The following is a 57,671-nucleotide window of genomic DNA, read 5'->3' on the forward strand; positions in this document are numbered from 1 at the left end:
GTGCATCTTTCAGCTCACACTGTCTGGACATGGCATGATTGAAATCGGACAGAAGCGGTTCAAAGTCTTGCCGGGGCAGGCCTTTCTTGTGAAAAGCCCTAGTGCCTATCAATATTATTTTCCAGAGGACAGTGAGCATTGGGAATTTCTCTATTTGACGCTTTATGGGGAAGCCTGTGATCTTTGCTTTGACCAATTTATAGATCAAGGAAAGCAGGTCATGCGTTTTCATCCTCATTCCAAACCGATCCGCCTGCTGAAGAAAATTTATGATGAAGCCAGTGAAAGACGGATTACCAATCCATTTGAGGGGTCTAGCCTTGCTTATCAATTTGTCATGGAACTGTATTCATATTTGCCAAAGCTTGAGGGACAAATGGAGAAATGGCCTGAGCCCATCGTCCAAGCGGCCTTGTTTGCCAGCCATCATTTTCACGAGGAAATTGGCCCAGACGATATGGCAGCTGCGGCACGTTTATCCAAAAGTCATTTTACGAGAGAATTCAAAAAGGCCACTGGCTTCACACCTATTCACTACTTAACCAATATCCGGTTAGAAAAGGCGGAAACATTACTAAAAACAACGAAATACTCGATTGAAGAAATCGCCATACAGTGCGGCTACCGAAATGCGAATTACTTGAATAAAGTCTTTCGAAAGAAAATCGGCATGTCTCCAAAGCAACTGCGGGAAACAAGCGATGCATAATAAAAAGCAGCCGCTGCATCATAGGCTGCTTCTTTTACGCTTTTGACAGGTCAACATGAATCCTCCCTTGTCTTAAAACAATGGTCATTTGCGTATCAGGGGTCATTAAATTTTCTAAAATGTCCGTTGCCGTTTGAAGCGCAATGTCCATTCGGTTGATCTTTTCCTTTTCTTGTTCCGAAAACGCTTCTGGATGTGCGGTCATTTCTTTGACTAGCCTCAGCACTTGTTCATGCTGCTTTTCTGTTTGTTGATATATGGCATCATATAAGTCGTCTGGCCTGCTGCTCATTTCACATCACCTATCTTTTTTTATGTGTTAAATCGCATCTTCTTTTGTTTTCTTGAAGACGAACCACTTACTGGCGACATAATTGACCACCACAATCACAAAGTTGACGAGAATTTTTGCGACGGTTTCATTGAGCGCCATTTGGCTCACAAATAAAATCATCAGCCCCAGATCTACACCTAGAGACATGAGACGGACACTAAAAAATGAAGAAAGCTCACGCATGAGGCTTTTTGTGTCACGAGCCTTTTGCTTGAAGACATACTTCTTATTGGTGATATAAGCAAAGAGAACAGCAAATACCCATGAAACAACCGTAGCTGTTTTGTAATCCATGGAAAACATCTCAACGAATAAATAGAAGCTGACGATATTGACAATGGTTGTACACACACCCATCACAAGATACATGACAACTTCTTGATACTTTTGAAAAAGGCTATACATGTCTTTCTTCATTCCTTCTTGGTGGTTTCTGTTTCTTTTAGAATACCATCTTGAGAAGAACTTCCCAAACGAACAATATGTATGTCCTGCAAAGATGAAATTTGTTCTACTCGATGGCAAATGTCAAAGCAATTGGTTTATATGAGTCAAATGTTTTAGGTCTTTATCATTATTTTAATTTATAATCTTTCAACTGACTTTACAATTGTTTATTATTAGAAGTAAGATTTCAATATTTATGGGTTTTTTAGTCATTTTTTTAGGGACGTGGTAGGTGATAGATTTTACAAAATAGGTTAAATGTCATCATTTTTCGACAAAAATTTATTTTGCGCTGTTTTCAACCACACGTACAGTTACTAGACGGTTTGTTCAAGTCATTGGTTGCAGTGAATATGTCTTATTGAACTGGAGGATATTATGGATACGCAAGTGAAAAGAAGAGTTGACGAAGAGTGGGTTTATTTGATTCAGGAAGCGAAAAAAATTGGACTAGGCATCGAAGAAATACAAGCTTTTTTAACATCCAACGGTGATCAGAAGATGATAAACAAACCGTAAATCAACGCCGTTATCCTTTGTCTTTCAGACTGCTTTGGCTATAAGTTCTGACCTGTCAATTGACCTTTTGAAAATCCTTTCATGACGATACGCTACAATAATTGAACACCTCTCCATACCAATCCCTTCACTCAATGGGGTTCTGTCTTTCTATATTAGGAGGACAGTCCATTTCCTGTTCTTTATATGATCCCTTTTTAGCCGCCATTCATGAAAATTGTCCTTCTCTCGTTATAAAACCAAGCTGCTCTCCCATATATTAAGCATGAAAACAACGAGAAAGAGAAAGGCGGGTAGAGCGTGAGTTCAGATTCCCTTTCGTATTATCACCAAAAAAAGGATCAGTATTATCATGGGGTAAACCCGGTCATCGTCAGCCGTATCCGCGCGGAATGGACGTCTTTATTGGATATCGGATGCGGCACAGGCAAGCTTGGAAAAGTCCTGAAACAAAAGGGCCGGACCATTTATGGCATTGAGTCATTTGAAGATGCAGCAAAAGAGGCGGTACAAGAGCTGGATCATGTTCTCTGCGGAAATATTGAACAGATGGCTCTCCCTTATCAACATGAACAATTTGACTGCATTATTTTCGGAGACGTCCTCGAGCATTTATTGGACCCTTGGGCCGTTTTAAAAAAGGTGAAACCCTTCCTTAAAAAAGAGGGTGCCATCCTGTCATCTATTCCAAATATCGGCCACATTTCAACGGTTTTAGAATTACTGGCCGGCAGATTTACTTATACAGATGCAGGGTTAATGGATCAAACACATTTACGTTTCTTCACCCTTCATGAAATACATGCACTCTTTCATTCAGCGGGTTTTCGCATTCGCGAATTCGAGGCCATTCGCGTACAGCATCCTTCCTATGCAAGCGTGTTGAATGATCTACATGAATTACTCATGAAACACGGCATTCGTTCTGATTTTCACGAGTCTGCTACAGCCTATCAATATGTGGTCGAGGCGGTTCCATTTCATGAGTAATCCGACGATTCTGTTTGTTTTATGTGTGAATGATGAATCGATGTTTCAAGCTTGCTTCCGGCAGCTGGCTTCACTTCCGGCTCCTCATGGATACCATGTGGAGGTCTTACCAATCAGACATGCATCAAGTATGACCTCTGCATACAATGAAGCCATCACTCATCCAGCTCAGTTTAAAATTTATCTTCATCAGGATACCTTGATTGTCAAACAGCATATGCTGCTTGAACTCATCCCGCTTTTTTTACAAAATCCATCACTTGGCATGGTTGGCGTGATTGGAGCAGAAAACGTGCCTGACAATGGAATTTGGTGGGAGAGTTCTGATTGCAGGGGAAAAGTCATTGAATATCGTCACGACACCTATCAGCTGCTTTCGTTTGAAAGAGACCGTCAGCAGCCCGAAGCGCAAGATTATATCAAAGCTGCGGCCATTGATGGTCTATTCATGGCAACACAATACGATGTGAGGTGGCGTGAGGACCTCTTTGACGGCTTTCATTTTTATGATGTCTCGCAGTCCTTTGAATTCACTCAGAAGGGCTATGAAGTTGGGATTGCAAATCAAGAAGAGCCTTGGTGTATTCATAAATGCGGAGATCATTTTGACGCAGAAGCGTATGAAAAAGCGAGACAAACATTTCTTGCAAATTATCGATAGAAAGCACCCTTTTCGGGTGCCTTTTTTATGATATACTGTCATAAACAGCCAGATCGTCTCATATGCATTGGAGTACCTTGTCCCTAATTCGTACAAAGGAGGAAACAATGGCAGACAAAAAAGTTCATTATAAGAAGGTTGCCGCTTCAGAGGATTTTCGAAAACTTCTTGAGGAAAAACGCAGATTTATCGTACCGATGACGATTTTCTTTTTTCTCTTTTACTTTTCACTTCCGGTTGCTACATCCTACTTCACCTTTTTGAACACGCCGGCAATTGGCGCGATCTCATGGGCTTGGTTATTCGCCCTCACACAATTTGTCATGACCTGGGTTTTATGTGGACTTTATGCGAAAAAAGCAGCTAAGTTCGACAATTATGTAAGCGCTTTAAAAATTGAATCAAGAGGTGATGACGAATGAGCATGACCGCTTTTATTTTGTTCGTAGCGATCGTAGGGCTCACATTGGTCATCACATATTTTGCTGCGAAAAAAACAAGCAATGCGAGTGATTTTTACACAGCAGGCGGAGGTCTGACTGGGTTTCAAAACGGCCTTGCCATTGCTGGAGACTATATGTCTGCTGCATCATTTTTAGGGATTGCTGGAATGATCGCGTTAAACGGATTTGACGGCTTTTTCTATAGCATTGGTTTTCTAGTAGCGTATCTTGTCGTTCTTTACGTTGTGGCTGAACCGCTTCGAAATCTGGGGAAATATACGATGGCCGATATGATCGCTGCACGATTTAAGCGCCCTGCCATCCGAGGGGTTGCCGCCTTTAATACCATTACAGTTTCCACTTTTTATATGATTGCTCAGCTCGTTGGAGCAGGTGCATTAATCAAGCTGCTTCTTGGCATTGATTACTGGATCGCTGTGCTGATCGTAGGTGTCCTGATGACCATTTATGTCGTGTTTGGCGGCATGATTGCGACCAGCTGGGTACAGATCACAAAGGCTGTGCTTCTCATGCTTGGGACATTAATTATTTCTCTGCTTGTGTTTGCAAAGTTTGATTTTAGTCTGCTGAAGATGTTTGAACAGATGAAAACTGCAACCCCGCTTGGTGAATCGTTTCTTCACCCGGGAAATAAATATGATGTGCCTTTAGAAACCCTGTCTCTTAACCTCGCCTTAGTGCTTGGGACAGCAGGTTTGCCACATATTTTGATCCGTTTTTATACAGTAAAGGATGCGATTTCTGCGCGAAAATCGGTTCTTTCTGCTACTTGGATCATCGGGATCTTTTATTTAATGACGGTTTTCCTTGGCTTTGGCGCTGCTGCCTTTGTTGGAACAGAAGCGATCACGGCAGCAGATGCAGCAGGGAATATGGCCGCTCCACTGCTCGCCCAAGCTCTTGGAGGAGATTTGTTATTTGCCTTTGTTTCCGCTATCGCCTTTGCGACCATATTGGCAGTGGTGACTGGGCTTGTTTTATCCGCCGCGTCTGCTTTTGCCCATGACTTTTATAGTCAGATTATCCGCAAAGGAAAAGCGAGTGAGCGGGAGCAAGTGAAGGCGGCGCGCTTTGCTTCAATCGGCGTGGCGATCCTCTCTATCATTCTTGCATTATTTGCCCAGTCCTTAAACGTCGCTTTTCTTGTGTCTCTTGCCTTCGCAGTGGCGGCAAGTGCGAACTTACCTTTGATTATCTTCACTGTTTTTTGGAAACGATTTAACTCTACGGGTGCCATCGCAGGAAGCTTAACAGGCCTTCTGAGCGCACTGATCATTGTCTCGCTCAGCCCAAGCGTCTGGGACCCGTCAGGAGCAGCCATCTTCACAGGAGAGCCGCTCATCCCGCTGTCGAACCCTGGGATTATCTCGATTCCACTCGGATTCCTTGCCGCCTACTTAGGCACGATATTCTCTTCTGAAAAAGCAGATGAAGACACCTTTACAGAAATTCAAGTAAAGGCACATACAGGCATGCATATGGATACTGATTCATAAGGAAAAGCCGGCTGCTCAGCCGGCTTTTTAATAGCGCTGGAATAACTCTGGGTTTTTCGGAACGTTTTCTAAATAAACGATCTTCCCTTGGTCGTCCAGCTCTGCGATATCAATTCCTTCTGCTGTATAGACACGGCCATCCGAAAGCTTTCCGCAAACGGCCCAGTTTGTTTCATACTTTCCGTCTTCTCTTTTCATCCACCCATCCCACATATGCTTAATGTCTTCATGCACGTGGAAAAATGTGTTCAAAAACTGTGTGAATGCTTGGATTCCAGGCTTTTGGGCGCCATTTAAGACAATCATGACATCGTCAGAAAACAATGCCAGCAATTCATCCAGCTGCTCCTTCCCTTTTCCTGCTTCATCATACCGGCGAAAATACGTATCGAGCACTTCCATGTTCATTCTCCTTTATTTACCTGTCATTTCGAAATTAATCGAACTAATGTGATTGTACACAATTGTTTCTCTCCTGTCTATTTTTCCAGACATAAGAAAAGACATGAATTGATTCAATCCATGTCTCCTTCAAGTTAAAGGGATGCTTTTTCTGCTACAACAAGTGATTTCAGCTCTTCTGCTGCTTTTTTTGGATCGGCGCTCTGGCTAATAGCACTAATGATGCTTATACCGTCTGCCCCAGCTTGTATCACTGGTGCAGCGTTTTCGTATGTGATCCCTCCGATACCTACAATCGGAATTTGAAGGGCATGACGGCGGACTTCAGTGATCAAAGACACACCCTGGACACTGCGTGTATCCTTTTTCGTTTCCGTTGGATAGACTGGGCCCATACCGACATAATCTGCTCCGTCCTTCATGGCTTGTTTTACTTCGTCTAGGTTATGCGTCGACACGCCTAATATTTTATTCCCGATCCTTTCTCTGACGTCTTTTGCATTTGTGTCTTCCTGTCCAACATGAACGCCATCTGCATCAAGATCAATCGCTAGCTGTACATCATCATTCACAATAAAAGGAACATTTGCTTCTTGGCAAAGCGCTTGAATTTGACGAGCCAATTGTTTCTTCTCTTCACCCTGCAAGGCTTTTTCACCCTTTTCACGAAATTGAAACATGGTGATTCCGCCTTGAATGGCCTCTTTTACAACATCAAGCGGCAATCTGCTTGTATTCGCTGTTCCCATAATAAAATAAACCGATAATTGCTGTTTGATTAGCTGTTGATCAGCCTTTGTCATGTGAAACTCCCCCTATTTTCCCTAGTGTCAGCACATCTTCGCCGGTTGTGTGTGATAGTGCGTTTAACAATTCCATTTGAAAGGTTCCCGGTCCTTTATCCTTTGCGCTCAGAGCTGCCCTTTCAGCGGCGACACCATAAAACAGCAATGCAGCGGCCGACGCATGAAGCGGCTGTTCACCTGTTGCACAAAATGCCCCGATGACAGACGTCAGCAAACAGCCGGTTCCTGTCACCTTGGTGAGCCATTCATGTCCATTATGAATGGACAGGACCTCATCTCCATCTGACACCACATCGATTTTTCCTGTGATTACCACTATTGTCTGAAGTGCAATGGACGCTTGTTTGGCTAATGCCGATACATCTCCATTCGCCGCTTTCGCATCAACGCCTTTTGACTCCCAGCCATCCACTCCAAGTAAATGAGCCACTTCAGCAGCATTTCCTCTGACAACGGTCATTTTCACTTTCTTTAACAGCTGTTTAGCGGCATTCGCTCGAAACGTTGTCGCACCGACGCCGACAGGATCTAACAAAACCGGTATACCTTTTTCATTGGCGGCTTGTCCAGCGAGTATCATAGCTTCCACCGTCTCTCTAGTCAGTGTGCCAATATTAAGCACAAGTGCATCCGCTAATTGCGCCATTTCAGCCACTTCTTCTTTGGCGTTTGCCATGACTGGCGAAGCACCTAAAGCAAGCAGTCCATTCGCTGTAAAATTCGTCACGACTTGATTGGTGATATTATGAACGAGTGGATTTTTTTCTCGAACCTTCTCCAATAAATGAGACGCGCAGCTTGTTTTCATCCGTATCGTCCTCCCTTTTACTCTGCATCCCACACATAGGATTTCGTATGCTTTAACCATTCTCTTGCCGCAAACGACAAATAGCGATCTTTACGCCAAATGACACCTAAATGCCACGGGATCGACGGGTTTAGGGAAATGACCTTTACCTTTTCAGGATCAAGATCACGGCAGATTCGTTCTGGCAGAAGTCCAATCCCTAAGTTTTCAGCTACCATTTCACTAATGAAATCCCACTGAGACGTTTCATAAATGACATTTGGCCGGAATCCCGCATTCATACATTCATTCAAAATCCGGCTGTGCAGAACAAAATCTTCTCTAAAGAAAATAAAAGACTCTTCCCTTAAATCAGCTAAATGTACCTCCTCACGACCAGCCATCGGATGGGATGGATGCGTCACGAGCTTCATGTTCTCTTTAATAATGGTGTACGTATGAAAAATTTTATCATTTGCAGGCAGAACAATGACACCAATATCAAGCGACCCATCCTCGACCCCTTCCTCTACTTTAATGGAGCCGTGCTCAACCAATTGAAATGTGACATCTGGATATTGCTGGCGGAATTCCCCCATGACATTCGGGAAGAAACTTGACCCAATCATCGGCGGCAGTCCGATTCGAATATGCCCTTTTTTCACATTCATTAAATCATTTAATTCGTTCGTTAAATTCTGAAATGACTGTGCGATTTCACTCGCCTGTGTATACATGGTTTGGCCAGCATCTGTCATTTCAACCTGCCGGCCATTGCGGTAAAATAACTGCACCCCCAGCTCATCCTCCAGGTTTTTGACCATCTTGGAAATGGTCGGCTGCGATACGTAAAGGGACTGCGATGCTTTCGTGAAGCTCTTTAACCTTGCCACTTCTAAGAAATATGTTAAATGTCTGATGTCCACCTGATTCATCCTTCCTATAGACAAAAGGAATAATTACTATTCGATATATGTATTTTACCTATAACTGAACGTGCTGTACACTTTAAAGTAAGCTCATCACTTGGAACGTTGTCATCTTTTTGTGAAACACTGAACAATTTATATAGAAAAAGGAGTGAACAGAAAGTGAAATTGCTCAAAACGCCGCTGATTGCTGCCCTTCAGATTATGGTCTTGTTTATTTTTGCGAAATTCATGAATGTGCTGGCGGCCTTTTTGCATTTAAGAATCCCGGGCACGATCTTAGGCATTCTTGTCATTTTCTTATTACTTCATTTTAAGATCATTCAATTAAAATGGATAGAACTTGGCGCCGTATGGCTGCTCGGAGAACTGCTGCTTTTCTTTATTCCATCAGCAGTTGGTGTCATTGATTATGGAAAACTGCTTTCTCAATCTGGCACAAGTATTGTCCTTGTCGTCTTAATTAGTACGTTTGTGGTCATGCTCTCAACTGGTATCATGACGCAAATGATTGCGAAACGAAAGGAGCGGAAAAAACTATGTTAGTTGGCGGACTATTTCTGATTTTAACAGTTCTTTTATATCTCGGATCAAAAGCGGTGTACAAACGACATCCGAAGGTCTATGTCTCCCCATTACTTGTGACTCCGCTTGTCCTTGTCGTCTTGCTGTTAATCGTCAACATTCCTTACGATGCTTATAACCAAGGCGGGAAATGGCTCACGAATATGCTGCAGCCTGCGACTGTTGCTTTTGCCATTCCTTTATATAAGTATTTTCATATCCTGAAGAAGCATGCAGTGGAAATTCTTTTGAATGTGGCTTGCGGCTCTGTCATTGCGATCTTATCAACGGCATTTATCGCCAAGTTGTTTCATCTGGACACAGGCCTTATTGAGAGCCTTGTCCCAAGATCGGTTACAACACCTGTAGCAATGAGTGTGTCAGAAATGATCGGCGGCATGCCGTCCGTTACGGCCGTGTTTGTCATTTTAACCGCACTGTTTGGATCGATTATCGGTCCAATGGTGATCCGTTACTTCCGCATCGATAATGACATTGCCATGGGCGTCCTGCTTGGAACAGGTGCACACGGTGCAGGAACATCGAAGGCCTTTGAAATGAGCTCCGTCTCAGGGACGATCTCAAGTGTATCGATGATTATTTCAGCCATTATTACATTATGTGCAGCACCTATCCTTATGTCGTTTGCCTTATAGAAAAAAGCCATTCCTTATCGGAAATGGCTTTTTCTTATGCTTGTATGAAGACAACCTTTAAATAGTTTCCTTCGGGATAATTCTTCGTTGTACGGAAATCCTCAGGAAGTGTATATTCTTCAAGTATCCGATAGGTTTGCCCTGATTCTTTAAAAGCCTGTGCAATAAACCCTTTAAATTTCTTCATGCCAAATGCACTGCTATTCGTTGATGCCACAATGACGCCGTTCTCAGCTGTAATTTGGATGGCTTCTTTTAATAGCTTCTTATAATCCTTCGCCGCACTGAATGTGTGCTTTTTCGTTCGTGCAAAGGAAGGCGGGTCTAAGATGACGAGATCATAGGTCCAGTCTTTTTTCGCTGCAAACGGAAAATATTTAAAGACATCCATGACTTTGATATCCTGCCCGTCCACATCAATACCATTGACTTCAAACTGCTCAGTTGTTTTTTTCAGGCTGCGGTTTGCAACATCCACACTTGTCGTACGGCTCGCTCCGCCAAGCGCAGCTGCCACTGAGAAAGCACCTGTGTAAGAAAACGTATTGAGCACAGTCTTTCCTTTTGCATAACGCTCTCGAATCGCTTTTCTCACATGACGCTGATCAAGGAAAATACCCGTCATCGCGCCATCATTTAAGTAAATTGCTACGTTCATGCCGTTTTCTTTCACGATGAGAGGAAATTCACCTTTCTCTCCCTTCACAAAATCATCATCTTCTATATACTGTCCAGACGTATCAAATCGTTTCTTTTCATAAATGCCTTTATAGTCTGGATATACGTGCTCAAGTGCAGCCAATACATCTTCCTTTAATGTATAGACTCCTTCGCTATACCATTGGATGAGATAGAATCCGTCATAATGATCAATTGTGACGCCGCCAATTCCATCACCTTCTCCGTTAAAGACACGGAAAGCAGTCGTCTGTGCATCACGAAATAAATGCGTTCTGCTTTTCGCTGCCTGCTCAAGCCTAGAGACAAAAAAAGCTTGATCTATTTTTTCGTTCGCATCAAAGGTTAGTACCCAGCCAATTCCTTTATTTTGTACACCATAATACCCTTTTCCTAAAAAAGCGCCCCGCTCATCTACCCATTCAATGAGCTCGCCTTCCCGTACACCGTTCACATGCGATACTGCATCTTTGGAAATGAGCGGATATCCTTTTTTCACTTGTTCCGCAAATGTTTGTTTTAATGAGATTTTTTTCATTTGTGTCATCCTTATCCTAAATTGACTCTCTCTATCCTACCATATGAATGTATACGTTACTTCTATTATGATAAGATGAGGAGAAAAATATCAACATGACATAGAGGAGGCACTTCGTTTGACGACATTACGCTTAGATCATACAGGTATTATGGTTTCGAATATTGATCAGTCGATTGATTTTTATGAAAAAGTGGTGGGCATGAAATTAAAGGACCGCATCACTCATACAAATGGAGTGATTGAGCTTGCATTTCTCGGTTTTAAAGATGAAACCGAAACCGAAATTGAGCTCATCCAAGGCTACAGCAGTGACCTGCCATCTGAAGGGAAGGTCCATCATCTTGCCTTCACAACAGACAACATTCATGCTGAATTCAATCGTATTCAAAAGCTGCAAATTGAATTAATTGATGAAGAAATCACGACATTACCAAATGGATATTGCTACTTCTTTTTCAGAGGGCCAGACCAAGAGTGGATCGAATTCTTCCAGCGCTAATATTTCCTAGGAAATGGGGCCGCTAAATCTATCTTCCACTTATTCATAAAGAAAAGAGTAAGAGCATATACATGCCCTTACTCTTTTTTATAACACCTTACTAAGAAATGATTTTGTACGCTCATGCTGCGGGTTTCCAAAGAGAGCTTCTGGTTTGTCTTCCTCGACAATATATCCGCCATCCATAAAGATGACACGGTCTCCCACCTCTCTTGCAAAGCCCATTTCATGTGTGACCACAATCATTGTCATGCCTTCGACAGCTAATTGTTTCATTACAGCTAATACATCCCCTACGACCTCAGGATCAAGAGCTGATGTCGGCTCATCGAATAATAGTACTTTCGGATCCATTGCCAACGCTCTCGCAATGGCGACACGTTGTTTTTGTCCACCAGATAATTGGTTAGGGTAGCTTTTGGCTTTGTCTTTTAAGCCGACTTTTTCAAGCAAGTCTAACGCTTTTTCGACTGCTGCCTTCTTCTCGATACCTTTTACCTTGATCGGTGCAATCGTGATGTTTTCTAAAACGGTTTTATGAGGGAATAAATTAAAGTGCTGAAACACCATGCCTACTTCTTGTCGTACTTTATTGATATTCACCTTTGGATCTGTAATCGTGTGTCCGTGGACAACGACTTCTCCAGCCGTGATATCTTCTAATTTATTGAGGCATCTTAGAAACGTGCTTTTCCCTGATCCAGAAGGACCAATGACACACACTACTTCCTTTTCCTCGATGACTGCATTAATATCCTTTAACACTTCGTGATCGCCAAAGGATTTCTTTAAGTTTTTCACCGTAATCATACTCATTTGATATCAAATCTCCTTTCTGCGTAGCTAGCCAGTAGAGAAAGTAAATAAATGATCACGAAATAAATGACACCGACAATGAGCCAGACATTCAATGGATCAAATGTAGCCGATGCTTGAACTTGTCCTCGCTGCATAATATCGGCAATCCCGATAATAGATAAGAGAGATGTATCCTTCAAGCTGATGATGGCCTGGTTTGTAATCGCTGGGAGCATGCGGCGGAATGCCTGCGGAAGGACGATAAAGCGCATGTTTTGCCCCCCTGTAAAGCCTAAAGAGCGCGCAGCTTCTGTTTGTCCTTTATCAATAGACTGAATCCCTGCACGAATAATTTCTGAGAAATAAGCTCCTGCATTAATCGCTACTGTAATAATTCCTGCAGGCACTCGATCAAGTGAAATGAATTCAAGTGTATTTAAACCAAAATAAATGAAGAATAGCTGTACGATAAATGGTGTACCTCGAATGGCATTCACAAAAACGAGTGCGATGAAATTTAAGATTTTAAATGGTGACAGACGGAATAATGCCACAATTAACCCGATGATAAACCCTAAAATGATGGCAACAACAAAGATATATAAAGTGGTTTGCAAACCATTCATTAAATACGGAAATGCATTAATAATAGTATCCACGTTTCTCCCTCCCTAATTCACATACGGCTGACACATAAAGAAAGCGCGCTCGGAGCGCGCCTCGCTTGTGTTATGACTTCAAATATTTATCAATAATTTTGTCATATTCACCGTTTTTCTTTAGGTTCTCAAGGCCTTTATTGATCTTCTTCAATAGGTCTTGGTTTTTCCCCTTCATGACAGAGATACCATACTGGTCTCCATTCAAGCGGTCTCCAACTGTTTTCAATTTTAAATCTTGTTGTGCGATCGCATACGTAATGACAGGATAATCCTCAATTAAGGCATCTGCATTTCCGTTTGATACTTCCTGGAACATAGATGGGCTGTCATTAAATTGAACGACTTCATACCCATATTTATCAGCGTTATCAGATGCGAATTTTGCACCAGTTGTCCCATTTTTAACAGCTAGCTTTTTCCCCTTTAAATCATTAATAGATTTGATGCTGCTGTCCTTTTTCACAACAACTGTCAGTCCAGCGTCGAAGTAAGGATCTGAAAAATCTACTTTCTTCTTACGCTCATCTGTAATACTCATTCCGCCCATTCCAACATCAAGCTGTCCTGCCTGCATCGCTGGAATGATGCCTGAGAAGTCCATCGCTTCAAGCTTCACTTTGAAACCTTGGTCTTTCGCGATTGCATTAATTAAATCAACGTCTATCCCTTCATATTTACCGCCCTTTTCAAATTCAAATGGCGGATAAGTTGTATCTATCCCAATTTTATATGTGCCTTTGCCTTCTCCCGAACCACTGTCCGATTTTGATCCACAGGCTGCCATGACAAGCACAACAATTAGTCCCATGATCAATAACATCGATTTCTTCATAAAACACGACCCCCATTGTCAGTTTTGTCTAAATATTCGCAATAACAATAATACTATACCACGCTAAAGCTATAGTGTGTGATATTTTTTATCAATACCAAAGATCCATACAATTCTAGATCAATAGTCTCTTTAAATTTTACTTTTTTGCGAATAACTCATTTTATTCTAAAAGAAGAGTCATTCACAATTATGATGTAAGATAATCTCACAAAAAACGAGGCAGTGCCTTGATAAATGATGTTTCTCCCTTGCATACGAAGGCAAACTCAAATACTTGCTTCCTCTCTTTATTGATATTGTAATATATTTTTTTCAAAACCCTCTTTTTACCTAAAAATATGTAAGCGTATACAAAAAGAGCACTGGCTCCCTATTTCTTTCACTACTGGTTGAATTTACATCAAAAAACATGTTTTACAAACTGCACGAGAGAGCTTAAAATATAAGAAGATACTGGAATATGGGAAGTGGATTCAGAAGAACGGTGACTGATAGATGAAGAAAGGAGGATATGAATTGGCAGAAGCAGGTGTTTTGTCGTCCGTTGATGTAGCGAATATGCTCAATGATTGGTATGTCATGATGAAAAAAAGAGAGATACAAGGTGCTATCCAGTTAAAAGAAGACATTCTTCAAGCGTTTGATCGAATGGAAGAAAATCAGGACGTCTTACTTTACTATCAACTGCTAGAGTACCGTTTTAAAGATCTAATAGAAGATACAGCTTCGTTAGATCATAGTCTTTTTGTTGATGAAAATGCCATCCGTACGGATGATATGCTCAGCTATTATTTCTATTTCTTTAAAGGGATGTATGAAATGCGCAGAGGCAATCAGGATACGGCATTTCACCATTTAAAATTGGCCGAGGATAAATTAGATCTCGTGCACGATGACATTGAAAAAGCCGAATTTCATTATAAAACAGGGTGTCTTTACTATAATATTAGGTCCACGCTTCTCTCCATCCACCACTTAAAGATGGCTTCATCTATTTACGACGCAGATCCATGTTATGTGAAAAAATCAATCAGCTGTCAAATGATGCTTGCTTTGAATTATGCGGATCAGTCGAAATATGATGAGGCAGAATCGCTGTTCGAAGAAGTCATTCATTCACTAGAACAGATGGATGATCCAGATTTACTTGGACATGCCTATTGCAATGCAGCCTTTATTAAAAGTCTTAGAAATGAATACAGTGAAGCTGTGCCACTCCTAGAAAAGGCTTTAATGATAGAATCATTCGAAACTTCTTCTCCAGGCGGCTATTTACTTGCCATGTACGCCTACACAAAAGCACTATTTAAGCTGAAAAAGCCAGGTTTGTTTCACTATTATGTACAGCTTTCACTTCAAAAAGCAGAAAATTTAAAACAACGAAACATTTCACTTAAATTATCCATTTTAGAAACACTTATGATTCAGCCAGACAACATGATTGAGCAAATCAAGGCTTATTGCGATCAATTAGAATCAATGAATTTCCTTGTTGACCTTGAAGCTATTTGTCAGGATGCAGCAGCTTACTTAACGGATCTTGGGCTTCATGAAGAATCTTCTTATTTTAGAAACAAGGCGTTGTCCTTGAAAACTTGTTAAGAAAATGGAGTGATGTATGATGAAGAAATGGCTCATCACAAGTGCGATTTTAACCCTCTTGATAACAGGTGTTTCTGTTGGTACTTCCATTCAAAAAGACAGTCAATCAGCACAATCTCAAGATATTATTCAAAAGAGAGACCGTGGAACCAACCCTTAATATGAAAAAAAGCAGCTGTGATCAAAACAGCTGCTTTTTGATGTGCTAATCAATTTCTCGTTTAATATTCTGCATTTTTTCATCTAAGTAATGGGCAATATCTGCTGCTTCCTTCAGTTCATCAGTCAGCTGATGAGGAACATCGTTTTGCAGTTTATAATAGATTTTATGCTCTAGACTCGCCCAAAAATCCATCGCAATGGTCCGCACCTGAATCTCAACCTTCACATGCTCCACACGATTTGTTAAGTAGACTGGTATCTCAACAATTAAATGAAGGCTTCTGTAGCCATTTGGTTTCGGATATTGAATATAATCCTTCACTTCAAGGATCTTTAAATCCTCTCTTTGCCTCAATACATCCATAATGTTATAGATATCTTGAATAAAAGAACAGATGATGCGGACACCTGCGATATCATGGATATGCTCCTTGGCACATTGTGTCGTGATGTCGCATCCTTTTCTTGCTAGTTTATTCACTATGCTTTCAAAGGATTTAATTCGTGATTTTGTATGCTCTATTGGGTTGTGTCCATGGATTAAATTATACTCCTGGCTGATAATTGAAAACTTTGTATCCATTTCATCTAACGCAAATTTATATACTAATAGTTCATTTTTCCAGTCTTCCATGACATTTTTCAAATCTTCTACATGAGTTGCTGACATATTCATTTTCTTTTTGTCATCTCCTTTTGGAAACGGCAGCTGCACCGCTTTCCGTTTACTAGACGGAGAGAGAACTCGAATGGTTTTAAAAAATACGCAGTTAGCCTCGTTGTTTGTAATATGTCAGCGCCAGTGCAAGGGCCAGCACAGAACCTTTCACAATATCCATTGCATAATAAGGGACAGACATCATCACAAGCCCATTTTGTAAAATACCGATGAGTACAGCTCCGATAAAAGTGCCAAATGCGTTTGGCTTACCTGCTCCCATGACGGAAAATCCGATAAAAGCAGCCGCTACTCCATCCATTAAATATGGTGCACCCGCATTAATTTCTGCTGTCATGACCCTTGAAGCCAGTACGATACCGCCGATCGCTGCAAATAAAGCAGAAAGCAGATAGGCCGCAATTTTGTATTTGTTCACATGTATGCCAGACAATCGAGCCGCTTCCTTATTCCCACCGATGATGTACATGAATCGGCCGTGCTTTGTGTAGGACATGAAAACATGCGCAAATAGTACAATGGCAGCCATAATCAGAATGATATATGGCACCTGTCCAATTTTGCTGAAAAAGGCAGGAATCGTCCCCGTTGAGAACGTGCCATCAGGAAGCACCATATTTTCAGAAATAGTCGCCCCTTTCGTATACGTTTGAGCCAGCCCTTGAATGATAAACATCATGGCTAATGTCATGAGCATATCTGGAATTTTCATTTTGACGATCATCCATGCATTTAGCAAACCAACAATGATAGATGCCGCTAGTGCAGAGAGGATTGCAATTAGTAGGTTTTGCGAGAACCATACGAACATAGAAATGACAATCGCATTTGATAGCGTAGCGACTGATCCAACTGATAAATCAAAGCCGTTTACTGCCAATGAGATAGTTAAGCCCACCGCAATGATGGTAACTATCGAAATAGATCGTAGAATATTGATGATATTTCCTGATTGCAAAAACGCTGGATTCGATGCCGCAAATACCACAATCAACACGACAATAGTTAAGATTGTGCCATATCGATAAAAGAAATCAAACAGATGAAAGGATGGCCGCTGTTTTTTGATTTGCTGCACAGGGGCCGGAATTTGTTGTTCGCTCATGATTGTCCTCCTGTTGAATGATATAAAAGCTCCTCTTCAGTCGTCGGTGCGGTCATTTCCCGGGCAATGCTGCCATCATATAGCACGTATACTCGGTCAGCGATACCTGCAATCTCTGACAGCTCACTCGACGCATAAATGACAGATTTTCCGCGGGCGGCAAGCTCTGCAATCAAAGTGAAAATATCTTTTTTCGCTCCAACGTCTACACCTTTGGTTGGTTCGTCAAAGAGATACACATCTGCCTCAGCCAGCAGCCATTTTCCGATAGCAACCTTCTGCTGATTTCCACCAGATAGATGCTTCACCTTTGCTTCAAGAGACGGCGTTTTGACACCAAGCCGTTTGACGATGTCGCCTGCTTCCCGCTTTTCCTTCGAACGATGTAAGAAGCTGAATATCCGTGAAAATGAGTGAAGACTTGCAGCCGTTAAGTTCCACCCCACGCTCTCTTCGGTCAGAATCCCTTCTTTTCTCCGCTCTTCCGGCACAAGAGCCATTCCAGCCCTCACCGCTTGATGAGGCGATGTGATGCGAATGGTTTGACCATGAAGCTGAACGGTCCCCGTCTTTTTTTCTGAGGCACCGAAAAGGGCTTTGCATAATTCTGTTTTTCCAGCACCGACAAGTCCTGCGATCCCGAGAATTTCTCCTTTTTTGACATAAAAGTGAATGTTGTTTAATTTATGTTGATCGTTTAGCTCTTTCACTTCAAGCACAATTGGTGCATCTTTCAGTGGCCTGCGAGACGGGAACTGCTCCTCTAATGGTGCACCTAGCATTTCTTCAATGACCTGCTGCGGATTTATGTCTTTGACAAGGTGAGCTGCGACATCCGTTCCATTTCGCATCACAGTCAGTTCATCACAGATGGTGAAAATTTCAGGCATGCGGTGAGAAATAAACACGATCCCCGTCCCATTCTGTTTCAACCGATCAATCATTGAGAATAATTTGCTTGTTTCTGCATGACTAAGCGGAGCCGTTGGTTCATCTAAGATTAAAATGCTGCATTTAATGGAAACGGCCTTGGCAATGAGCACCATCTGTTTTTCGGCAAGGGTCAGATCGCTGACAAGTCGTTTTGTGGAAATGTCGATGTCCATTTCTTTTAATAGCTGAGCCGCCTTGCGATGCAGCTCTTTCCAGCTGACAAATGTTTTTTTCTCAATCTCATGCATCATCATATTCTCACCAACACTTAAGTAGGGAACAAGCGCCGTATCCACTTCTTGGTGGACCGTCTGCACACCATATGAGGATGCATCCTTTGGGGTTTGAATAGATGCCGCCTGGCCATTGATGTGGATGGTCCCGTCGAAGTGGGAATGAGCGCCAGAAAGAATCTTCATTAACGTTGACTTCCCAGCACCATTTGCTCCAATCAGTGCATGGACCGTCCCTTTTTTTAATGTGAAATTCACTTGATCTAACGCTTTGACCCCTGGGAATTCAATTGAAATATTTTTCATACGAACAAGCGGCGCTGTCATAGGTGTCCTCCTTCTCTTGATATCATCTGAAAAACGAAACACCCTCTATGAAAAGAGAGTGCACGTCGCTTATTTTGTATAATGCTTCTTCAAGGTCTTCATCCAATCTTCCTCAAAAGCAGTCGATGAACCGAATCCCTTCACTTCGTCTGCAAGATTGACCATGTTAATGGCTTTTCCTGCTTGCTGAAGCTGCTTTTGCGAGATGAGAGAGGCTTCAAGGTCATAGGAAGATGGTGTTTTCTCACCAGCTATTTTCTTCGCAAGAATCCTCACGTCGACTGCACCGATGAGCTTCGGATCAACCGCTGCTGTGTACTTCCACGGACTGTCCTTCGCCGTCATTTCTTGAAGATCCGCATTTGACACATCAATCCCATAAATCTTCACTTCTGTTCTTCCTGCTTCCTTTAACGCTCTTGCTGCCCCAATGGCAAAGGCATCCCATGTGGCAAAAATAGCGTCCAGCTTGCCCTTTGGATACTTATTCAGCATGGCTGCTACTGCATTTTGCGTTTGAACAGACGTATCAGAGGAGGCAATTCCAAAGCGGTCAAGCTCCTTGATCCCTGAATGTTGTTTAAGCGTTTCTTGATAGACCTTATTTCGTCTCACCATTGGCGGGAATCCATCTACCCAGAGGTACGCAATATTTGCTTTTCCTTTAAAATCAGACACGAGCGCATCTAATGATTTTTTTGCTAATTGTTCGTCATCTTGAGATGTCACTGTCACCCCTTTGATGTCCTTCAGCTTAGGATTCGAATCAAATGCTACAACCGGAATGCCTTTCGCAGTGATCTTTTTCACATCAGCGACTGTCGCATCGTCGTCCCCGTGAGAGATGATAAAGCCATCATAATTTTCTTCAAGCGCCTGAGAGATGGCATCATGGAACTTCGCTGTATCTCCATTTGCGGTGTAGACATCTACCGTAAAGCCGAGTGCTTCACCTTCCGCCTTCGTTCCAGCTAAAAATTGAGCCGTATGATCGTCTCCTCCAATTTTGCGGATAACTTTAATTTTTGCTCCCTGACCCTTTGCAAATCGCTTCGGTACATTGTCAAAGGAAACCTTTTCGTTCGTATTTGCCTTTGAGCCTGCACTTGATCCGGTGCCGCAGCCTGTTAACAGGACGGTCAATGCCGTTAATAAAACAAGAAATGATGTAAAATGCTTACGCTTCATTGCTGTTCCTCCTCAAGTTATTTCTATTTTTCACATCGGAAAACTAGGTAAAAAAGTGGAAATACGCCTGTAAAACAGGCATTTGATTCGAAAAAGAGACGAAAAAAAGCCTCTCTTGGAAAGAGAGGCTTGATCACCGTTGCATGAAACATGTATCGGGAATTCTTCCTCTCTTATCTGTCAAAGCTGTAACAGCTTTGCAGGAATTAGCACCAATTTCTAAAATAGAAACGGTTGCTGGGCGTCATAGGGCCAGTCCCTCTGCCTCTCTTGATAAGAGATCCGTTATGAAATTTGTTTTCGTTGAAATGTCTTCTTTACTTTAATGTGATGTCACATCAATGTCAATGACTTTTTTGAAAATTTCTAAAATATCATCAGCTTCCGATGATTTTCTTCGCAGGTGATGATTTCTTTAGACGGAAATCATATTTTTTCTCATTCACAAATTGTGGGTTGAGATGTGCTGATTCTTTATCTTGACCGCTTTTAGAGAGATACGTTTTGTAGCCTTCCATCCATTTCCCGCGCCAAATCCACTGTGATGCTTTCGCACCTTTGCGGTCATCATAAACGTTCTTCTGGAAGGTATTCTTTTGGTTCACTTGATAAAGATTCACGACCAAGTAATGCGAGGCACTAGCTGACATGATATTATTCGTGATTCGATTGTTCACTGCTTGATACTGCATCAGCAATTGACCGCCTTCTAAGCCGGCTGTGTCATTTTTGTACAAAATATTATGTGAAATCGTCGTATTGGTTGTACCGCCCCGCTTCTTATCATAGCCGCCAATAGAAATGCCTGTATAACGGTTTAAATATACTTGATTGTGTTCGATGCGGATGCGGTCTGCCATTTTTCCTTTATGTTCGCTTGTGACTTCAATCCCCAGATCATTGTGATGTGAGATGTTATGATCGATCACAATGTCTTTTCCGCCATCAACATAAATTCCGCCAGCGGAGATGTCGCTGCCATAGGCTGGGTTTCCTGCGCTCGTAATCTCATATACTTTGTTTCTAGAGACGACCCCATTTCTCACTTGATCATACTTTTTGGAGGGTGCTACGTTCTCAAAACCAATTAAATCAATGCCAATATTATCAGTGTGCCGAACCGTGTTATGTGTCACACGGAACTTTTTGACGTTTCCATTTAGCACAAGCGCTTCACTGAAGCCAAGCTTTAATTGTTCAACGGTATTTCCTTTGATTTCAATGTCTTCAATCGCTGCAGGAGCTTTTGTCCCATAGACAGCAATTCCATGTGCATTTCCATTTTTATGTTTCGTCTGAATGTCATACACTCGGTTATTAAGCAGTTTGACGCCTTTACCGCTTCCTTTGATGAAAATACCAACTGGTGTCAAATCTTCTTGATTCGTCTTAAGATGTCCTACAGTCAGGCCTTTGAGGGTGATGTAGCTTTTTTGATCGATCGTGACAAGTCCTCCATCGGCTTGATTTCCTTTAAGGGAAGCCCCGCTAATTACAGGTTTTTCTTTTCCGTAAGCTTGAAAGACAACGGGTGCTTTCTTTGTTCCTGAATGGCGGACAATCAATTTTTCTTTGTATGTACCGCCTCTCATGTAAATGGTTGCCCCAGCCTTCGCCATACTTGCTGCTTTTTTCAACGTGCGGAAAGGTTTTTGCTTTGTGCCCGGGTTTTTGTCGTTTCCGTTTACCGCTACGTAATAGGCTGTGCTTTGCTTAGCGCCAGCCTCATCTGTCATCGCCTGACAGCCAAAGCTGATCACGGTCATGAATAAAATGAGGAAAATACCTGGTATCGCTCTTTTCATCTTGTTATTGCTCCTTTCTCTTCTCTTCTTCCTTTATCGGTTAAAAAAAAGAGGATTAAAATATGACGATGTCCCTTGCAATGTACTAGTCAAAAGGTGTATGGTTGAAAGAATATCTTACAGGAAAACCATTCGTTTTTAAATTGTCAGATTAATCAGTTAATAATGCATTTGGATTTTATTTCTTTTTTAAAAAGGGGTGACATGAGCCAAACTGACAGCAGAGAGAAGGAAAGCGCTTTAACAGATTTTTCTTGTCTGAATTACAGAAAACCTATTGCTAATATTTTGTGAAGGTATAGAATAGAATCATAATTATTTCATATTATTAGAATTTTCAAATAATCAAACAGCAAGGAGATTTACAATGCCAAAACAACCCATCCGCGTTGAACTTAGTTCAACAAAAAAACCAAAACCTCAATCTGATCAACTTGAATTCGGAAAAATCTTCACAGATCACATGTTTGTGATGGATTATTCAGTTGATAAAGGCTGGTACGATCCAAGAATTATCCCTTATCAGGCCATTCCAATGGACCCAGCTTCGATGGTCTACCATTATGGTCAATCTGTTTTTGAAGGCTTGAAGGCTTATGTTTCTGAGGATCAAAAAATTCTCTTATTCCGTCCGGAAAAAAACATGGAACGCTTAAATAGATCCAATGACCGCCTGTGTATTCCGCAAATTGATACAGAAACAGTATTAGAGGGCTTAAATGAACTCATTCGTATTGATAAGGATTGGGTACCTGATGCAGAGGGCACTTCCTTGTATATTCGTCCATTCATTATTTCCACTGAGCCATATTTAGGCGTTGCACCGTCTAGCACGTATAAGCTGCTCATTATCTTATCTCCAGTGGGATCATACTATAAAGAAGGCATTCATCCGGTCAAAATTGCCGTTGAAAATGAGTTTGTCCGTGCCGTTAAGGGTGGAACAGGAAATGCCAAAACAGCTGGAAACTATGCCTCAAGCCTTAAAGCACAGCAGGTTGCTGAAACGAAAGGATTTTCACAAGTTCTTTGGCTTGATGGGGTCGAGAAAAAATACATTGAAGAAGTCGGCAGCATGAATATCTTCTTTAAAATCAATGGAGAAATCGTGACGCCTGAATTGAACGGCAGCATTTTAGAAGGCATCACACGTAACTCTGTACTTGAGCTGTTAAAGCATTGGGGAATTCCAGTAACAGAGCGCAAAATTTCAATTGACGAGTTAATTGAAGCACATCAATCTGGCGAGCTTGAAGAAATTTTCGGGACTGGAACGGCGGCGGTGATCTCTCCTGTCGGGGAATTAATTTATCATGATCAGCCATATGTGATCCAAAATGGTCAAACAGGCGAGGTATCCAAGAAATTGTATGAAGCCATTACCGGCATCCAAAAAGGGACACAGCCAGATATCTTCGGCTGGACAGTTGAAGTTGACTCAGTCGTCAAGCAAGCATAAGCATATAAAAGAACCTTTCAATCATGAAGGGTTCTTTTTTGTTTATTTACCTCTCTAACATACCTTATAATGGTAATAAATTAAGGAGTGATGGTATGTTTTTTACTTATCTACTAGCGTTCTTTGGAATCTGCATCGGATCGATGATCGTCGCCACTGGTTTCGACAATTCACCGTTCCTCACTCGGTTTCTATTTAAGGCGCTTGGGATTTCTATCCTTGCTCTTTCCATTACTTTTGTGAAGGTCAGACGAAAAAAGTTACAGAAAAAAAGGCGAAATAGACTTAGTTGACCCGTCTGCTTCCCATCAAATCGTGCACCAAAACAAGACCGACACCCCAACAATCGCCCCTGTGTATATCCACTGTTTCCTTTTGATGCTCCGTTTTTTTTCGATCAGTAAAAAGATCTCTGGCAAAAAGATGATCATGATTTCTAGGATAAAGACAAGATAATAAACAAGCGGCATTGGCTGGAAATCAAATTTTCTTGCATCTCCTCCAATCGTTGCAAAATACATCAACAGATTGGTCACCGGAATGGTAAAACAAACGAGCAGGCGGAGAACATAGATCCACACATATTCCTTATGCCGAATGAGGCCAACAAATGAAGCAATAAGACCATACAAAAACAAGATTACTGTACCATAACTTATGACAGGCTGTACGACAAACCCGTAAAACATTAAACCAATTGCAACCATATTCCAACAGTCCTTTCTTTGAAGCCATACATGCTGTTTTTTCTAATCATACACTTCTTTCTTCAGTTTCCATATGGGGCAATCATAAAAAATGACCCCATGAAGGGGCCATTATATGTTAAGCATTGACTGATTTGAAGAATTGCGGTAAATGCTCACGATGCGCTTCGAGCATTTCGTCTAAAATTTGCTTTGCAATGTCGTCAGATGGGACGAGCGGGTTGATGGTCATCGCCACAAGAGCTGTCTCGTAATCTCCTGTCACAGCCGCTTCTGCTGCCACACGCTCGAATGATTTGATTTGTTGAACGAGTCCTCTTACAGCTACAGGCAGATCACCTATCGCGATAGGTTTTGGTCCGTCCTTCGTAATGATACAGTTTACTTCAACCGCTGATTCAGCCGGAATGCTGGCAATCGCCCCTCTGTTCACTGTATTGACTGGTTGAATGTCGTGCTTATCATTATAGATGGAGCTGATTAAGTTACAGGCCGCATCGCTGTAATAGGCCCCGCCTCTTTTTTCGAGCTGTGGTGGTTTAATCGACAAATCAGGATCTTTATAGAGCTCAAATAATTCCTGCTCGACCTGCTGTACAACCTCTGCTCGTGTTCCTTTCTCTTGAGCCGCCTTTTGCTCTTCTTCCAGCATATCTTTCGTTTTATAGTAATAGCGGTGATACGGACATGGGATGACCCCTAATCCTTTCACAAAAGAAGGCTCCCAGTTTTTCGCTTCAATGTTTTTCATGGACCACTGGCTGTTTGGATTTCCTAGTTCATCTAGCACTTGATCCATAATGCTGACCCCGTCTAAATATACGTCTAATCCATAGACCATGTGATTGAGACCGGCAAACTGTACCTCGATGCGTTCAACGTCCACATCAAGCGCTTTGGCAATCCCCATTTTGATCCCAATCGGCACATTGCATAGACCGACCACTTTTTTTAGATTCGTGTAGCGTAAAACAGCTTCTGTGACCATGCCGGCTGGATTTGTAAAGTTCACAAGCCATGCGTCTGGGCAAAGCTCTTCCATATCCTTCACAATGTCTAGAATGACTGGGATGGTCCGAAGGCCTTTAAATAAACCGCCTGGTCCGTTCGTTTCCTGACCGATGACGCCGTATTTAAGCGGTATTCTCTCATCCTTTGCCCGTGCTTCCAGCAGTCCTACACGAAATTGTGTCGTCACAAAATCTGCGTCCTTCAAGGCTTTCCGGCGGTCAAGAGTCAGATGTACCTCAATCGGCAGACCTGCTTTTTCAACCATACGTTTCGCCAGAGCGCCCACGATGTTTAACTTTTCCTGACCCGCTTTAATATCCACAAGCCATAATTCCTTTACAGGTAATTCATGATATCGTTTAATAAACCCTTCGACGAGCTCAGGCGTATAGCTCGATCCACCGCCTATTGTGACAATTTTGATTCCTTCTTTCATGAATTGACACCTCCGAGTTGCTTCATTTTTTCATGGAGTTCGATGATTTCTGCTGCGAGCTCCTTGACGGTCATTGCGTTCATGAGATGATCCTGCGCATGAATCATTAAGAGGCTAATATCCGTCTTTTCGCCCCTGATTTCTCCTTGGATCAGCTCTGTCTGTGCGTGATGCGCCTCATTTAACGCGTCTTGTGCGTCCTGCAATTTTTGCTTCGCCTCATCAAATTTTCCTTGTTTTGCACATGTAATGGCCTCCATCGCGGAGCTTCTGCCATTTCCGCCGTGCAGGATGAGTTGAAACACAATTTGTTCCATTTCCATCGGCCGCATCCCCCTTGTTCCCTCTATTACATGCTGACGACATTTTCATCAGTTGATGCTTTTGTTTCTAGCTCACTTTCTTCTCTCAATTTCTGCTTATCCCACATTCTAAAGAATGGGTAGTATAGAGCAAATGACAGCGCAAGGTTAATCAGCTGCATGACAGCACCAGAGATTTTGCCTCCTGTGGCGAGATAGCCTGAAATGATTGGCGGCATGGTCCATGGGACAGCGATCCCGGCTGGTTTTGCCACAAGCCCTGTGCTCATTCCGATATATGTGGTGATGATCATCATGATTGGCGTAAGGATAAACGGAATGAGGAGCATTGGGTTCATGACAATCGGCATTCCAAAAATGATCGGTTCGTTGATGTTAAAGATGGCTGGCCCAATGGCAAGGCGGCCAAGCTGTTTCATTTGTTTACTTCTGGCGCGTAAGATCATGGTCAGCACCAAAGCAAGCGTTGCTCCGCTTCCGCCGACGTTGATGAAGATTTCAAAGAACTGCGCTGTGAAAATATTCGGCAGTACTTCTCCTGCTTGGAATGCAAGACGGTTCTCATCCATTGCACCGAGCCAAATTGGCCCCATGACGCCGCCGACAATGGTTGCTCCGTGAATACCACATGCCCAGAGGAGCATTTGCACACCCATCGCAACGATACTGCCGCCTAAGCTGCCACCAAGAATCGATAGCGGTGTGCCAATTAAGACCGTGATGATATTATGAATACTCTCAAAAGGTGTCATCTCAATCACAAGTCTAGCGACCCAGATCAGGGTGATGACCACAAAACCTGGAATAAGTGCAATAAACGATTTACTGACTGCTGGCGGTACACCATCAGGCATTTTGATCACAATGTTCCGCTGTACAATGAAGCGGTAAATTTCGGTTGAAAGCATGGCAATAATCATGGCAACGAATAAACCTTTACTGCCCATCAGTGTGACAGGAATTCCCCCGCCTACTAGGATAGCTTCTGTTGATCCTTCAGGTGTGAAAGGTACTTGATATGGTGTAGCTAAAAGGAAAGCCGCAACAGCGATCGCACCAGACGATAGCGCATCAACGGCATACTTTTCAGCAAGCCTGTAAGCAATCCCGAAGGTCGCAACAAGTGCCATAATGTCAAAGGTTGCATTCACAGGATAGGATAGTTTCGTGGCCCATTCTGCTCCGAAGATACTTGCCATAAAATCGCTGTATCCTGGGATCGGAAGGTTGGCTAAAATGAGAAACAGTGAACCGACAATAATGAGAGGCATGGTTAAAACAATTCCGTCACGCAATGCTTGTAAATGTCTTTGAGCGGCAATCTTCCCTGCAAACGGCATGACCTTCTCTTCTAGAAATCGGTTGAATCCATTCATCCCCTCCGCCCCCTTTATCCGTTCACTAACTGTTCAGCAGATTTTAAAACCTCAGCGCCATTACATACGCCATAATGCACAGTATTAATCACGTCTACTGGGATTCCTTTTTCTTCTCCGAGCTTTTTCATTTGCGGTAATAAATATCGAACCTGAGGTCCTAATAAAAGCACATCGGCTTGATCAATATGATTTTTCGCAGAATCTCCTGATACTGCCCAAATACGATATTCTTTTCCTTGTTCTTGTGCGCTTTTCTCCATTTTTGTGACAAGTAAGCTTGTAGACATACCTGCTGCGCAAACCAATAAGATGTTCATGTGTAAACGCCCCCTTTTCAAAGTGTGAAGCTATTCTTTACACATTCATCATATTATGAAACCGCTTTCATAAACACCCATACTTTTTCCTTTAGGAAGCGGAAAAAGTTAGTATCACACAGTTAGTTCTTGTACGATGGAGCCTTTTTATACATGATATCAAGCATGTCTTCAAATGTATCACAGGCGATCAGATGCTGAATGAATTTCACATTATGCACAAGCTCCCCCAGCAGGCGGTACATGCCTTTTAAATCTTTGGCATTCTCTTTTTCGACACAAAGCAGGCAGACAAATTGAACCTTTTTCTCTCCCCAAATGATTGGTTTTTCTAATGTACATATCGCCCAAAACGTCTCATCTGTCAGCGGCGTCATCGGGTGCGGAATCGCTGTATAATGTCCGAAAGAGGTAGGGGCAGCCTCTTCTCTTTCCATGACAGATGGTGTGAGTTCAGCTGGCGCTAAGCCCATATCGATGACTTTTTGCGTTAAAAAGGTGATGACCTCTTCCTTTGTTTGAAAGGCGCGTTTTGTAAAAACCAATTCCTTTTTCATATATTGAGAGGCCAATGTCACCCTTGTTTCACTCGTCAGGGCTTCTTCAATTTTTAAAAAATCACCGCCTCCCAAAATGGTGTTCACTTGAATGACTGGAACCGGTAAATCCATATGAATTGGGATCGTTGTAATAATCAAATCCAAGGCATGCAAAGAGACATGCGGAAGCGAATATAGCTCTGCTGTTCCTAAAATGGTCAGCTTTGATCCAAATTGTGACCGCAAACGATCCTGCAGCAGCCTTGCACTCCCTGCACCAGACGCACAGACAATGAGACACCGCTTCGGCGGGATCTCCATTTTCCTCCGCTCTAAAGCCGCACCAAAATGAAGCGCCATATATCCAATTTCGTTCTCATGAATACTCAGCCCTTCCTCTTCTTCAAGGACCCTGCTGGCGATAATCCCCGCTTCAAAAGCAAGGGGATACCCCGCTTTTATTTCATCAAGCATCGGATTTCTTAAGTTCATTCCATATTTACATCGGTTGATGGCAGGCTTTAAGTGCAGACTCAATCCAATCATTAGTTCCGTATCACCGGCTAAATCAAGCTGCAGTTTTTGATCAATAGCCTTCAGCATGAGCTGTACAAGCCGGCTCGTGTCATCATCTACTATTTGTTTTTGACCGCTCGAGGAAAAGGACTGTACCATTTTGGCTGTTCCTAGTAAATGAATGGTGATATAGACGATTTCCTCTTGTGGAAATGAGACATCCAGCAGCCCTTCAAGACGCTCCACCATTTTTTTAGCGACCTTATATTCCTTTGCCCGGGGAATTTCGCTGATTTCCTCTGGAAGAACAGATACATAGTTTCCGTGTCTAATTCGTTTGCAGGCAATGGCGACATGAACGATTAAATTATTCATGCAAATGTCTGATAGATTCATACCTTCCTCATTGATATAATTGATCATTGTTTTCTGAATCAATTCGAGTTCATGCTTTGGCAAAATGGTAACAGCTGTGTTCAGCATCGTTTGATAAGAACGACGTTCATTGAATAAATATTCTGACATACAATAACGGATTTTCATCTCTGATCCCTTGATTCGGCAGCCTTTGCCTGGCTTCGCTTCCAGCTTCAGATCAAAGGGCTCCAGCTTACGTTTGACTGATTTCACATCGTTGCTCATCGTTGATTTACTAATAAACAGCTGCTCTTGTAAATCCTCCAGCTTTACATAGGATTCTGCCAAAAGAAGCCTTTTTAAAATAAACCGAACACGCTCCTCTGGCAGCACAGCAAGCGGCTCTTCCTGCTCGACCTCCTCCTTCATAAAACGGCGAAAGGCATTCTCATCGTTGATCAACAGCTCATAGCCGGCTCCTCTAACAGCTGTTACAGCTGCTTGATAAGGGGCAAGACGGTCGTTCAGTTCTTTGATGTCTGTACGAATGGTGCGGCTTGTCACTTGTAAACTGACAGAAAGCGCAGCACTTGTGAGCGGGGTCTCAGCTGCCATGAGCTGACTTAAGATGTGCGCCAGTCTTTTACTCAGCATCAGATCGGCCTCCTTATGTAGGGGTGGAGAATCTGCCTTGTCTGGACAGGTTGTATACGCTTGCAGTTCTCTTCATTACTCATATTCTACTGAAAAGAAATAAAAATTGCCAACTCATTTATATGACAAATGCCCCTATTTATACAACAAACCATATCTAATGTCCTATGAATCTTTTTGAAAGATACTTGCGAAAACCACGAAAAAAAGGCGTACACCATCGTGTACCCGCCTTCTTTATGAAGAGATCAGTTGGGTAAAGACAACCAATCTTTTTTCATGCGTACCTGCTGCATGATCAAATGTCCCTGTACAAATGATTAATATGAATCTGATACGAAATATCGAGATAAATGGAGGAAAACAGAGACCGTCTTATTCTTATTGGGAGCCGAATTTTTGATTATTTCCCAAACACGAAATGGCTCCTGAAGGCGGAAATAAAAAAAGACTTCCCCGACGGGTCATTATGTGAACTTACGAAAAGTAAGTGCGGAATTTTTTCATTCTACACTGGTATTGACCGGAGTCCATTTTTTGGACTTCCGTAAAAAACACGAATGATGTTATCCAGGAAGATCTGATTTTTGATAGTAAAAAGCGAACATTTTTCCGCCTTTCAATGGTTGATAGGCATAGCCGGATCGATGCGGAGTATCAGCGCAGCACGTGGCTGGAAAACTTCTGTGATGGGAAAATTGGCAAAATAAAAAGTGTTCAATGTGGCGGCATTAAATACTCTGATGTTGTTACTATTAAGCTACACCGTTATTCACCACCGAGCTTTGTCACTAACTCTTCGGCTTGTTGATCTAATCCACGAGCGATTTCTCCTACAATGATGAATTCCTCGCTTGTCTGCTTACAAGGTCTTGATTTACAAAGATACCTTTCCTATCAAAGTAGAGCATAAAAAAGCAGGCTCCAGTAAGAGCCTGCTTTTTTATTTATTGTTGCTTAATAGTAATTTTTAAGGTATTTTTACAGTATATGCTAAATCAACAAACATAATATTTACGCCTACATCAACTTTCTTATATTTGTTTTTAACTGCCCATGCAACAGCACCAGAAGTTCCAGCAGTAATAGCCGCAGCGGCTCCAGCACCCCATGGTCCAGCAGCAGCAATTCGACTTGTGTACCAACCGATATATCCGGCTGCAAATCCACCTGCTACTATGGCATTCATGCTTCTAACTTTCGGTCCTAATTTGAGGTGTAAACCTACAAAACCTAATGTCTGCATGTCACCTTTTTTCTCATTCTCTTCAAAGCTAAATTCTTCTGATTTCATTGAAGTCATTAGTAGACTGTCGTGTTCTGAAATTCCCATTTCCATAAGGGTTTCTTTATCAGCTGTAAAATGAATATTTCCATCCTTATCTAATTCGAAGTAATTAGATAGTTTCTCTGCTAATTCCAATTGTTTTTTATCTACACTGACTGGAGGGGTCTCATTATTACCTTGACTGGCATGACTAATCATTGGAGAAGAGAAACCAAATGTAATAGTAAGCACACATAACAATACTAGAAATTTTTTAAACATACGTACTACTCCTATTTGTTTTTTGGGGTAACGCATACATGATATTTCCTTCTATTGGGGTGGAATACTTAGAGGTTAAGGAGAGTAATAAAATGTATTTATTCTTATTCACTTTGATTTATTGTGTAATCACACAGATGTTGAGTTTTTCCTTTGAGATGTCTTTTGGTGTGTACTTGATAGGTTTAGCTTTAATCAAAGGACTTTCCAGTGGGGAAATTAAAGACATCTTTAATTTCAAAAAGACAAGGGACGTGTTCAAAGAAAACAGATTTATAGATTCTTTGATGGAACTGTTTTCTTTGGTAATAGTGTTTATTAATGCATACATAATTGATTATGAACCATTCTCTCCCTTTGAGTTTGTTTATACTTTTTTCTTGCTTGTAATTTTGTACAGGTTCCTATTTTGGGGGATCATAAGAGAGTCAAAAAAATGGTTGCATAATGAGTCATAAGAGACATGGACTTATAAAAATCACTCACTTTCTTTGATATATTCCATGCTACCATTTATTTCTTTATAATTGGTAATAATATGGAAAATTTATTTTTCAGTTGCGGTATCTGCAATTAAGGTTCTTTTAATTGGGAGGAGAAATTTCGAATAGAGAAAAATTAGATTGTCAATTATCGCTAATGAACAGGCTAGAGAGCCTGTTTTTTTGTTTCTTAATATTATGTTTTTGTTGAAAAAATTCCATTTTGCTTGCGGTGTCCGCAAGCATTTTTTTATTTTTCAGTGCTTCATTTTGACGGATTTTTTTGTGATAAAATCCGATCACTGTGGAGGTGAATCATGGGCTGAAATTTATTTAAAAGATCATTCCAACATACGAGCAGTTCTTTATCAGCAAGCCCTGATCCATTTTAAATTGGGCAACGATAAATTGGCCAAAGAATATTTGCAGAGTGGCATAGATTATCTAAAATCATTCTTTCTTTGCTTAAGCAAAGAGTTTGATAAAGGACTGTTTAGTTTTTAGATCAGTTAAAGGCGGGATCATCCGAGGGGTCTGCTCGCAGGGTCATAAGCCGGTCAGCGCCCGGCAACTCTGCTGCTCGAAAATCTGTTGCTTTATTTGACACCTCTTGTGACGAAGACGTCTTCTTCGCCCCCCATGCATATGTCCTTCATGTGCACTTGCTATATGAGCCGCTGGGAATAATAACGCTGCGTTCAGTGGAATGGTTAACATTGCTTTCTTCATGTTCATCTTTTATTTCCTCCTCTTTCCGTTTGTTATGTACTTAACGAAGAGAGGGAGAAAATAGATCATTCGATTCTATTATTTTTTTCTTACAACACAGGCTCTGTATGTTTGCATAAAAAAAAGCCGGATTATCCGGCTGATACGTTACGACGTTTAGATGCTTTTCGCTCTTTATATATTTTTCTCACCAATGGATAAATCACAGGTGCCCATTTGACAATTTGTTTCAGCCATTTTTTCATTTCTCCCGCGCCTCCTTATTGTCATTCTTAAAGGACGATTCCCCATCTTGTCATGAAATAAACAGGTGCGGGAGAGCAGGAGTTAAATCACGCCTTGTGCGATCATGGCATCTGCCACTTTACGAAATCCTGCAATATTTGCTCCAACCATGATGTTCCCTGAGTGTCCATATTCGTCTGCTGTCTCTGTACACTGACGATAAATAGACTGCATCATTTGTTTCAGCTGAGCATCTACTTCTTCAAATGTCCAAGATATTCTTGCACTGTTTTGTGCCATTTCCAATGCTGATACACCTACTCCTCCAGCATTGGCCGCTTTTGCTGGCGCAAATAAAATACGATTCTCTTCAAATACTTTGACCGCCTTAAGAGTGGATGGCATATTGGCTCCCTCTCCTACAGCGATGACACCATTTGCCACAAGCTGCTGTGCATGCGCCTCTGATATTTCATTTTGTGTTGCACATGGCAGCGCAATATCACAAGGAACGGACCAAATTTGTTCGCAATCTTCAATCAATTCAGCATGCGGGTGAATGTCTATGTATGCCCCAATCCGCTGATTCTCGACTTCCTTGAGCCGCTTGATGGTTTCAAGCGAAATTCCTTGAGGATCATAAATCGCTCCGCTTGAATCACTGCAAGCCACAACCTTACCGCCTAATTCGATTACCTTTTCCATTGCATAGATAGACACATTTCCTGAGCCCGACACAACAACGGAACGTCCTTCAAATTGAAGACCATGTGCTTTCAGCATTTCCTCCATGAAGTACACCAGTCCGTAGCCTGTTGCCTCTTTTCTCGCTAAGCTGCCTCCGAATCCAGGGCTTTTCCCCGTGAGTACACCCGCTTCATAAGCACCGCGCATTTTCTTGTACTGTCCGAACATATAGCCAATTTCGCGTGCTCCTACACCAATATCACCTGCTGGCACATCTTGATCAGGTCCAATATATCGGCCGAGTTCACTCATAAAGCTTTGAACGAAACGCATGATTTCTCCATCAGACTTCCCTTTAGGATCAAAATCCGATCCGCCTTTCCCTCCGCCAATCGGCATACCAGTCAGTGCATTTTTAAAGATTTGTTCAAACCCTAAAAATTTGATAATGCTTGCATTGACGGTTGGATGAAAGCGAATGCCTCCTTTATAAGGACCGATGGCACTATTGAATTGAACCCTAAATCCTCGATTGACTTGTACTTTGCCCTCATCGTCTACCCATGGCACTCGAAATACCACAAGCCGCTCAGGCTCAATGAGCCGTTCTAAAATGCCTTGTTTTTCATACTCTGGATGCTTTGCAAAAACTGGGACGAGTGATTCCAGAATTTCTTTTACGGCTTGCTGGAATTCCTCTTCTCCGGGATTTCGTTTTTCCACCTCTTCTAACACACGGTGGATGTAGCTTTGTGCTGTTTGTGCTGCTCGATCTAAGGTCAACATGTCGCATCTGCCTCCTTGTAGATATCTTCACACATTTAATTGTTAGATTTTCTAACGCATATTGAGACTAATTTAACACCAATTGTAAAATCTGATCAATATTGATAACAGATGAAAATGATGCCGAATTGAGATAGATCAAGCAGCCGCAGCGATTGTCATTAAAAATAAGCGCTTAAGGAATGACTAATGTGCTAGAAACGAACAAGCGAATGTTTCTCGTCCCGTTTTCTTTGACAAATACATGAATCATGATAAATTTCTAGCTCGTTTTCCAACGAAAAAAGGGTCAAAAGTTTGATCGGATGCACTCAATCTTTTCGGGGCTTCCCGCCTCTTTTTCGATCAGGTAACACGACACAAAGCCAATATAAAATAGAAGATGATGGAAAGTTAATGAGACCGACAATGCCCCAGAACCATTTGTAACGCCCTCTTTTCTTTGCATCCATAAATAAAAGAAAACCCTGTGCAAACAATAACGGCAAGACGCACAATAAGATAATCATTTCCGTCTGACTCATAAGGAAGACCCTCCTTTGATATGTTGATATTCCTTGTAGCCAACAACAAAGCAGATGGGGACGCTCACTATTTGGAGAACAATGAAGATGATAGGCAGATGGGTAATGGCAGCTGCAAAGAGTGCCAGAATGGTCAAACTGATCAGAATGTATGCCAGCACTTCTTGTTTAAAACGCCTTTTCTCTTGTTCCTTCGCCTGTTTCAGCATCATCATGACAGCCTGCTCACTTGGCTTTTCCACTTCAATTTGTTCGTCTAGCTGCTTAAGCTCTTCTTTTAAACGTTCGGTCATACGATCTTCCTTCATAAATCCCACTCCTTTCGAATTTTCTTTAATCCATGATGAACCCTCGATTTCACAGTACCTTCTCTCATTCCGAGCATTGAAGCCATTTCTGGGTAGGTAAAGCCATAATAATAGTGGAGAATAATTGGTGCTCTCTCCTGAGCCTTTAATTCATTTAAAGCATCCCACATGTCATGCCATGTGTTCCCCTTTTGCTGAACGTCCCATTTAAAGCGGCGTATGGCTTCCTGATTCGCTTTTCCTTCTCTCATTTGTTCACGTTTTCTTTTCTTCTGGTGATCTAAAAATTGCCTGGATGCAATCGAAATGAGCCAGGTTGAAAATAAGGCATCTCCTCTAAATGAAGAAAGTTTCATATACGCTTTCAGCATCGTTTCTTGCATGATTTCCTCTGCCAGCTCTTGTTGAAGGGTGAGCTTCAACATATATCGGTAAAGAAAGGAATAATGATGCCGATAAAGGGCTGTAAACGCGGCATCATCTCCCTGTTTTGCCCGCTGAATCAATAATGTCTCTTCTGTCTGCTCCAAACACGCCCCTCCTTCCTTTTCTTCTCTTACTCATGAGACGACACGGATGACAATATCGTTTAAAATGGACCTTATTTTTTAGCATATCTTCTATGATTCTCGTTTTATATTCAATTTTTTCTTATGTAATGATTATGGCATTCCTTCTTCTCTAACAAAATGATGCGTTCGTAATCATCTTGATTTTCTACGAAACGGAGAGCCTCCTCTCCATAATCAAGATGTCATCCTCATACCTATCGACAATGGTCCTTATCTCATGAAGATGAAAATGAAATAATCATCGGCTTAGCTTCCTAGAAAATCATGGAATACGCTGCGCCTATCCTTAGCCGATGATACCTTTTTGCATGCTATGCTCATCCTACATTCCGAAAGAAGCGATACGTGTGAAGGAAGGAGGATTGGTTGAATCACAGCTTATTTTGGAAACGTTTTCATTAAAATAAAATAGAATGGAGATGTTGACTTTGAAGAGAAAAATTCCAATGTTAGCCGGTGTATTAGCTGTTGGCCTCGTCACTTCATTATTTGCACCAAACGGGGAGGCAAAGGCAGCAGCCAAATATCCAGAAAGCCCTTCTATTATGGCCAACTTTAATCAACAAGGCTTCTCCACATTAAATGGCGGCACAACAGGCGGTGAAGGCGGTAAAACCGTCACAGTCAAAACTGGAAATGAACTATTGGCTGCCCTCAAAAATAAAGGAACAAACGAAAAATTAAAAATTGTTGTAGACGGGACGATTACCCCCTCTAATACATCAGCCAATAAAATCGATGTGAAAGATACAAATAATGTCTCGATCGTCGGTAAAGGGACGAACGGCGAATTGAATGGGATTGGCATTAAAGTATGGCGTGCCAATAATATCATCATCCGTAACTTGAAAATCCACCACAGCAAAATCGGTGACAAAGATGCCATCGGGATTGAAGGCGGTGCTAAAAACATATGGGTCGATCATAATGAACTGTACAACACATTGAATTCCGGGAAGGATGACTACGATGGTTTATTTGATGTAAAAAATGACTCTGACTACATTACCTTCTCGTGGAACTATGTACATGACAGCTGGAAAACAATGCTCATGGGCAGCTCCGATAACGATAACTACAATCGAAAAATTACGTTCCATAACAACCGCTTTGAAAACCTGAACTCTCGTGTACCGTCTATGCGCTTCGGGGAAGGACATGTCTATAACAACTATTACAAAGACATCCTCACAACAGCGATTAACTCGCGTATGGGCGCGAAGATGAGAATTGAACACAACGTATTTGAAAACACCAAAAATGCGATCGGAAGCTGGGACAGCCGTCAAGTTGGTACATGGCATGTCATCAACAACTCGTATATTAACAGCACAGGCAGTCTGCCAACGTCTTCAACAGGAACGTATAACCCTCCTTATAACTACTCTTTGCTTAACGTGAACAATGTGAAATCAGAAGTGATATCAAATGCAGGTGTTGGGAAAGTAAACCCTTAAACACAAAACGTTCGGGCAGAGACTTCCTGTCCGAACGTTCTTGTCATTTCATTCATTTATATAGTAGAAAATGGACGATCCATTTCATACAGCTTTTGATAACGCGTGTTTTCTTTTAGTAAATCCTGATGCTGACCCTGCATCTCAATGCGCCCGTCTTCAATAAACATGATGCGGTCACATGCCTCACAGCCAGTCAGGTGATGGGTAATCGAAATAACTGTTTTCCCTTTTAACACACGGAAGATGGTTTCAAGCAATTCACGCTCTGTCCGCGGATCAAGCCCGACGGTCGGTTCATCTAATACAACAACCGGCGTGTCCTGAAGCAATATCCGAGCTAACGCCATACGCTGTCTTTCTCCACCTGAAAATCGAACCCCTGTCTCCTGAACACCTGTGTGATAACCTTCTGGCAAAGACTCGATGTAATCATGCAGCTGCACTTGTCTTGCTGCTTCTTTTACCTGTTCTTCTGTCGCCTCTGGAGATCCTAAACGAATATTGTTTAAAACAGACGTATCAAATAAATAAGGCTGTTGATTGAGCACAGACACATAGGCAGACACCTTCTCTTGAATGCTTTGAACCGATTTCCCTTGAATGCTGACCGCTCCTTGATTTGGAACGACTGCCCCTTCTAACAATTTTAAAATGGTCGATTTGCCTGCACCGCTTTTTCCTAAAAGCGCGAGTGATTCCCCTTGCTTCAGAGAAAAGGACAGGTCTTGAAGGACATATTGATGCGTGTCATACCGAAAGGACACTTGATCAAAACAGACAGCTTCATCGTGAGAAATGGCTGACTGATCCACTGCCTCGCTCTCAGCTTCTCCTTCATATGACTGCTTTTCATAATGATGTAATCTGCTGACAGCATGCTGATAGACGGGAATATCACCTGCCGCATCTGACAGCGGAAGAAAGGCTTCTGTTAACGGAAACAGCACAAGCACAAAGGCTGCAATCAGTGTGTGTGACATGGATCCTGACTGAACGACCGAGCCGCTCCAATACACAACAAGCACGACAGCTCCTCCAATCAAGAGCTGTGCCAAAAATTGACGCACGCGGATAAATCGATGTTTGGCTGCTTCAAGCGCTAACAGCTGCGCTTCTTTCTGCTCATAACCATCCACAAAATCTTTCTGCCTGCCGCTGAACAGCCAGTCACTAACGCCCATGACTGCATCTGTTAAATGGCTGTACAGCTCATTTCTGCCTATTTTCATTTGAATTTGTCTTGCCCGGTTCACAAGCACTGTGACATATGGGAAAACGAATACGAGAAGTGCCATATAAAGCAGCATCAGTCCAGCAAAAGGCCATGAAAAAAGGCCAAGTGCTCCAATGGATGCGGCATATAAAAGCAGTGCACCGATGGATGGAAAGATGGTTTTTAAATAGGCGTCCTGCAGTCTCTCCACATCATCTGACAAGAGACCAAGCATTTCACCTGTCCCCAGCTTTGTTTGTTTGGCACTACGTTCAGCCATGTCATACAGGCGTACACGCATTTTTTCAATCATTGTCAAAATGAGCTGATGGCTCGCCAGCCTTTCTGCATAACGGGCAGCAGAGCGCGAAATACCAAAGGTACGTACAGCCACGATTGGGACGTAAACCATTAATATATTTTCAGGTCTTGTCGCAGCTTTTGAAATGAGAAATCCCGACGTATACATCAGCATAGAAGCAGAGAATACCGCAATGGCTCCTAAAAATAAAACCAAGGCAAACAGCTTTTGATTCTCCTTGATATAAGGTATAAACCAGCCTTTACTGACCATGTGTGACCGCCCCCATTTGCTCCTGTACCAATTGATAATACACGCCTTTTCTTTGCATTAATGATTCATGTGTCCCCATTTCTGCGATGGTTCCTTGATCCATGACAATGATTTCATCCATGTCCGACATCCAATGGAGCCTGTGTGTCGCTAAGAACACAAGTTTATGTTCAAACAGTGGAAGCATTGTTTTCTTCAGTTCATACTCTGTTTCAATATCGAGATGCGCCGTTGGTTCATCTAACAGCATAATGGACCGCTGGCCCAGCACAGTTCGAGCAAGCGCAATTCTTTGCGCCTGTCCGCCGCTTAGCTCTCTTCCCTGTTCTCCAATGACCTCATCCAGTCCATTTGGCAGCTGCGTAACCAGCTGAGATAAGCCAGCCTCATGCACAGCTCTTTCCACTTCTTCGTCTGTAGCATTCGGTTCATAAAAACGAATGTTTTCTCTTAATGTCATGTGAAATAAATAGGGATGCTGCGGCATATAGACAACTTCCTTTTGCCATTCGTTCATCTGTAAATGAACAAGCGGCTGGCCGTTTAGCGTAATTTGACCTGAAGACGGTTCAACAAAGCCGCCGAGAACATCGGTTAACGTCGATTTCCCTGAACCACTGGCACCAATGATGCCGATTTTTTTCTTCCCTTTGACAGTGAGATCTACATCCTGAATGGAATAAGGGGCATGTTCGTCATGCTGGACACAAACATCCTGCAGGGTGAGCACGGATTGTTCATCCCACTTATTCAGATGCACAGATTGTGTCTCCTGCGCGCGGAAGCCTTTTTCTTCTAAAATGACCTGCATGGCTTCATTCGCTTCTTTTCCATTTAACGTTGCATGATAATCATTTCCCACTTCACGTACCGGCAGGAAATACTCCGGCGCCAGCATAAGCGCCGTCAAAGCCGGCAATAACAGAAGCTCTCCTTCAATTAAACGTAAGCCAAGAAAAACAGCGACGGTTGCAATTGATAGCATGGAAAAGAAATCGAGGGCAAACGATGACAGAAAGGCGACCTTCAGTGTACTCATGGTCGCTTTTCGATATCGCTTTGACACCTCCGCAATATTACGGGAGTGTTTTTTGCTGATACCTAAGTAACGCAGCGTCTCAAGGCCCCGGAGTGAGTCAGTAAAATGATTGGATAATTTCTCATACGATCTCCATTGTTTGGCCGCTTTACGCTGAGCAACAAGGCCTAGCAAAATCATAAAAATAATTAAAATTGGCAGCGTCACAATTAAAATGACGGCTGATGTTTCATCTAATGTCCACACATAGATAAGGACCATCGCCGGAATCACTGCCATGTTCACCATTTTCGGCAAAAACAGCTGTAAATACTGACGGTATTGAGCAATTCCTTCCATTGCTAATGTGACAAGCTTTCCTGTCCCTTTTTTCTTTGCAAAGGCAGGCCCTAATCGAAAGAGTTGGTCTAGCAGCTGCTTTCTGACGTCTGCTCCAATTCGGGAAGAGTAGGTAAACATGACCTTCTCCCGAATCAAGGTGAGACCGTGCCGCACAACAAAGGCAGCAAGAAACAGCAGGACATAAGGCGTTGCCTGCGAGAGGCTTTTCCCGTCAAACAGCGTTGTAATGGCATGTGCCAGCCACTGTGCTTGGAAAATAATACTTGCTCCTTGGATGAGTGACACAATACCTAAGAGGGCAAGAAGCCCTCTCATTCCTTTTAATTGAAGCAAACGTTTATCCATTAGTAGGTCATTGGCTCCTTACCGCTTACACGTTTACGGAAGACATAATAGCTCCAAATTTGATACCCAAGCACAAAGGGCAGCAAAGAAACGGCAACAATCGTCATGACCGTCAGTGAATAAGATCCAGATGCAGCGTTTTGAATTGTGAGATCAAACGAATGGCTGATTGAACTAATCATGACGCGCGGGAACAATGCTGTGAACAGCATGGACACCGTCACCATGATGCCTGCTCCTGTAAATAAGAATGTCCAGCCATCACGTTCTTTTCTCATCAAAACAAGGGCAGCCATATAACAAACCACAATCAGCACAGTTAACGGAATGGTGATGATCGGGCGTACGGTATAAATGTCTGTTTCAATGATGGACACACCGACAAATATAACAAGAACAGGGAGTGCAATGAGCAGGACACGCTGTCCCAGTGTTCTTGCACGATCTCTTAAGTCACCCTCTGTACGAAGTGTGACAAAAATCAAGCCATGCAGCAGGCAAAGAATCGTCACAGCTAACCCGCCGATCACAGAATAAAGATTCACAAAGTCCGTAAAACCAGCGTACATGTTCATGTCTTGATCAATTGGCATCCCGCGTAAAATACTCGTGAATAACACACCGAGCAAAAACGGCGGAAGCAGACTGCCAAAGAAGATCACCCAGTCCCACGCCTTAATCCAAGAGGCTTTCTCAACCTTCCCTCGGAATTCAAAGGCGACTCCGCGCCCAATGAGCGCTAAGAGAAGAACCGCAAACGGAATATAGTATCCGCTGAACATCGTGGCATACCAGTGAGGAAATGCAGCGAAAATAGCGCCGCCAGCTGTAATCAGCCAGACTTCATTCGCATCCCAGAAAGGACCAATCGTATTGATTAAAATGCGGCGCTCGTGCGCATCCTTTCCAAGCAGCTGCATGGACATCCCGACACCAAAATCAAATCCTTCTAAAAAGAAAAATCCAACAAACAATACTGCGACAAGAATAAACCAAATCTCGTTAAGATATGCCATGATATGCGCCTCCATCAAATGGATCTGTAGACAGGTCCGTTTCATCCTTTTGATCTGTATCTTCTTCAGAATGTGCACCTTTTTTAATTTCTCGAATGAATAAGTAGGCGAGCACAATAGCAAGAATCAGATACATCGCCGTAAAGCTTATGACTGAGAATAACAGCATGCCATACGATACGTTCGGTGAAATTGATTGAGCCGTCGTCATCATACCAAAGACGGTCCACGGCTGACGCCCGATCTCAGTCATGATCCAGCCGGCTGAGTTCGCAATAAACGGGAACGCAATCATCCATACCATGAAGCGTAAATACCATTTGTTTGTTTCAAGTTTCTTTCTAAAGCTTAAGTACAAACCAATCATACTAGCAAAAATCATCAGCATGCCGGCACCGACCATGATCCTAAAGCTCCAGAATGTTGTTTTCACTGGTGGAATGTAGTCTCCAGGGCCAAACTTGGCTTCATATTCTTTTTGAAGTGTCAGCATGCCTGGAACATCCCCGCTGAACTTCTGATAAGCCAAATAACTTAAGGCAAACGGAATATTGATCTCCGCAGAGTTTTCTTTTTTATCTGTGTCAATGTTGGCAAAAAGTGTCCAAGCCGCTGGATCTCCACTATCCTTCCAAAGGGCTTCACTTGCTGCCATCTTCATTGGCTGTGATTTCATTAAGTGCTTCGCTTGATCATGTCCAGAAAACGCTACACCTAAGCCAGAAATTAAAGCAAGAACCATCGCAATCTGGAATGATTTTTTGAAAAAGGCGATTTCTTGTTTTTTGATCATCTTATAGGCACTAACTCCTGCAATAAAGAAAGCACCTGTTGCCAGCGCACCAAACAGAACGTGCGGGAACTCAACCCAAAGCTGCGGGTTTGTCACAAGAGCGCCAAAATCATTCATTTCTGCACGGCCATTTTTAATGGCAAATCCAACTGGCTCCTGCATAAATGAGTTGGCGAGTAAAATCCAAAACGCCGAAAAGATCGTACCAAGGGAAACAAGCCAAATGCACAATAAATGAATCTTCTTCGGCAGACGATCCCAGCCGAATATCCAAAGTCCAATAAATGTAGATTCAAGGAAAAAGGCCAAAAGTGCTTCAATGGCAAGCGGTGCACCAAAGACATCACCGACAAACCTTGAATAATCTGACCAGTTCATCCCAAACTGGAATTCCTGCAGAATCCCTGTTACCACACCTACTGCAAAGTTAAGTAAGAACAGGTGACCCCAAAACTTCGCCATCTTTTTATAGATGTCTTTTTTCTTGACGACATAAAGGGTCTGCATCAATGCGACGATAAACACCAAACCTATTGACATAGGAACAAAAATAAAATGAAATAATGTCGTTGAAGCAAATTGAAATCTTGCTAAAAACAGCTCACTCACAGCCTTACATCCTCCCTTACTTTTACATGCCGAACGATTCATGCTCACCATTTCACAAAATATTCACTATTTGTTCAATGTTTCACAAATAAAAGTCCATTTGAAATGGTTCACTCGGTGAAATTTTACTCTTGATTTTCATTCGGTTAGTTATTTATACCTGTACTTTACACCCATACGCTTCAAAAATAAAGTAAATTTTACCTAAAATTTGGATGGTATTGTGTCAGTTGTTTGAATACTTTGTCAAGAATATGTGACGGGAAATAAACAACTGCAAAAAAATAGCGCTGCATGTGAGCCGCAGCGCTGTGTTTCTATTTTAAGCTTTTTTCTGTAAAGCAGGTCTTGTCACTTGTACTTCATAGTACGTAATTTTGTTTTTTAATAGGCCTTCAGGTTTCGCTTTTCCATGAGCGTGTGCATCTCCAAATGCCTGAGATTTTGTCCAGTTCACAAAGTCTTCTTTTCGATTCCAGCGGGTATGAATAGTCACTTCATCGTAATCGGTTGTCTGCTGTGTGACCCAGACCTCCATGCCTAAAAATCCTTCCATGAATTCTACTTGTCCCTGCTTGTTAAAACGCTTGACGAGGTGGTCTGCACTGCCTTTTTCTACTCTAACCTGGTTGTTTACAATGATCATGTTTGATTCATCTCCCTTTTGTTGTTGGATCGAAGCGATTGGGATAATGAGCGGATGCTCTCCATCTAGGTGAACCTCTGCCTGAATCCCAAAGACCTCTTTGAAAAAGTTTTCTGTTAATACTTCGTTTGGTGTCCCTATTTGGTAAACCTGACCACGCTTCATTGCAATCAGGCGGTCACAATATTTTGCTGCCTGCTGCAGGTCATGAAGAACCATTAAAATGGTGATCCCATGCGTTTCATTCAGCTGTTTGAGCAGCTCCAGTAAATCAAGCTGATGCGCAATATCTAAGTAAGTGGTAGGCTCATCCAGAATAATCGTCTCTGTCTTCTGAGCCAGTGCCATGGCAATATACGCCTTCTGCCTTTCTCCGCCGGACAATGTATGCAGCATCCTGTTTTCATTCACGCGGCTATTTGTCACATCAAGCGCCCACTCTATCGCTTCCTGATCTGTCTTCGAGCTCTTTTTCCAGATCGAACGATGCGGACTTCGTCCAAGTGCGACCAGCTCACGTACTGTCATCGATGGGATGGTCGTTCTCGTCTGCATCAGAACTGCGATTTCCTGTGCAATCTCCTGTGCTGTCATTTCTTTTTGGGGGATATCGTGAATATAAATCATGCCGCTTTCAATCGACGTAAGGCGTGCGGCCGCTTTAATAAACGTCGACTTCCCTGACCCATTCGGTCCAATAATTCCTGTTACACTTCCTTTAGGCACAACTGCTGAAATAGACGACAATCGAAAGCCTCCTTGACTGAGGCTCACGTCATCCATCGCAATCACATCCAACTTAACCCCTCCCTTTCTTTTTTAATAAATAGAGGAAGAAAGGTGCACCAATACAGGCAAGCAGAATACCAACAGGCAGTTCAACCGGTGTAAACCATACCCGTGCTGCTGTATCAGCAAAGACCACAAGTACGCCGCCGCCAAGCATTGAGATCGGCAGCAGGTAACGGTAGTCATCTCCAATTAAAAGGCGGATAAAATGAGGGACGACAAGACCGACAAATCCAATTAAACCGCTCACGCTTACAGCTGCACCCGCCAAAAGCGCCGCAAGTGCAATTAAGAAAAATCGGGTTCGCTCGACTCTAAGGCCGAGCAGCTGTGCTGACTCATCACCAAGCAAAAGAAGATTTGCTGGCTTGATCGCAAAAAAACAAAGACACAATCCAGCAATCGCATAAGGTGACACAAAGCTCAGGTGATGCCAGCTCCGTCCATTTAATCCTCCTGATAAAAAAGGCAGAACAGCCTGCACACGCTCACTATAAAGCACCATAAATCCATTCATGACTGCACCAAGCAGGGCATTAACTGCCACACCCGCTAGAATCAATTTCAGTGGTGAAACCCCTTGATCGAACGACAATATATACACAACAAGTGCAGCTAATAAAGCGCCAAGGAAGGCAGCCGCTGGAAGCAGATATGTGAATTGAGGAAACACAATCATGCTGAGTACAGCAGCTAACCCACCGCCAGCAGTCACACCGATGATCCCGGGGTCAGCGAGTGGATTTCGGACGACTCCTTGTAAAATTGCCCCTGATGCTGCGAGACAGGCCCCAACGATGAAACCTATGAGAACGCGCGGCAGACGTAAATCCATGACGATTTTTTCATGGACTGGCTGGCCTGATCCCGTCAAAGCAGCGATCAAATCTGGCAGCGATAATTGAACAGAACCTAATGCAAGCCCTAGACATATGCCCACACCTAGCGAGAAAAGCAGTCCCGGTATCAGCCATCTTCGTCTCGACTGTCTTTTTTGAAAATCTAACTCTGCATTCACCTTCATGATGACAATCGCTTCAATCTCTTCTCTAGTTCATCAATCGCCTTTATAACGTCTGCGCCTGGGTTCGTCCCGAATAAATCACTAGGCAGAATCTCCACGCGGTCATTCTTGACAGCTGATACGTCGTGCCATGCTGCATTCTGTTTCATTTCACTCATAAAGCCCGCTTTCACATCGTCAGGATTGCTGTGTGTCATGAGCAGAATGAAATCGGGATCGGCTTCGATCACCTTTTCTGCATTAATTTGGGCGTATTGAGGAAATTTTTCGAGTGCCGGTTCATTCTCAGCAATGTTTGCGCCCCCGGCGATGTGCAGCAAATCTCCGCTTAAGGATTGAGGAAGTGCCGCCATATATGTGCCAGGTGCACCGTACACAACGAGTGTTTTCACTTTTTTCTTAGGCTGCTTGACCTGCTTTTTTCGCTCATCAATTTGATCATTGAGTGCTTTAGCCTTTTGCTGCTTTCCGAGCAACTCCCCAAATAATGAGATTTGGCGCTGGATGTCCTTCACTGAATTGGCACTTGTCAAAAGAAGCTGTGAATCAATTCCTTCTATTGTAGAGATGTCCTTGCTGTTTAATTGTTCATTTCCAAGCACTACATCAGGCTTTAAGCTTGTGATCAGCTCTACATCAAATTGATGCGTTGTGCCAATCGTTTGTACGGATTTTGCCTTTTGTAAGCTGTCTGGTAACTCGGCGGTTGGCCGTCCAACCGCCTCACCGCCTAATGCGTACAGAATACTCATGTCCCCGGTCGACAATGCGATGATACGCTGAGGGGATTCATCAAACGACAGCGTTCTTCCGGTAAAATCCTTTATCTTCAGTGCTCCTTGCCCGCTCCCTTTCTCTACAGGTGCTGCCTGACTGCATCCACCGAGGAGAAGCATCAAGACGAGTCCTGCCAAGATCACATGTGAAAATTTCAACCGCCTGTCTCTCCTTTTCTAGTAAACTTTCTTTAGCTTTGCCTGTACCACGAGACGCCCGTTTTTAGGTGCAAGCACATGATCACAGGTCGATAAAGTGAGGATGAGGTCATCTGTGGACACGTCTGTCTTCGTTTGATAGATTGATTTCTTCCGCACAGCTTGCAAGTAGTGCGCATATTCGCCAAGATCTTGAAAATCGGTTTGAATATAGTCGAAGTCAACCGTCGTTTCATACACAGCAAAAATCTCCGCTTCATAGCTTTGATACAGCGTATCGTACTGAAATGTCCGGTGCTCTTGGAAGAAATCTTTTTTTAGATAGTTTGTGAGTCCAGCGAACATGGATCCATCCCTCATCCGATGGCCGTACACCACTGTATTTGGGCTTTCATGCAGGACATCATTACGATAATCCATAAAGATACTGCCTGCCCGGGTGTCGTTTTTTAAATAATTGCGAGTTAAGTAGAACGCATTATCGTGAGATTGAACAATCGGATACTGAATCATCGTATCCTCCATATTGATCCAGCCGACAATGTCCTCATTCACCTTCCGCAGCTCATCAAATGACGAACGGATCTTTCCCGTCTCCCGTTTTTCATTCATTTCTTCATGTCCATACATCGTCTGGGCCTTTGCAAGCACCTGGCGATTTTGATAATAACCGAAAAGTTCGAAGCCGATGGCTGTCCCGCTATAAATCAATACGCCTAAACAAACGATCGTCAGCATCCGCTGCCAAAGCCGTTTTCCTCGTTTCACACTGTCTCACCTGCTTTTTGCCCAGCTTATATACCAACAGGCACGATGTACATCCCTGTTTCTGCATCCTGTCTAATCGTGACGGACACATCATAAATGTGACGCACGTTTTCCTCTGTTAACACATCGTTTGGCTGTCCTTCACTGATAACCTGTCCATCCTTCATCGCTATGATAATATCGCTGTAGCGGACAGCCTGATTCATGTCGTGCAGCACCATGACAATCGTTAATCCATGCACGGCATTCAGTTCACGGATCAGCTCAAGAATGTCAAATTGATAGTAAATATCCAAATAAGTTGTCGGTTCATCTAAGAAAAGGATCGGTGTTTTTTGCGCAAGTGCCATCGCAATCCATACACGCTGCCGCTCTCCACCTGACAGTGAGGCGAGCGGCACCTTTCGTTTGTCTGTTAGCTTTGTACTGGACAGCGCCCACTCTATCGCTCTCTCATCCTCTTCCTTGTCTCCTCCGCGCATCGTCTGGTACGGCGTTCTGCCGAATGCCACGACCCGTTCGATCGTTAAATCAAGCGGCGCTTCATTTTGCTGATGGACGACAGCGAGCTTTTTTGCCAGCTCCTTTGGCTTGAACGTATTCAGCGTTTGCCCGTCTAAGTGAATTTGCCCTTTATTTGGACAATGATTATTCGCCATTAAGGAAAGCAGTGTGGATTTTCCCGAGCCATTTGGACCGATAATGGTTGTGATTTTCCCCTTTTCAATCTTTGTTGTGACTGATTGAACGATGTCCTTCTGCTGGTCATATGAGAATGACACCTCACGAATGTCCATGGAGACGGTCCCCCCTTCTTAATAAAAAGATCAGAAACGGCCCGCCAATCACGGCCATGATCGTAGAAGCAGGAATCTCATTTGGCGCCACAAGCGTCCTGCCAAGCGTATCAGCCGTCAAAATAAGCAAAGCCCCGCTTAACGCAGAAAATGGAATCAGTACCCGGTGATCCGAGCCGACAAGCCTTCTTGAAATGTGCGGAATGAGCAAGCCGACAAAGGCGATCACGCCCGCTACTGCAGCTGTCACCGCCGCAAGTAAAACGGCTGTGATGGAAATCAAAAGGCGCATTCTGGTCACACGCAATCCTAAATTTTTCGCTGTCTTGTCCTGAAGAGCCAGCAGGTTGCACCACCTGCTGAAGAAGAGTGCAACGACAAGGCCGGCGACACCATAGACACCGATTAAACGGACATCTCCCCACGTTTTCATCGTGAGATTCGACTGTCCCGACTGATTAATCGTGATATTGAAATAGCTGCAAATGGTCACAAATGCTTCAGCCATTCCAGTAAACATGGCATTGATGGCGATCCCAACCAAGATCATGCGGATCGGGCTTAAACCACCCTTCCAAGACAGAACATACACGAGGAAACATGCAATAGCTCCGCCTAATACCGAAAATAAAGGAGAGTAGAAATAAAATTGAGGAAGCGCTGTAATCGCCATTAATGAAAAGAAGCTGGCTCCTGATGAAATGCCAATGACGCCGGCATCAGCTAACGGATTCCTCATGACCGACTGCAGCAGTACACCGGAGACAGATAAGGCGGCCCCTGTAAACATCGCGATAAGCATGCGGGGAATTCTCAAATCTTTAATGATTTCTACCTGTGCATGTTGACCGGTGATGAGCCCTTCTAATAATTCAATTGGGGTGACATGAATGCTCCCAGTAATGGCTGAATAAATAAACACGCAGACCAGTAAGAGACTGACTATCAGAAATAAAATCCCTGTTTTTTTCATCTTGAACGTCCTTTTATCATTAAGATTCGCCGCTTATGACGGATACAACATACGAGTCAATGCATCTAATGCTTCTGCTGCCTTTAAATTGCCTGTTGTCCCGAATAAGCTTTCTTCGAGGTCATACACCCGGTCTTGTTTGACCGCATTAAAATGTTTCCAGATGTCATTTGTTTTAAATTCTTGATCAAACATTTTGACGACTTCATCGGGCATCCCATGTGCGGCCCGGAGAATGATATCTGGATTGGCTTTTTGTAAATATTCCGTATTGGATGCCAAATACTCCATTTTCTCGCCTTCCACAATGTTCTTTCCTCCTGCGATACGCACAAGATCACCAATATATGAATTCTCTGTCGCCACCAAATAACTGCCTGGCACACCAAGCAAAATCAGAACGGACGGCTTGCGTTTTCCTTTCGTCCTCTCTTGAATGTCTTTCTTTTTTTGCTCAAACTCAGACACAATGCGTTCAGCCTGCTTCTTTCTGTCATACTGATCTCCAAGCTTCGTGATGGCCTTCTCCATGTTGGACATGCTCTCAAGATTTAAGTATGTAGCAGGGACACCTGCTTGCTGAAAGGGTGTCTCTAAATCATATTGAAGGGTTGTGACAGACAGGACATCTGTCGGTTGAAGTGATTGGATGATTTCCATGTCCGGGCTCATTGGGTTACCGACTTCCGGCAGTCCTTTGTAACGAGCTGGCAAGGATTTTTGACTTGTTGGCACCCCGACAAGATCCACCTCTAAAGCATCCATGATCTCCGCAGCAGCTACAGTCGTTGCCACAATGCGCTCATTTGATTCAGCGCTTTTTTTGCCTTTTACTGAGCTTTCATCTGACTGTGAGCAGCCCGATAAGATCATGCACACACTGAAGGTGAAGGCAGCGATCAAGGTACATAATATTCGATGCTTCAAAAACAGAAGCCCCCTTTCGAAAAAAGAGAGTGGATGCGCCGAGGTAAAAGGCGCATCTCACTTAAAATAAAACGAACTATCTTGTCCGTGTTTGATATTTTCTAACGAGTACGAATAACGAAGCGCCGAATAAAAGAATATACACCCAAAGAAGAGAGGTATCTCCCGTTTTCGGATTCAGCTGTCCAGACTCAGATTTGGTTTGATCATCTGATGGCGTAAATGTCATCTGCTCCGCACCCGTTTCCTCAGGTGCTGCATTCTCAAGTTGATTTGTTTGAGAATCGTGATCATTTGGATTTTTGACAAAGCCGATACTCTCATCGTCTCCAATGACCGTTGAAATTCCGCTTCCCTCACCAGGAGCGATTCCTTTTGTGTCATAGACAAGTTTGACATCGTACTGCTCATGGTAGTTTGCAGCTGGAATATCAATCTTTACGCGTGCAGCCTGAGCTCCACTTAAACTTTTTGCTTCATATTGAATAACGCGTGTATCTGCTTTTTGATCTGTTTTCGCAACAAGAGTCTCTTCAAACTTTCCGCCTGTTCCTACTTGGAATGACGTGATGGCTGAGCTGTTCTTCACTGTATATGAAACGAAATGGCGGCCATTTTTTACAACCAGTGTCGCAGGACTCACGACGTAATCGTTCATGCGAGAAAGCTCATCCTTGTCTGCTTTCTTCATTGAGAAAGGAAGCTTGTATACACCATCTTTTAGCTGAGCCGTCTCTTGATTTGCTCCGCCGTTATTTGTTTCTGTTGTTGGTGTGTTTGGTTTTGGTGTTTCTGGTGCAGCTGGTTTTTCTTCCTCTACCACCTGCCCGTCCTTCACTGGAGCGATACTCTTTGTATCAAATTGAAAACGAATATCGTAGGTTTGGTCATAGTTAGCGGCTGCTACTACAATGTGTACTTTTCCTTTGACCTCGTTTTTCAAATCATCTACATCAAATGAAACCACTCTTGTATTCTTTGCTTCATCCTTGCTGACTGTTTTGGCTTCTTGATAAGAACCGTTTTTCTCTGTTTTTAAAGAAGCGACAGACTTATGGTCCTTCACCGTAAAGGAAATGGTTTGCTTTCCATTTTTGACAGTTAAGGATGCAGGGTGTGAGAAGTAATCACTCATTCGAGATGCCTCATCCGTATCCCCTTTTAGCACACTGTAATTAATACGATATACGCCATCTTTTAATTGATTTTGTGCAGAATCATCTGGTTTTGTGCCATTGTTATTGCCTGGTGTTGTCGGTTGATCGTCTGGTTTTGTACCGTTTTGGTCATCCGGCTTTGTTTCGTTATCGTCTGGCTTTGTACCGTTTTGGTCATCCGGCTTTGTTTCGTTATCGTCTGGCTTTGTACCGTTTTGGTCATCTGGCTTTGTTTCATTATCGTCTGGTTTTGCAGGCGTAACGAGTGTTAGGCTGCTTTGATCAAATGCAAGCTGTACGTCATATGCTTCGTCATAAATAAAGCCGCCTAAATCCCAGTAAATTTTCACCCAGCCGTTTAATTTTGCTGATAAGTCGTCGACATTAAATTTGATCACACGTGTATTGGCTGTTTCGTCCTCACTGAACGTTTCAGTGGTAACGAGAGCACCATTTTGTTCGACCTTGAAATCTGTTATTTCTTTGCTTTGCTTCAGTGTGACATAGGCTGTTTTCTTGCCATTTTCCACAATCAGCTTAGCTGGCTTTTCTGTATAGGTATCCATCATGGACGCTTCTGTGCTGCCATTTTTTAAAATGGTGAATCCGACTGTGTATTCACCATCAACGAATGATGCCGCTTGAGCTGTTCCTTGAGGAATCTGAAACGCAGTCAACAAACTGAATAAAACGAGCAGAATGGCTGCCTTTAGATGAAAAAGACGTTTCAAATGGTGACACTTCCTTCCGTTAATGCTTGATGATCCACTTTCTTGCTAAAAACCCGCCTGAACATAAGACAAGCACAAGGAGCCATCCTATTTGGCTTGTATCACCAGTTTGAGGATTTTCTTCTTGTTTCGTTGTGGATGAATCAGCTTTGTTCGTTGATTCTTTTGATGGCTGCTGACTTTCTGCTGCACCCGCTGATTGATTTGCACTGTTAGAAGAAAGTGACTTGATGCTGCTTTCATCAAATTTCAGCTGAATGGTGTAATCATGATCATAATCAGCAGATTTCACAGTGACATGAATTTTTGACGTGATTGGTTTAGACAAGCTTTGAGCCTGGAACTGAACGAGCCTTGTATTGGCTTTTTTATTTGTTGAGAGAACGGTTGTATCGACATAGCCGCCATTTCCTGGTACTTTAAATTCCGTTACCCAGCTGCTATTTTTAATCGTCATTTGCACTGTCAGGTTCCCATTTTTCACTATCACTTTTGCTGGTTTTAGCCAGTAATCATTTGCCATTGAGACCGCATTTCCTTCAGCTTTCAGCACTGTATAATTGACGGAGTATGTACCATCCTTTAATGCGGCAGCCTGTGCGTTTGAAAAAGGCAGCATAAGTGCCAGTAAAAAAACCGCCATGAAGACTGACAGCCTCATTCTTTTTTTCATCAAGCGAATTTCCTCCCTTTCTATTGAACAGATGCCGCATCAAACTTGAGACGAATGTCGTAATTGCCTGTATATCCGATAACCGGTACAGTCACACTCACTTTTGCTGGTACGACCTCAGTCAGGCTGTTCACATTGAATTCTACTGTCCTCTTATTCGCAGCTGTATTTGTACTAATCACCTTCGCATCTTTGTAGACACCTTGATCGAACGTTTTAAAGCTTGTGATCCAAGAGCTATTCGTTAACGTGACTTGCGCTTTGATTTTTCCATCCTTTACGACAAGCTTGGCTGGTTTTTCGAAATACGTATTCGCTGTTGAAGTCGAATCGCTATCAGCCTTCCATACCACATATTGCGCTGAATATTGACCATCTGCTAAGCCAGCTGCTGAGGCTGAGCTAACAGGAGCTAGAGCAAATAATAAAACAAAACTAAGGAATAATAATACGGGTGATGTTGAACGAATGACTTTCACGTGAGCCCTCCTAAATGATATTGATAATTATTCTCAATAGACAATAAAAAAAATAACCTTCATAAGTGCTGGAACACACTTATAGATGATTATGATAATCATTATCAATTGAGTTGAAAAAATAAATCTTTGCTTCCTAAAGTCAAAGATGTCTGCTTCTAAATGATGGATTGATAAGAGTTTTAGGCAATCTGTCCCATTCATAATACCATGGCATAACCTCCATTCCATTACAGGGAAAAGAACCCTCTTCTCCTTGATATTATATAATGGGTGAAATAATTGTCAATATCATTTTTCATACTATTGTCTTAGTTTTCTGGAAAATCACACAAAAAAATTTCGATCAGACACACTGATCGAAATGGATTAAGAAGGAACATGTTCCTCCATTTTGCTGTTTTTACGCTCTAAAGACCAAGCATACATTTCACGAATAATCGGTTCAATTTTCTTCCCTTGCACCGTTAATTCGTATTCAATCCGCACTGGAATGTCGGGGTATACTTTTTTCTCAACAAGTCCCTCAGCTTCTAAATCCTTCAGCCTTTCTGATAGTAATCTTCCGCTGATGTTCATTTCATTTTCAAGCTGACAAAAACGCTTAGGCCCTGTCAGAAGCTGATTGATGATGAGAATGACCCACTTCTTGCCTAGAATCTCCATGGCATCTGTAATTGGGCAGCCATCTACTTGAGCCATATCTTACTCCCTCCTGCTTTTTTCTCTTTTTTTCATTATAACATAATTAATTACTTGAAATAAGTCACTAACTATTATATAGTTTAGTTACTAAAAGTAACAAGGTATTCATTTTTTATAGATTTTCAAAAACATTTGAACATGCCGATGCATATATCATGAAGGAGATGACCGAGCTTGAAGACAATTGAGCAGCTAAGGCTGGGTGTGACAGAATTACATGTGTCCAGCTTTGATCGTTCTTTACCTTTTTATACAGACATTTTAGGATTTTCTATATTAGAAAAAACAGATTCTACGGTGACACTTGGCAGCAATGCAAAGGAACCGATTCTTTTGTTAAAAGAAGATGCACAGCTCAAAGAAAAGCCTGATCATGAGCCAGGACTTTATCATTTTGCTGTTTTATTACCTGCCAGAAAAAACCTGGGCACATGGCTGGCACATGTGATCAAAAAAGGCTATCCTTTAATTGGAGCAAGCGATCACTTTTTCAGTGAAGCCATTTATTTAAGTGATCCTGACGGCATTGGCGTAGAAATTTATGCGGACCGTCCTCAGGACATTTGGGTAGGTGAGCATGGAGAACTGAAAGGTGGCGGAAATTCACCGCTTGATGGAGATGGACTCCTGCAGGAAGCCGCTGATACCACATGGGAAGGACTCCCTGCGGGCACAGTGATGGGACACTTGCATTTCCATCTCAACCCAGAAGAAGCAGATCCTTTTTATGTCCATACGCTCGGTTTTCATATCCGAATGGCTCCACCAGCAAGCCTATTTATCGCGGCTGGTGTGTACCACCACCACCTTGCCTTTAATGCATGGGGACGCGGACGAAAAGGAGCCATTGATCCACGTTTCTCAGGAATTAGAAGCTATACACTGGTTTTCCCAGAAGAAGCAGACAGACAATCCGTCATCGAACGCCTGACAAAAGCAGGCACCCAAGTCAACACGACAGGAAAAAGCAGCGAATTTGTTGATCCATTTGGCGTTCTCGTTCGTTTACAGATTGAAGAAACAGACTAAAAAGAAGGTGCAGAATATGGACAAACACACAGAGCTTAAAACAGCCATATTAAAAGATAAAATCAAACGAGTACAGCAAGAAGACGGGTATATATATATCACTGGACCCATTAAACTCCCAGTGAATTTAGACGGCAGAACCGTCATGTTTAACTGGTATTCATGGTTAAAAGATGATGGAAAAGAGCCATTGTCGGATGAAGCTTTAATTGAAAGCCTCTCGTCCCGCCAGCTTGCTGATCATCAGCAGTCAAGCGTTCTTGTATATGGGGATTTTGAGCATGCTGACGAAGCTCTTATCCGCATGCATTCCATTTGCCACACTGGCGATATTTTCGGAAGCAAGCGCTGCGACTGCGGATTCCAATTGAAGCAGTCTATGCGAATGATTGAGGACAATGGAGCAGGAGCCCTGTTTTACTTAGCCAATCATGAAGGCCGCGGCATTGGTCTTTTCAGTAAAGCCATGGCTTATATTCTTCAAGAAAACGGCTATGATACAGTAGAAGCGAACGAAGCACTTGGTTTTGAAGATGACACACGTCAATACGAAGAAGCCATTGCCGTTCTTCAAACACTTCGTACAAAGCCGGTCAGACTCATTACCAATAACCCGAAAAAGACAGATGCGATCAGCCATGCAGGTTTATCTCTTTCTGGACGCATTCCGCTTTGGGGAGATGTCTCTGAATTTAACGAAAAATACTTGCAGACAAAAATCAACCGCTCAGGTCACATGAAGGCGGAGCAAGAGGTGCGTACGATTGCCACATCATGAGCGATATATGAAGCTAGCCCTTGATAATGCACGGGCAATGAAAGGTCAGACATCTCCGAACCCGCTCGTCGGGGCTGTGATTGTGCGAGAGAATGAAATTGTTGGAGTCGGTGCTCATATGAAAGCCGGTGAACCGCATGCTGAAATTCATGCACTTAACATGGCCGGGGACAAGGCAAAAGGAGCCACGATTTATGTGACCCTTGAGCCTTGCTCCCACCATGGACGTACAGGCCCTTGTGCGGAAGCGCTTGTAAAAGCCGGCGTCGAAACTGTTGTCGTGGCAGCACTTGATCCGAATCCGCTTGTCGCTGGCCGCGGGATTGCCATTTTACAAGACGCGGGTATCCAAGTCATCACGGGCGTACTTGAACAGGAATCCATTTTGATGAATGAAGTATTTAATCACTTTATTACGAAAAAAACACCTTTTGTGACGCTCAAAGCGGGCATTACCTTAGATGGGAAAATCGCCTCTTCCACGTCTGACAGCAAGTGGATTACATCTGAGACATCCCGTTATGATGCTCACCATATCCGCAGTATCAATGATGCGATTTTGGTCGGTGCTCAAACCGTCATTCACGATGACCCTTCATTAACTGCGCGGATTCCAAATGGAAACAATCCGATTCGAATTGTCTTAGACTCAAAGCTGTCAACACCACTGACAGCAAAGATCGTCACCGATCAGATGGCACCTACATGGATTTTTACAACAAAGCAAGCCGATGAGGAAAAACGAGCGGCCTTAGAAGAAGCTGGCGTTCGTGTCTTCATGACAGACAGCGACACGCGGGTGCCCCTGCAGGAAGTGCTTCAAGTGCTGGGAGAAAAAAATATCTCCTCTCTCATGATTGAAGGCGGCGGCCAGATTAACGCCTCGTTCTTAGAACAGCAGCTTGTAGATAAATTGGTCATCTATATGGCGCCTAAGCTCATTGGCGGACGACTTTCCCCTTCCTTTTTCGGAGGCGAAGGCATACGCCTCATGAGTGATGCCATTGAACTGGATCAACTCACCGTGGAACCACTTGGAAAAGATATTAAAATAACGGGCTATCCCGTTTATCAATAACAAGTAGGCTGTCGAGGAAATCTCGACAGCCTTATTTTTGTCTTCTAGTCTCTTCTCTCTAAAAACTCAATTCGATTCCCAAAAGGATCTTCTACATAAAACCGATTGGCACCCTCCAATGGCTCATCTTCTTTTATACTAATCTGATGCTTCAATAATACCTCTTTTAATTCCGATAGGCTCTTTACAAGAAAAGCTGGATGAGCTTTCTTTGCAGCTTGAAAATGTTCCTGAATGCCAATGTGAAGCTGATGATGACCGCATTGGAACCAGACACCTCCGCGTTTAGCTAAATTACTAGGCTTAGGTATTTCTTTCATCCCTAAAATTTCGCCAAAAAACAAACGAGCTTTCTCTTCACTGCCTTTTGGGGCAGCTAGTTGAACATGGTCGATTCCAAAAAAGTTTGACATATTCCCTCTCCCTTTCTTTTCTCAATTGGTTTTTCTATGTAGGGTTTCTTAAGTTTTGCGTTGCTGAGCAATATTTGATTGTTACTTCATTGGCGGGCTTGATACTTTGAGTCTTTCATTGAGGTGTTTCTTACGATGTAGGGTTTGAATGACAATTTTAAAAAACAGAACTCCCCTGGTCATGAAAGTTCTGTCTATCTAAGTGTCTCTTATAATAACAGTTGAAACCAAGACATATCATGTCAAGGTGTATGGGCGGTGATTCATTTTGGTGAAACTTGTCGTAAAATGTTTCATGTGAAACATTGATCGTTACTTCCCTTCGACCAGCCTGCCAAAGCTTTCTGGTGAAAGTCCCGGTGAAATGCGGACGCGGTGCAAGGACATCATGCCTTGTTCCTTCTTCGCATGTCCTGGTTCAGTGGTGACAGCCATTTGATATCCAGCATCCTTCGCCAGCTTCAACGTCTCTTCATTATAGCGCCCGACAGGATAGCTGACCATTCTCGTACGCTGAGAAAACCGCTGATCGAAGAATGTCTTTGATCCTTTTAACTCTTCTTCCTGCTGCTGTTTTGATAATCGATTGAGCTCTAAATGATGAATCGTATGACTCTCAATCGATATCCCATGTGCCATCATCTCATCCATTTGCTCATCCGTTAAGTGATTTGGACGGCCAATGGATTGCTCAATCATGAAAATCGTTGCTTTCATTCCATACTGCTTTAAAATTGGAAATGCCTTTGTATAGTTATCCGTATATCCATCATCAAATGTAATGAGGACACTCTTCTTACTTGGCATCGAATTTGTTGTGAAAACGCGGTACGCCTCTTCTGGCGACAGTGTGACATAGTCATTGTCCTTCAGCCATTTCATATGAGATGCAAATTCGCTCTTAGGCACACGTAACGAGTTGCCGCTTGAGATACTATGATACATCAAAATCGGAAGCTCGACCGGCTCCTTTTGCTTCATCCAGGTTTTTGTCTCTATCACTGCCG

At 42.7% G+C, this 57,671-nt stretch carries 61 protein-coding genes and 1 riboswitch (2 of these 62 cut by a window edge); of the genes, 17 read left to right on the plus strand and 44 right to left on the minus strand.

All coding sequences use genetic code 11. The features are described 5' to 3' along the window. Positions 1-709: the 3' portion of an AraC family transcriptional regulator gene (locus H7F25_RS16325; RefSeq protein ID WP_024423841.1), read on the plus strand. Its footprint begins 137 nt before the window's first position; only the last 709 of its 846 coding nucleotides appear in the window; its start codon lies off the left edge, out of view; its stop codon occupies positions 707-709. Between the two features lie 34 nt (positions 710-743). On the opposite strand, the gene H7F25_RS16330 is transcribed toward H7F25_RS16325, so the two are convergent. Both H7F25_RS16330 and H7F25_RS16335 read right to left on the minus strand, forming a co-directional pair. After that, the gene (locus H7F25_RS16330; protein WP_024423842.1) at positions 744-1,001 is read right to left on the minus strand and encodes a hypothetical protein; all 258 of its coding nucleotides are present in this window, start codon (positions 999-1,001) and stop codon (positions 744-746) included. Positions 1,002-1,028: 27 nt separating this feature from the next. Then, positions 1,029-1,412: a GtrA family protein gene (locus tag H7F25_RS16335; RefSeq protein ID WP_012011676.1), complete on the minus strand. Its 384-nt coding sequence runs from the start codon at positions 1,410-1,412 to the stop codon at positions 1,029-1,031. A 456-nt stretch (positions 1,413-1,868) separates the two neighbouring features. Here H7F25_RS16335 and H7F25_RS16340 point away from each other — a divergent pair, with 456 nt between their 5' ends. The 5 genes from H7F25_RS16340 (at position 1,869) to H7F25_RS16360 (ending at position 5,620) form a co-directional block, all read left to right on the plus strand. Further along, positions 1,869-2,009 (plus strand): anti-repressor SinI family protein, encoded by a 141-nt coding sequence (locus H7F25_RS16340; RefSeq protein WP_008345506.1) that lies wholly within the window; start codon positions 1,869-1,871, stop codon positions 2,007-2,009. Between the two features lie 300 nt (positions 2,010-2,309). Continuing rightward, the gene (locus H7F25_RS16345; RefSeq protein ID WP_125585788.1) at positions 2,310-2,999 is read left to right on the plus strand and encodes a class I SAM-dependent methyltransferase; all 690 of its coding nucleotides are present in this window, start codon (positions 2,310-2,312) and stop codon (positions 2,997-2,999) included. Continuing rightward, positions 2,992-3,660 carry a glycosyltransferase family protein gene (locus H7F25_RS16350; RefSeq protein WP_044331082.1) on the plus strand — a complete coding sequence of 223 codons (669 nt, stop codon included), beginning with the start codon at positions 2,992-2,994 and terminating at the stop codon, positions 3,658-3,660. The genes H7F25_RS16345 and H7F25_RS16350 overlap by 8 nt, the downstream gene beginning before the upstream one ends. Positions 3,661-3,767: 107 nt before the next feature. Continuing rightward, entirely contained in the window at positions 3,768-4,082 is a 315-nt protein-coding gene (locus H7F25_RS16355; protein WP_149126155.1) for a DUF485 domain-containing protein, read from the plus strand. After that, positions 4,079-5,620 carry a solute symporter family protein gene (locus H7F25_RS16360; RefSeq protein WP_024423846.1) on the plus strand — a complete coding sequence of 514 codons (1,542 nt, stop codon included), beginning with the start codon at positions 4,079-4,081 and terminating at the stop codon, positions 5,618-5,620. The genes H7F25_RS16355 and H7F25_RS16360 overlap by 4 nt, the downstream gene beginning before the upstream one ends. Positions 5,621-5,647: 27 nt before the next feature. On the opposite strand, the gene H7F25_RS16365 is transcribed toward H7F25_RS16360, so the two are convergent. The 4 genes from H7F25_RS16365 to cidR all read right to left on the minus strand — a co-directional run bounded on the left by H7F25_RS16365 (position 5,648) and on the right by cidR (position 8,541). Continuing rightward, positions 5,648-6,022 carry a nuclear transport factor 2 family protein gene (locus tag H7F25_RS16365; protein WP_024426433.1) on the minus strand — a complete coding sequence of 125 codons (375 nt, stop codon included), beginning with the start codon at positions 6,020-6,022 and terminating at the stop codon, positions 5,648-5,650. A 134-nt stretch (positions 6,023-6,156) separates the two neighbouring features. After that, entirely contained in the window at positions 6,157-6,825 is a 669-nt protein-coding gene (thiE, locus tag H7F25_RS16370) for a thiamine phosphate synthase (protein WP_185853934.1), read from the minus strand. After that, entirely contained in the window at positions 6,812-7,636 is an 825-nt protein-coding gene (thiM, locus tag H7F25_RS16375) for a hydroxyethylthiazole kinase (RefSeq protein WP_185853935.1), read from the minus strand. Before thiM ends, thiE begins: the two co-directional genes overlap by 14 nt. A 17-nt stretch (positions 7,637-7,653) precedes the next feature. Then, the gene (gene cidR / locus H7F25_RS16380; protein WP_024426436.1) at positions 7,654-8,541 is read right to left on the minus strand and encodes a cidABC operon transcriptional activator CidR; all 888 of its coding nucleotides are present in this window, start codon (positions 8,539-8,541) and stop codon (positions 7,654-7,656) included. Positions 8,542-8,748: 207 nt separating this feature from the next. Between cidR and H7F25_RS16385 the strand changes: the two genes are divergently transcribed. Together H7F25_RS16385 and H7F25_RS16390 are read left to right on the plus strand one after the other, a co-directional pair. Next, positions 8,749-9,090, plus strand: coding sequence for a CidA/LrgA family holin-like protein (locus H7F25_RS16385; RefSeq protein ID WP_034281461.1), 342 nt, complete (start codon positions 8,749-8,751; stop codon positions 9,088-9,090). Next, positions 9,084-9,764, plus strand: a complete 681-nt coding sequence (locus H7F25_RS16390) for a CidB/LrgB family autolysis modulator (RefSeq protein WP_073207868.1) — start codon at positions 9,084-9,086, stop codon at positions 9,762-9,764. The genes H7F25_RS16385 and H7F25_RS16390 overlap by 7 nt, the downstream gene beginning before the upstream one ends. A 34-nt stretch (positions 9,765-9,798) precedes the next feature. Here H7F25_RS16390 and H7F25_RS16395 read toward each other — a convergent pair whose 3' ends face one another. Then, positions 9,799-10,980, minus strand: a complete 1,182-nt coding sequence (locus H7F25_RS16395) for a class I SAM-dependent rRNA methyltransferase (protein ID WP_172880395.1) — start codon at positions 10,978-10,980, stop codon at positions 9,799-9,801. Positions 10,981-11,098: 118 nt separating this feature from the next. On the opposite strand from H7F25_RS16395, the gene H7F25_RS16400 reads away from it, so the two are divergent. Further along, the gene (locus H7F25_RS16400) at positions 11,099-11,482 is read left to right on the plus strand and encodes a glyoxalase GlxA (RefSeq protein ID WP_024423854.1); all 384 of its coding nucleotides are present in this window, start codon (positions 11,099-11,101) and stop codon (positions 11,480-11,482) included. A gap of 87 nt (positions 11,483-11,569) precedes the next feature. On the opposite strand, the gene H7F25_RS16405 is transcribed toward H7F25_RS16400, so the two are convergent. From H7F25_RS16405 to H7F25_RS16415, 3 genes are all read right to left on the minus strand, one after another. Continuing rightward, positions 11,570-12,298: an amino acid ABC transporter ATP-binding protein gene (locus tag H7F25_RS16405; protein ID WP_103131778.1), complete on the minus strand. Its 729-nt coding sequence runs from the start codon at positions 12,296-12,298 to the stop codon at positions 11,570-11,572. Beyond that, positions 12,295-12,939 (minus strand): amino acid ABC transporter permease, encoded by a 645-nt coding sequence (locus H7F25_RS16410; RefSeq protein ID WP_151862781.1) that lies wholly within the window; start codon positions 12,937-12,939, stop codon positions 12,295-12,297. Before H7F25_RS16410 ends, H7F25_RS16405 begins: the two co-directional genes overlap by 4 nt. Before the next feature lie 70 nt (positions 12,940-13,009). Continuing rightward, positions 13,010-13,774: a transporter substrate-binding domain-containing protein gene (locus H7F25_RS16415; protein WP_024423857.1), complete on the minus strand. Its 765-nt coding sequence runs from the start codon at positions 13,772-13,774 to the stop codon at positions 13,010-13,012. Positions 13,775-14,293: 519 nt separating this feature from the next. Between H7F25_RS16415 and H7F25_RS16420 the strand changes: the two genes are divergently transcribed. Together H7F25_RS16420 and H7F25_RS16425 are read left to right on the plus strand one after the other, a co-directional pair. Next, entirely contained in the window at positions 14,294-15,379 is a 1,086-nt protein-coding gene (locus tag H7F25_RS16420) for a Rap family tetratricopeptide repeat protein (protein WP_025093810.1), read from the plus strand. Positions 15,380-15,398: 19 nt separating this feature from the next. After that, positions 15,399-15,539, plus strand: coding sequence for a hypothetical protein (locus tag H7F25_RS16425; RefSeq protein ID WP_162860197.1), 141 nt, complete (start codon positions 15,399-15,401; stop codon positions 15,537-15,539). A gap of 45 nt (positions 15,540-15,584) precedes the next feature. On the opposite strand, the gene H7F25_RS16430 is transcribed toward H7F25_RS16425, so the two are convergent. The 5 genes from H7F25_RS16430 to H7F25_RS16450 all read right to left on the minus strand — a co-directional run bounded on the left by H7F25_RS16430 (position 15,585) and on the right by H7F25_RS16450 (position 21,811). After that, positions 15,585-16,217: a GTP pyrophosphokinase YwaC gene (locus H7F25_RS16430; protein ID WP_024423859.1), complete on the minus strand. Its 633-nt coding sequence runs from the start codon at positions 16,215-16,217 to the stop codon at positions 15,585-15,587. A gap of 94 nt (positions 16,218-16,311) precedes the next feature. Continuing rightward, positions 16,312-17,325, minus strand: a complete 1,014-nt coding sequence (locus H7F25_RS16435; RefSeq protein ID WP_122632239.1) for an ABC transporter permease — start codon at positions 17,323-17,325, stop codon at positions 16,312-16,314. Continuing rightward, positions 17,322-18,818, minus strand: a complete 1,497-nt coding sequence (locus tag H7F25_RS16440; protein ID WP_133744409.1) for a sugar ABC transporter ATP-binding protein — start codon at positions 18,816-18,818, stop codon at positions 17,322-17,324. Before H7F25_RS16440 ends, H7F25_RS16435 begins: the two co-directional genes overlap by 4 nt. A 69-nt stretch (positions 18,819-18,887) precedes the next feature. Further along, positions 18,888-20,006, minus strand: a complete 1,119-nt coding sequence (locus tag H7F25_RS16445) for a sugar ABC transporter substrate-binding protein (RefSeq protein ID WP_095409879.1) — start codon at positions 20,004-20,006, stop codon at positions 18,888-18,890. A 170-nt stretch (positions 20,007-20,176) separates the two neighbouring features. Continuing rightward, positions 20,177-20,286, minus strand: a riboswitch (SAM riboswitch). A 97-nt stretch (positions 20,287-20,383) separates the two neighbouring features. After that, entirely contained in the window at positions 20,384-21,811 is a 1,428-nt protein-coding gene (locus tag H7F25_RS16450) for a DUF1565 domain-containing protein (RefSeq protein WP_133744408.1), read from the minus strand. A gap of 367 nt (positions 21,812-22,178) precedes the next feature. On the opposite strand from H7F25_RS16450, the gene H7F25_RS16455 reads away from it, so the two are divergent. After that, entirely contained in the window at positions 22,179-23,270 is a 1,092-nt protein-coding gene (locus tag H7F25_RS16455; protein ID WP_024426445.1) for a branched-chain amino acid aminotransferase, read from the plus strand. 308 nt (positions 23,271-23,578) lie between these two features. Here H7F25_RS16455 and H7F25_RS16460 read toward each other — a convergent pair whose 3' ends face one another. The 7 genes from H7F25_RS16460 to H7F25_RS16490 all read right to left on the minus strand — a co-directional run bounded on the left by H7F25_RS16460 (position 23,579) and on the right by H7F25_RS16490 (position 31,058). Then, entirely contained in the window at positions 23,579-23,977 is a 399-nt protein-coding gene (locus H7F25_RS16460) for a hypothetical protein (protein WP_133744406.1), read from the minus strand. A 118-nt stretch (positions 23,978-24,095) separates the two neighbouring features. After that, the gene (locus tag H7F25_RS16465; protein ID WP_185853936.1) at positions 24,096-25,424 is read right to left on the minus strand and encodes a 6-phospho-beta-glucosidase; all 1,329 of its coding nucleotides are present in this window, start codon (positions 25,422-25,424) and stop codon (positions 24,096-24,098) included. Next, the gene (locus H7F25_RS16470) at positions 25,421-25,747 is read right to left on the minus strand and encodes a PTS lactose/cellobiose transporter subunit IIA (protein WP_133744405.1); all 327 of its coding nucleotides are present in this window, start codon (positions 25,745-25,747) and stop codon (positions 25,421-25,423) included. The genes H7F25_RS16465 and H7F25_RS16470 overlap by 4 nt, the downstream gene beginning before the upstream one ends. Before the next feature lie 26 nt (positions 25,748-25,773). Then, entirely contained in the window at positions 25,774-27,123 is a 1,350-nt protein-coding gene (gene celB / locus H7F25_RS16475) for a PTS cellobiose transporter subunit IIC (protein WP_025093803.1), read from the minus strand. A gap of 14 nt (positions 27,124-27,137) precedes the next feature. Continuing rightward, complete coding sequence (locus tag H7F25_RS16480) at positions 27,138-27,443, minus strand: PTS sugar transporter subunit IIB (RefSeq protein ID WP_024423869.1); 306 nt, start codon at positions 27,441-27,443, stop codon at positions 27,138-27,140. A gap of 122 nt (positions 27,444-27,565) precedes the next feature. Further along, positions 27,566-29,509 carry a BglG family transcription antiterminator gene (locus H7F25_RS16485; RefSeq protein WP_151039676.1) on the minus strand — a complete coding sequence of 648 codons (1,944 nt, stop codon included), beginning with the start codon at positions 29,507-29,509 and terminating at the stop codon, positions 27,566-27,568. A gap of 970 nt (positions 29,510-30,479) precedes the next feature. Then, the gene (locus H7F25_RS16490) at positions 30,480-31,058 is read right to left on the minus strand and encodes a hypothetical protein (RefSeq protein WP_151022548.1); all 579 of its coding nucleotides are present in this window, start codon (positions 31,056-31,058) and stop codon (positions 30,480-30,482) included. Positions 31,059-31,681: 623 nt separating this feature from the next. Here H7F25_RS16490 and H7F25_RS16495 point away from each other — a divergent pair. After that, positions 31,682-32,044, plus strand: a complete 363-nt coding sequence (locus tag H7F25_RS16495) for a hypothetical protein (protein WP_185853937.1) — start codon at positions 31,682-31,684, stop codon at positions 32,042-32,044. A 356-nt stretch (positions 32,045-32,400) separates the two neighbouring features. Here the strand turns inward: H7F25_RS16495 and H7F25_RS19385 are convergent, their stop codons facing one another. The 5 genes from H7F25_RS19385 to sigY all read right to left on the minus strand — a co-directional run bounded on the left by H7F25_RS19385 (position 32,401) and on the right by sigY (position 35,329). Beyond that, positions 32,401-32,514 (minus strand): hypothetical protein, encoded by a 114-nt coding sequence (locus H7F25_RS19385; RefSeq protein ID WP_223251037.1) that lies wholly within the window; start codon positions 32,512-32,514, stop codon positions 32,401-32,403. Positions 32,515-32,596: 82 nt separating this feature from the next. Beyond that, complete coding sequence (gene gdhA, locus H7F25_RS16500) at positions 32,597-33,967, minus strand: NADP-specific glutamate dehydrogenase (RefSeq protein WP_133744402.1); 1,371 nt, start codon at positions 33,965-33,967, stop codon at positions 32,597-32,599. 311 nt (positions 33,968-34,278) lie between these two features. Then, a complete protein-coding gene (locus tag H7F25_RS16505; protein ID WP_024423874.1) occupies positions 34,279-34,491 on the minus strand; it encodes a hypothetical protein in 213 nt (70 codons plus the stop codon). Continuing rightward, positions 34,488-34,799, minus strand: coding sequence for a YxlC family protein (locus H7F25_RS16510; RefSeq protein WP_185853938.1), 312 nt, complete (start codon positions 34,797-34,799; stop codon positions 34,488-34,490). The genes H7F25_RS16505 and H7F25_RS16510 overlap by 4 nt, the downstream gene beginning before the upstream one ends. Next, entirely contained in the window at positions 34,796-35,329 is a 534-nt protein-coding gene (gene sigY / locus H7F25_RS16515; protein ID WP_034281337.1) for an RNA polymerase sigma factor SigY, read from the minus strand. Before sigY ends, H7F25_RS16510 begins: the two co-directional genes overlap by 4 nt. A gap of 461 nt (positions 35,330-35,790) precedes the next feature. Here sigY and H7F25_RS16520 point away from each other — a divergent pair, with 461 nt between their 5' ends. Beyond that, positions 35,791-36,828 (plus strand): pectate lyase family protein, encoded by a 1,038-nt coding sequence (locus tag H7F25_RS16520; protein WP_042995243.1) that lies wholly within the window; start codon positions 35,791-35,793, stop codon positions 36,826-36,828. A 56-nt stretch (positions 36,829-36,884) separates the two neighbouring features. On the opposite strand, the gene cydC is transcribed toward H7F25_RS16520, so the two are convergent. The 15 genes from cydC to H7F25_RS16595 all read right to left on the minus strand — a co-directional run bounded on the left by cydC (position 36,885) and on the right by H7F25_RS16595 (position 53,363). After that, complete coding sequence (gene cydC, locus H7F25_RS16525) at positions 36,885-38,618, minus strand: thiol reductant ABC exporter subunit CydC (RefSeq protein ID WP_185853939.1); 1,734 nt, start codon at positions 38,616-38,618, stop codon at positions 36,885-36,887. Continuing rightward, positions 38,608-40,344 (minus strand): thiol reductant ABC exporter subunit CydD, encoded by a 1,737-nt coding sequence (gene cydD, locus H7F25_RS16530; protein WP_185853940.1) that lies wholly within the window; start codon positions 40,342-40,344, stop codon positions 38,608-38,610. The genes cydC and cydD overlap by 11 nt, the downstream gene beginning before the upstream one ends. Continuing rightward, positions 40,344-41,360 (minus strand): cytochrome d ubiquinol oxidase subunit II, encoded by a 1,017-nt coding sequence (gene cydB / locus H7F25_RS16535; protein WP_185853941.1) that lies wholly within the window; start codon positions 41,358-41,360, stop codon positions 40,344-40,346. The genes cydD and cydB overlap by 1 nt, the downstream gene beginning before the upstream one ends. Further along, positions 41,347-42,762, minus strand: coding sequence for a cytochrome ubiquinol oxidase subunit I (locus H7F25_RS16540; RefSeq protein ID WP_041087626.1), 1,416 nt, complete (start codon positions 42,760-42,762; stop codon positions 41,347-41,349). Before H7F25_RS16540 ends, cydB begins: the two co-directional genes overlap by 14 nt. 322 nt (positions 42,763-43,084) lie before the next feature. Beyond that, a complete protein-coding gene (gene isdG / locus H7F25_RS19465; protein WP_375850689.1) occupies positions 43,085-44,200 on the minus strand; it encodes a heme oxygenase in 1,116 nt (371 codons plus the stop codon). A gap of 7 nt (positions 44,201-44,207) precedes the next feature. Further along, complete coding sequence (locus tag H7F25_RS16550; RefSeq protein ID WP_185853943.1) at positions 44,208-45,221, minus strand: FecCD family ABC transporter permease; 1,014 nt, start codon at positions 45,219-45,221, stop codon at positions 44,208-44,210. Beyond that, entirely contained in the window at positions 45,218-46,156 is a 939-nt protein-coding gene (locus H7F25_RS16555; protein WP_185853944.1) for an ABC transporter substrate-binding protein, read from the minus strand. The genes H7F25_RS16550 and H7F25_RS16555 overlap by 4 nt, the downstream gene beginning before the upstream one ends. A gap of 18 nt (positions 46,157-46,174) precedes the next feature. Beyond that, a complete protein-coding gene (srtB, locus tag H7F25_RS16560; protein WP_158166035.1) occupies positions 46,175-46,924 on the minus strand; it encodes a class B sortase in 750 nt (249 codons plus the stop codon). Between the two features lie 26 nt (positions 46,925-46,950). Next, positions 46,951-47,721 (minus strand): ABC transporter ATP-binding protein, encoded by a 771-nt coding sequence (locus H7F25_RS16565; protein ID WP_024423886.1) that lies wholly within the window; start codon positions 47,719-47,721, stop codon positions 46,951-46,953. Next, positions 47,708-48,694, minus strand: coding sequence for a FecCD family ABC transporter permease (locus tag H7F25_RS16570; RefSeq protein ID WP_024427509.1), 987 nt, complete (start codon positions 48,692-48,694; stop codon positions 47,708-47,710). Before H7F25_RS16570 ends, H7F25_RS16565 begins: the two co-directional genes overlap by 14 nt. A 33-nt stretch (positions 48,695-48,727) precedes the next feature. Further along, positions 48,728-49,567, minus strand: coding sequence for a heme ABC transporter substrate-binding protein IsdE (isdE, locus tag H7F25_RS16575; protein ID WP_260627238.1), 840 nt, complete (start codon positions 49,565-49,567; stop codon positions 48,728-48,730). A 130-nt stretch (positions 49,568-49,697) separates the two neighbouring features. Beyond that, a complete protein-coding gene (locus tag H7F25_RS16580; RefSeq protein WP_185853946.1) occupies positions 49,698-51,509 on the minus strand; it encodes an NEAT domain-containing protein in 1,812 nt (603 codons plus the stop codon). Between the two features lie 19 nt (positions 51,510-51,528). Next, a complete protein-coding gene (gene isdC, locus H7F25_RS16585) occupies positions 51,529-52,182 on the minus strand; it encodes a heme uptake protein IsdC (protein WP_044334420.1) in 654 nt (217 codons plus the stop codon). Between the two features lie 20 nt (positions 52,183-52,202). Next, entirely contained in the window at positions 52,203-52,661 is a 459-nt protein-coding gene (locus H7F25_RS16590; protein WP_171464792.1) for an NEAT domain-containing protein, read from the minus strand. Between the two features lie 369 nt (positions 52,662-53,030). Next, positions 53,031-53,363: a winged helix-turn-helix transcriptional regulator gene (locus H7F25_RS16595; protein WP_025093788.1), complete on the minus strand. Its 333-nt coding sequence runs from the start codon at positions 53,361-53,363 to the stop codon at positions 53,031-53,033. A 177-nt stretch (positions 53,364-53,540) separates the two neighbouring features. Between H7F25_RS16595 and H7F25_RS16600 the strand changes: the two genes are divergently transcribed. Genes H7F25_RS16600 through ribD form a run of 3 tightly spaced genes read left to right on the plus strand, consistent with a single transcriptional unit; the run spans position 53,541 to position 56,251 of the window. After that, a complete protein-coding gene (locus H7F25_RS16600; RefSeq protein ID WP_185853947.1) occupies positions 53,541-54,395 on the plus strand; it encodes a VOC family protein in 855 nt (284 codons plus the stop codon). A 16-nt stretch (positions 54,396-54,411) separates the two neighbouring features. Then, on the plus strand, positions 54,412-55,173 hold the full coding sequence (locus H7F25_RS16605; RefSeq protein ID WP_024427515.1) for a GTP cyclohydrolase II: 762 nt from the start codon (positions 54,412-54,414) through the stop codon (positions 55,171-55,173). Next, a complete protein-coding gene (ribD, locus tag H7F25_RS16610; protein ID WP_025093787.1) occupies positions 55,160-56,251 on the plus strand; it encodes a bifunctional diaminohydroxyphosphoribosylaminopyrimidine deaminase/5-amino-6-(5-phosphoribosylamino)uracil reductase RibD in 1,092 nt (363 codons plus the stop codon). The genes H7F25_RS16605 and ribD overlap by 14 nt, the downstream gene beginning before the upstream one ends. 44 nt (positions 56,252-56,295) lie before the next feature. Here the strand turns inward: ribD and H7F25_RS16615 are convergent, their stop codons facing one another. Together H7F25_RS16615 and H7F25_RS16620 are read right to left on the minus strand one after the other, a co-directional pair. Beyond that, positions 56,296-56,664: a VOC family protein gene (locus tag H7F25_RS16615; protein ID WP_024423896.1), complete on the minus strand. Its 369-nt coding sequence runs from the start codon at positions 56,662-56,664 to the stop codon at positions 56,296-56,298. A gap of 312 nt (positions 56,665-56,976) precedes the next feature. Beyond that, positions 56,977-57,671 carry the 3' portion of a polysaccharide deacetylase family protein gene (locus tag H7F25_RS16620; RefSeq protein WP_103131790.1) on the minus strand. It continues 154 nt past the right edge of the window, so only the last 695 of its 849 coding nucleotides appear in the window; its start codon lies off the right edge, out of view; its stop codon occupies positions 56,977-56,979.

Origin of the sequence: Bacillus sp. PAMC28571 (genome assembly GCF_014250435.1) — a bacterium.
GTDB lineage: Bacteria > Bacillota > Bacilli > Bacillales > Bacillaceae > Bacillus > Bacillus safensis.

What these genes read in the sequence shown, in the direction of transcription:
- H7F25_RS16335 (WP_012011676.1), bottom strand. Translation starts at nt 1,412, where the DNA reads ATGTATCTTGTGATGGGTGTGTGTACAACCATTGTCAATATCGTCAGC.
- H7F25_RS16565 (WP_024423886.1), bottom strand. Translation starts at nt 47,721, where the DNA reads ATGGACATTCGTGAGGTGTCATTCTCATATGACCAGCAGAAGGACATC.
- gdhA (WP_133744402.1), bottom strand. Translation starts at nt 33,967, where the DNA reads ATGTTGACCTTAGATCGAGCAGCACAAACAGCACAAAGCTACATCCAC.
- H7F25_RS16355 (WP_149126155.1), top strand. Translation starts at nt 3,768, where the DNA reads ATGGCAGACAAAAAAGTTCATTATAAGAAGGTTGCCGCTTCAGAGGAT.
- H7F25_RS16470 (WP_133744405.1), bottom strand. Translation starts at nt 25,747, where the DNA reads ATGGAAATGGAACAAATTGTGTTTCAACTCATCCTGCACGGCGGAAAT.
- H7F25_RS16350 (WP_044331082.1), top strand. Translation starts at nt 2,992, where the DNA reads ATGAGTAATCCGACGATTCTGTTTGTTTTATGTGTGAATGATGAATCG.
- H7F25_RS16480 (WP_024423869.1), bottom strand. Translation starts at nt 27,443, where the DNA reads ATGAACATCTTATTGGTTTGCGCAGCAGGTATGTCTACAAGCTTACTT.
- H7F25_RS16365 (WP_024426433.1), bottom strand. Translation starts at nt 6,022, where the DNA reads ATGGAAGTGCTCGATACGTATTTTCGCCGGTATGATGAAGCAGGAAAA.
- cydB (WP_185853941.1), bottom strand. Translation starts at nt 41,360, where the DNA reads ATGGCATATCTTAACGAGATTTGGTTTATTCTTGTCGCAGTATTGTTT.
- H7F25_RS16490 (WP_151022548.1), bottom strand. Translation starts at nt 31,058, where the DNA reads ATGTTTAAAAAATTTCTAGTATTGTTATGTGTGCTTACTATTACATTT.
- isdE (WP_260627238.1), bottom strand. Translation starts at nt 49,567, where the DNA reads ATGATCTTATCGGGCTGCTCACAGTCAGATGAAAGCTCAGTAAAAGGC.
- H7F25_RS19385 (WP_223251037.1), bottom strand. Translation starts at nt 32,514, where the DNA reads ATGAAAAAATGGCTGAAACAAATTGTCAAATGGGCACCTGTGATTTAT.
- H7F25_RS16405 (WP_103131778.1), bottom strand. Translation starts at nt 12,298, where the DNA reads ATGAGTATGATTACGGTGAAAAACTTAAAGAAATCCTTTGGCGATCAC.
- H7F25_RS16330 (WP_024423842.1), bottom strand. Translation starts at nt 1,001, where the DNA reads ATGAGCAGCAGGCCAGACGACTTATATGATGCCATATATCAACAAACA.
- H7F25_RS16385 (WP_034281461.1), top strand. Translation starts at nt 8,749, where the DNA reads ATGGTCTTGTTTATTTTTGCGAAATTCATGAATGTGCTGGCGGCCTTT.
- cydC (WP_185853939.1), bottom strand. Translation starts at nt 38,618, where the DNA reads ATGGTCAGTAAAGGCTGGTTTATACCTTATATCAAGGAGAATCAAAAG.
- celB (WP_025093803.1), bottom strand. Translation starts at nt 27,123, where the DNA reads ATGAATGGATTCAACCGATTTCTAGAAGAGAAGGTCATGCCGTTTGCA.
- H7F25_RS16435 (WP_122632239.1), bottom strand. Translation starts at nt 17,325, where the DNA reads ATGAGCGAACAACAAATTCCGGCCCCTGTGCAGCAAATCAAAAAACAG.
- H7F25_RS16605 (WP_024427515.1), top strand. Translation starts at nt 54,412, where the DNA reads ATGGACAAACACACAGAGCTTAAAACAGCCATATTAAAAGATAAAATC.
- cydD (WP_185853940.1), bottom strand. Translation starts at nt 40,344, where the DNA reads ATGGATAAACGTTTGCTTCAATTAAAAGGAATGAGAGGGCTTCTTGCC.
- H7F25_RS16340 (WP_008345506.1), top strand. Translation starts at nt 1,869, where the DNA reads ATGGATACGCAAGTGAAAAGAAGAGTTGACGAAGAGTGGGTTTATTTG.
- H7F25_RS16595 (WP_025093788.1), bottom strand. Translation starts at nt 53,363, where the DNA reads ATGGCTCAAGTAGATGGCTGCCCAATTACAGATGCCATGGAGATTCTA.
- H7F25_RS16440 (WP_133744409.1), bottom strand. Translation starts at nt 18,818, where the DNA reads ATGACAGCGCCGCTTGTTCGTATGAAAAATATTTCAATTGAATTCCCA.
- isdC (WP_044334420.1), bottom strand. Translation starts at nt 52,182, where the DNA reads ATGAAAAAAAGAATGAGGCTGTCAGTCTTCATGGCGGTTTTTTTACTG.
- H7F25_RS16395 (WP_172880395.1), bottom strand. Translation starts at nt 10,980, where the DNA reads ATGAAAAAAATCTCATTAAAACAAACATTTGCGGAACAAGTGAAAAAA.
- H7F25_RS16425 (WP_162860197.1), top strand. Translation starts at nt 15,399, where the DNA reads ATGAAGAAATGGCTCATCACAAGTGCGATTTTAACCCTCTTGATAACA.
- H7F25_RS16460 (WP_133744406.1), bottom strand. Translation starts at nt 23,977, where the DNA reads ATGGTTGCAATTGGTTTAATGTTTTACGGGTTTGTCGTACAGCCTGTC.
- H7F25_RS16415 (WP_024423857.1), bottom strand. Translation starts at nt 13,774, where the DNA reads ATGAAGAAATCGATGTTATTGATCATGGGACTAATTGTTGTGCTTGTC.
- H7F25_RS16455 (WP_024426445.1), top strand. Translation starts at nt 22,179, where the DNA reads ATGCCAAAACAACCCATCCGCGTTGAACTTAGTTCAACAAAAAAACCA.
- H7F25_RS16615 (WP_024423896.1), bottom strand. Translation starts at nt 56,664, where the DNA reads ATGTCAAACTTTTTTGGAATCGACCATGTTCAACTAGCTGCCCCAAAA.
- H7F25_RS16550 (WP_185853943.1), bottom strand. Translation starts at nt 45,221, where the DNA reads ATGAAGGTGAATGCAGAGTTAGATTTTCAAAAAAGACAGTCGAGACGA.
- H7F25_RS16485 (WP_151039676.1), bottom strand. Translation starts at nt 29,509, where the DNA reads ATGCTGAGTAAAAGACTGGCGCACATCTTAAGTCAGCTCATGGCAGCT.
- H7F25_RS16450 (WP_133744408.1), bottom strand. Translation starts at nt 21,811, where the DNA reads ATGAAAAGAGCGATACCAGGTATTTTCCTCATTTTATTCATGACCGTG.
- H7F25_RS16505 (WP_024423874.1), bottom strand. Translation starts at nt 34,491, where the DNA reads ATGAGTCAGACGGAAATGATTATCTTATTGTGCGTCTTGCCGTTATTG.
- H7F25_RS16465 (WP_185853936.1), bottom strand. Translation starts at nt 25,424, where the DNA reads ATGAAAGAAGGAATCAAAATTGTCACAATAGGCGGTGGATCGAGCTAT.
- thiM (WP_185853935.1), bottom strand. Translation starts at nt 7,636, where the DNA reads ATGAAAACAAGCTGCGCGTCTCATTTATTGGAGAAGGTTCGAGAAAAA.
- H7F25_RS16510 (WP_185853938.1), bottom strand. Translation starts at nt 34,799, where the DNA reads ATGAAGGAAGATCGTATGACCGAACGTTTAAAAGAAGAGCTTAAGCAG.
- H7F25_RS16430 (WP_024423859.1), bottom strand. Translation starts at nt 16,217, where the DNA reads ATGAATATGTCAGCAACTCATGTAGAAGATTTGAAAAATGTCATGGAA.
- H7F25_RS16360 (WP_024423846.1), top strand. Translation starts at nt 4,079, where the DNA reads ATGAGCATGACCGCTTTTATTTTGTTCGTAGCGATCGTAGGGCTCACA.
- H7F25_RS16570 (WP_024427509.1), bottom strand. Translation starts at nt 48,694, where the DNA reads ATGAAAAAAACAGGGATTTTATTTCTGATAGTCAGTCTCTTACTGGTC.
- H7F25_RS16445 (WP_095409879.1), bottom strand. Translation starts at nt 20,006, where the DNA reads ATGAAGCGTAAGCATTTTACATCATTTCTTGTTTTATTAACGGCATTG.
- thiE (WP_185853934.1), bottom strand. Translation starts at nt 6,825, where the DNA reads ATGACAAAGGCTGATCAACAGCTAATCAAACAGCAATTATCGGTTTAT.
- H7F25_RS16390 (WP_073207868.1), top strand. Translation starts at nt 9,084, where the DNA reads ATGTTAGTTGGCGGACTATTTCTGATTTTAACAGTTCTTTTATATCTC.
- H7F25_RS16520 (WP_042995243.1), top strand. Translation starts at nt 35,791, where the DNA reads ATGTTGACTTTGAAGAGAAAAATTCCAATGTTAGCCGGTGTATTAGCT.